53 protein-coding genes, 1 tRNA gene and 2 pseudogenes (1 of these 56 only partly in view) are annotated in these 55698 nt (G+C 72.4%); 33 read left to right on the top strand and 23 right to left on the bottom strand.

All coding sequences use genetic code 11. From position 1 onward, the window contains the following. From Aau02nite_RS19860 to Aau02nite_RS19830, 7 genes are all read left to right on the top strand, one after another. Positions 1-669: the 3' portion of a methyltransferase gene (locus Aau02nite_RS19860; RefSeq protein ID WP_246595283.1), read on the top strand. It extends 306 nt beyond the left edge of the window; the window shows 669 of its 975 coding nt (coding positions 307-975); the start codon falls outside the window, past its left edge; the stop codon is at positions 667-669. A gap of 40 nt (positions 670-709) precedes the next feature. Then, complete coding sequence (locus Aau02nite_RS19855) at positions 710-1801, top strand: carboxylate-amine ligase (RefSeq protein WP_212990000.1); 1092 nt, start codon at positions 710-712, stop codon at positions 1799-1801. Between the two features lie 64 nt (positions 1802-1865). Further along, positions 1866-2036, top strand: a complete 171-nt coding sequence (locus tag Aau02nite_RS19850; protein WP_212989999.1) for a hypothetical protein — start codon at positions 1866-1868, stop codon at positions 2034-2036. An 8-nt stretch (positions 2037-2044) separates the two neighbouring features. After that, a complete protein-coding gene (locus tag Aau02nite_RS19845; protein WP_246595282.1) occupies positions 2045-2563 on the top strand; it encodes a hypothetical protein in 519 nt (172 codons plus the stop codon). A gap of 38 nt (positions 2564-2601) precedes the next feature. Further along, positions 2602-3786 (top strand): GTPase HflX, encoded by a 1185-nt coding sequence (hflX, locus tag Aau02nite_RS19840; protein WP_212989997.1) that lies wholly within the window; start codon positions 2602-2604, stop codon positions 3784-3786. A gap of 141 nt (positions 3787-3927) precedes the next feature. Then, positions 3928-5319 (top strand): hypothetical protein, encoded by a 1392-nt coding sequence (locus Aau02nite_RS19835; RefSeq protein ID WP_212989996.1) that lies wholly within the window; start codon positions 3928-3930, stop codon positions 5317-5319. Positions 5320-5400: 81 nt separating this feature from the next. After that, positions 5401-5631: a hypothetical protein gene (locus Aau02nite_RS19830; protein WP_212989995.1), complete on the top strand. Its 231-nt coding sequence runs from the start codon at positions 5401-5403 to the stop codon at positions 5629-5631. A gap of 4 nt (positions 5632-5635) precedes the next feature. Here Aau02nite_RS19830 and selB read toward each other — a convergent pair whose 3' ends face one another. The 7 genes and pseudogenes from selB to Aau02nite_RS19795 all read right to left on the bottom strand — a co-directional run bounded on the left by selB (position 5636) and on the right by Aau02nite_RS19795 (position 11556). Continuing rightward, complete coding sequence (gene selB / locus Aau02nite_RS19825; RefSeq protein WP_212989994.1) at positions 5636-7390, bottom strand: selenocysteine-specific translation elongation factor; 1755 nt, start codon at positions 7388-7390, stop codon at positions 5636-5638. After that, entirely contained in the window at positions 7390-8757 is a 1368-nt protein-coding gene (gene selA / locus Aau02nite_RS19820; protein ID WP_212989993.1) for an L-seryl-tRNA(Sec) selenium transferase, read from the bottom strand. The genes selB and selA overlap by 1 nt, the downstream gene beginning before the upstream one ends. A gap of 73 nt (positions 8758-8830) precedes the next feature. Continuing rightward, a pseudogene (gene lgt / locus Aau02nite_RS19815) lies at positions 8831-9607 on the bottom strand (prolipoprotein diacylglyceryl transferase); the annotation flags it as partial. Position 9608: 1 nt separating this feature from the next. After that, positions 9609-10004 (bottom strand): carboxymuconolactone decarboxylase family protein, encoded by a 396-nt coding sequence (locus Aau02nite_RS19810; protein ID WP_212989991.1) that lies wholly within the window; start codon positions 10002-10004, stop codon positions 9609-9611. A gap of 17 nt (positions 10005-10021) precedes the next feature. Continuing rightward, complete coding sequence (locus Aau02nite_RS19805; protein WP_246595281.1) at positions 10022-10498, bottom strand: MarR family winged helix-turn-helix transcriptional regulator; 477 nt, start codon at positions 10496-10498, stop codon at positions 10022-10024. 17 nt (positions 10499-10515) lie between these two features. Further along, entirely contained in the window at positions 10516-11349 is an 834-nt protein-coding gene (locus Aau02nite_RS19800) for an MBL fold metallo-hydrolase (RefSeq protein WP_212989990.1), read from the bottom strand. 114 nt (positions 11350-11463) lie between these two features. Then, a tRNA-Sec gene (locus Aau02nite_RS19795) sits at positions 11464-11556 on the bottom strand. Positions 11557-11623: 67 nt separating this feature from the next. Here Aau02nite_RS19795 and selD point away from each other — a divergent pair. Beyond that, a complete protein-coding gene (selD, locus tag Aau02nite_RS19790) occupies positions 11624-12637 on the top strand; it encodes a selenide, water dikinase SelD (protein ID WP_212989989.1) in 1014 nt (337 codons plus the stop codon). Between the two features lie 153 nt (positions 12638-12790). Here the strand turns inward: selD and Aau02nite_RS19785 are convergent, their stop codons facing one another. Further along, the gene (locus tag Aau02nite_RS19785) at positions 12791-13675 is read right to left on the bottom strand and encodes an SDR family oxidoreductase (protein ID WP_212989988.1); all 885 of its coding nucleotides are present in this window, start codon (positions 13673-13675) and stop codon (positions 12791-12793) included. A gap of 70 nt (positions 13676-13745) precedes the next feature. Here Aau02nite_RS19785 and Aau02nite_RS19780 point away from each other — a divergent pair, with 70 nt between their 5' ends. Then, the gene (locus Aau02nite_RS19780; protein WP_246595280.1) at positions 13746-14309 is read left to right on the top strand and encodes a TetR/AcrR family transcriptional regulator; all 564 of its coding nucleotides are present in this window, start codon (positions 13746-13748) and stop codon (positions 14307-14309) included. Between the two features lie 4 nt (positions 14310-14313). On the opposite strand, the gene nrfD is transcribed toward Aau02nite_RS19780, so the two are convergent. The 5 genes and pseudogenes from nrfD to Aau02nite_RS19750 form a co-directional block, all read right to left on the bottom strand. Beyond that, a complete protein-coding gene (nrfD, locus tag Aau02nite_RS19775; protein WP_212989987.1) occupies positions 14314-15456 on the bottom strand; it encodes an NrfD/PsrC family molybdoenzyme membrane anchor subunit in 1143 nt (380 codons plus the stop codon). Beyond that, positions 15453-16520 (bottom strand): 4Fe-4S dicluster domain-containing protein, encoded by a 1068-nt coding sequence (locus Aau02nite_RS19770; RefSeq protein WP_212989986.1) that lies wholly within the window; start codon positions 16518-16520, stop codon positions 15453-15455. Before Aau02nite_RS19770 ends, nrfD begins: the two co-directional genes overlap by 4 nt. Positions 16521-16546: 26 nt before the next feature. Then, positions 16547-19798, bottom strand: a pseudogene (gene fdh, locus Aau02nite_RS19765) (formate dehydrogenase); the annotation flags it as partial. A gap of 58 nt (positions 19799-19856) precedes the next feature. Then, positions 19857-20570: a GAF and ANTAR domain-containing protein gene (locus tag Aau02nite_RS19755; RefSeq protein WP_212989984.1), complete on the bottom strand. Its 714-nt coding sequence runs from the start codon at positions 20568-20570 to the stop codon at positions 19857-19859. Positions 20571-20762: 192 nt separating this feature from the next. Continuing rightward, entirely contained in the window at positions 20763-21200 is a 438-nt protein-coding gene (locus Aau02nite_RS19750) for an STAS domain-containing protein (protein ID WP_212989983.1), read from the bottom strand. Positions 21201-21328: 128 nt separating this feature from the next. Between Aau02nite_RS19750 and Aau02nite_RS19745 the strand changes: the two genes are divergently transcribed. The 6 genes from Aau02nite_RS19745 to Aau02nite_RS19720 all read left to right on the top strand — a co-directional run bounded on the left by Aau02nite_RS19745 (position 21329) and on the right by Aau02nite_RS19720 (position 25946). Beyond that, a complete protein-coding gene (locus Aau02nite_RS19745) occupies positions 21329-22342 on the top strand; it encodes a radical SAM protein (RefSeq protein WP_212989982.1) in 1014 nt (337 codons plus the stop codon). A gap of 201 nt (positions 22343-22543) precedes the next feature. Beyond that, positions 22544-23260, top strand: coding sequence for a GAF and ANTAR domain-containing protein (locus tag Aau02nite_RS19740; protein ID WP_212989981.1), 717 nt, complete (start codon positions 22544-22546; stop codon positions 23258-23260). A 116-nt stretch (positions 23261-23376) separates the two neighbouring features. Beyond that, complete coding sequence (locus tag Aau02nite_RS19735; RefSeq protein WP_212989980.1) at positions 23377-23802, top strand: STAS domain-containing protein; 426 nt, start codon at positions 23377-23379, stop codon at positions 23800-23802. Positions 23803-23887: 85 nt separating this feature from the next. Beyond that, the gene (locus tag Aau02nite_RS19730; RefSeq protein WP_212989979.1) at positions 23888-24220 is read left to right on the top strand and encodes a hypothetical protein; all 333 of its coding nucleotides are present in this window, start codon (positions 23888-23890) and stop codon (positions 24218-24220) included. Positions 24221-24386: 166 nt separating this feature from the next. Beyond that, entirely contained in the window at positions 24387-24575 is a 189-nt protein-coding gene (locus Aau02nite_RS19725; protein WP_212989978.1) for a hypothetical protein, read from the top strand. 24 nt (positions 24576-24599) lie between these two features. Beyond that, on the top strand, positions 24600-25946 hold the full coding sequence (locus Aau02nite_RS19720) for a neutral zinc metallopeptidase (RefSeq protein ID WP_212989977.1): 1347 nt from the start codon (positions 24600-24602) through the stop codon (positions 25944-25946). A 58-nt stretch (positions 25947-26004) separates the two neighbouring features. Here the strand turns inward: Aau02nite_RS19720 and ctaD are convergent, their stop codons facing one another. From ctaD to Aau02nite_RS19695, 5 genes are all read right to left on the bottom strand, one after another. Further along, positions 26005-27768: an aa3-type cytochrome oxidase subunit I gene (gene ctaD / locus Aau02nite_RS19715; protein WP_212989976.1), complete on the bottom strand. Its 1764-nt coding sequence runs from the start codon at positions 27766-27768 to the stop codon at positions 26005-26007. A 214-nt stretch (positions 27769-27982) separates the two neighbouring features. Next, positions 27983-28801, bottom strand: coding sequence for a SigB/SigF/SigG family RNA polymerase sigma factor (locus Aau02nite_RS19710; RefSeq protein WP_212989975.1), 819 nt, complete (start codon positions 28799-28801; stop codon positions 27983-27985). 255 nt (positions 28802-29056) lie between these two features. Then, positions 29057-29350 (bottom strand): hypothetical protein, encoded by a 294-nt coding sequence (locus Aau02nite_RS19705; RefSeq protein ID WP_212989974.1) that lies wholly within the window; start codon positions 29348-29350, stop codon positions 29057-29059. A 68-nt stretch (positions 29351-29418) separates the two neighbouring features. Then, positions 29419-30792, bottom strand: coding sequence for a M20/M25/M40 family metallo-hydrolase (locus tag Aau02nite_RS19700; protein ID WP_212989973.1), 1374 nt, complete (start codon positions 30790-30792; stop codon positions 29419-29421). Between the two features lie 28 nt (positions 30793-30820). Continuing rightward, positions 30821-33196 carry a putative bifunctional diguanylate cyclase/phosphodiesterase gene (locus tag Aau02nite_RS19695; protein WP_212989972.1) on the bottom strand — a complete coding sequence of 792 codons (2376 nt, stop codon included), beginning with the start codon at positions 33194-33196 and terminating at the stop codon, positions 30821-30823. A 253-nt stretch (positions 33197-33449) separates the two neighbouring features. Between Aau02nite_RS19695 and Aau02nite_RS19690 the strand changes: the two genes are divergently transcribed. The 4 genes from Aau02nite_RS19690 to Aau02nite_RS19675 all read left to right on the top strand — a co-directional run bounded on the left by Aau02nite_RS19690 (position 33450) and on the right by Aau02nite_RS19675 (position 37010). Further along, positions 33450-34163: a GAF and ANTAR domain-containing protein gene (locus Aau02nite_RS19690; protein ID WP_212989971.1), complete on the top strand. Its 714-nt coding sequence runs from the start codon at positions 33450-33452 to the stop codon at positions 34161-34163. Between the two features lie 54 nt (positions 34164-34217). Then, positions 34218-34529, top strand: a complete 312-nt coding sequence (locus Aau02nite_RS19685) for an STAS domain-containing protein (RefSeq protein ID WP_212989970.1) — start codon at positions 34218-34220, stop codon at positions 34527-34529. Between the two features lie 71 nt (positions 34530-34600). Further along, positions 34601-35341, top strand: a complete 741-nt coding sequence (locus Aau02nite_RS19680; RefSeq protein WP_212989969.1) for a GAF and ANTAR domain-containing protein — start codon at positions 34601-34603, stop codon at positions 35339-35341. A 19-nt stretch (positions 35342-35360) separates the two neighbouring features. Beyond that, the gene (locus tag Aau02nite_RS19675) at positions 35361-37010 is read left to right on the top strand and encodes an amidohydrolase (protein WP_212989968.1); all 1650 of its coding nucleotides are present in this window, start codon (positions 35361-35363) and stop codon (positions 37008-37010) included. Positions 37011-37016: 6 nt separating this feature from the next. Here Aau02nite_RS19675 and Aau02nite_RS19670 read toward each other — a convergent pair whose 3' ends face one another. Then, positions 37017-37784, bottom strand: coding sequence for a hypothetical protein (locus Aau02nite_RS19670; protein ID WP_246595279.1), 768 nt, complete (start codon positions 37782-37784; stop codon positions 37017-37019). Positions 37785-38219: 435 nt separating this feature from the next. On the opposite strand from Aau02nite_RS19670, the gene Aau02nite_RS19665 reads away from it, so the two are divergent. Together Aau02nite_RS19665 and Aau02nite_RS19660 are read left to right on the top strand one after the other, a co-directional pair. Next, entirely contained in the window at positions 38220-38927 is a 708-nt protein-coding gene (locus Aau02nite_RS19665) for a laminin G domain-containing protein (RefSeq protein WP_212989967.1), read from the top strand. A 22-nt stretch (positions 38928-38949) separates the two neighbouring features. Further along, a complete protein-coding gene (locus Aau02nite_RS19660; RefSeq protein WP_212989966.1) occupies positions 38950-39534 on the top strand; it encodes a DUF642 domain-containing protein in 585 nt (194 codons plus the stop codon). Between the two features lie 13 nt (positions 39535-39547). Here the strand turns inward: Aau02nite_RS19660 and Aau02nite_RS19655 are convergent, their stop codons facing one another. Continuing rightward, the gene (locus Aau02nite_RS19655; RefSeq protein ID WP_212989965.1) at positions 39548-41290 is read right to left on the bottom strand and encodes a hypothetical protein; all 1743 of its coding nucleotides are present in this window, start codon (positions 41288-41290) and stop codon (positions 39548-39550) included. A 41-nt stretch (positions 41291-41331) separates the two neighbouring features. Next, on the bottom strand, positions 41332-43323 hold the full coding sequence (locus tag Aau02nite_RS47685; RefSeq protein ID WP_212989964.1) for an endo-1,4-beta-xylanase: 1992 nt from the start codon (positions 43321-43323) through the stop codon (positions 41332-41334). Positions 43324-43621: 298 nt separating this feature from the next. Here Aau02nite_RS47685 and Aau02nite_RS19645 point away from each other — a divergent pair, with 298 nt between their 5' ends. From Aau02nite_RS19645 to Aau02nite_RS19615, 7 genes are all read left to right on the top strand, one after another. Beyond that, positions 43622-44644 carry an SMP-30/gluconolactonase/LRE family protein gene (locus Aau02nite_RS19645; RefSeq protein WP_212989963.1) on the top strand — a complete coding sequence of 341 codons (1023 nt, stop codon included), beginning with the start codon at positions 43622-43624 and terminating at the stop codon, positions 44642-44644. Positions 44645-44713: 69 nt separating this feature from the next. Continuing rightward, positions 44714-45046, top strand: coding sequence for a hypothetical protein (locus Aau02nite_RS19640; RefSeq protein WP_212989962.1), 333 nt, complete (start codon positions 44714-44716; stop codon positions 45044-45046). A gap of 67 nt (positions 45047-45113) precedes the next feature. Next, entirely contained in the window at positions 45114-45365 is a 252-nt protein-coding gene (locus Aau02nite_RS19635; protein ID WP_212989961.1) for a DUF3040 domain-containing protein, read from the top strand. Positions 45366-45504: 139 nt separating this feature from the next. Continuing rightward, positions 45505-46425, top strand: a complete 921-nt coding sequence (locus Aau02nite_RS19630; RefSeq protein WP_212989960.1) for a hypothetical protein — start codon at positions 45505-45507, stop codon at positions 46423-46425. Between the two features lies 1 nt (position 46426). Next, the gene (locus tag Aau02nite_RS19625) at positions 46427-47608 is read left to right on the top strand and encodes a serine hydrolase domain-containing protein (RefSeq protein WP_212989959.1); all 1182 of its coding nucleotides are present in this window, start codon (positions 46427-46429) and stop codon (positions 47606-47608) included. Positions 47609-47696: 88 nt separating this feature from the next. Further along, complete coding sequence (locus Aau02nite_RS19620; protein ID WP_246595278.1) at positions 47697-48815, top strand: alpha/beta fold hydrolase; 1119 nt, start codon at positions 47697-47699, stop codon at positions 48813-48815. 93 nt (positions 48816-48908) lie between these two features. Then, positions 48909-49376, top strand: a complete 468-nt coding sequence (locus Aau02nite_RS19615; RefSeq protein ID WP_246595277.1) for a hypothetical protein — start codon at positions 48909-48911, stop codon at positions 49374-49376. A 5-nt stretch (positions 49377-49381) separates the two neighbouring features. Here the strand turns inward: Aau02nite_RS19615 and Aau02nite_RS19610 are convergent, their stop codons facing one another. Further along, positions 49382-50398, bottom strand: coding sequence for an SDR family oxidoreductase (locus Aau02nite_RS19610; protein WP_212989958.1), 1017 nt, complete (start codon positions 50396-50398; stop codon positions 49382-49384). 148 nt (positions 50399-50546) lie between these two features. Here Aau02nite_RS19610 and Aau02nite_RS19605 point away from each other — a divergent pair, with 148 nt between their 5' ends. The 4 genes from Aau02nite_RS19605 to Aau02nite_RS19590 all read left to right on the top strand — a co-directional run bounded on the left by Aau02nite_RS19605 (position 50547) and on the right by Aau02nite_RS19590 (position 53685). After that, complete coding sequence (locus tag Aau02nite_RS19605; protein ID WP_212989957.1) at positions 50547-50798, top strand: hypothetical protein; 252 nt, start codon at positions 50547-50549, stop codon at positions 50796-50798. Between the two features lie 55 nt (positions 50799-50853). Continuing rightward, positions 50854-51753 carry an SDR family oxidoreductase gene (locus Aau02nite_RS19600; protein ID WP_212989956.1) on the top strand — a complete coding sequence of 300 codons (900 nt, stop codon included), beginning with the start codon at positions 50854-50856 and terminating at the stop codon, positions 51751-51753. A gap of 66 nt (positions 51754-51819) precedes the next feature. Next, positions 51820-53064 (top strand): PP2C family protein-serine/threonine phosphatase, encoded by a 1245-nt coding sequence (locus Aau02nite_RS19595; protein ID WP_212989955.1) that lies wholly within the window; start codon positions 51820-51822, stop codon positions 53062-53064. A gap of 57 nt (positions 53065-53121) precedes the next feature. Then, positions 53122-53685, top strand: a complete 564-nt coding sequence (locus Aau02nite_RS19590; RefSeq protein WP_212989954.1) for a DUF5709 domain-containing protein — start codon at positions 53122-53124, stop codon at positions 53683-53685. Positions 53686-53793: 108 nt separating this feature from the next. Here the strand turns inward: Aau02nite_RS19590 and Aau02nite_RS19585 are convergent, their stop codons facing one another. Beyond that, positions 53794-54642, bottom strand: coding sequence for a transglutaminase domain-containing protein (locus tag Aau02nite_RS19585; RefSeq protein ID WP_212989953.1), 849 nt, complete (start codon positions 54640-54642; stop codon positions 53794-53796). A gap of 97 nt (positions 54643-54739) precedes the next feature. Between Aau02nite_RS19585 and Aau02nite_RS19580 the strand changes: the two genes are divergently transcribed. Beyond that, positions 54740-55420, top strand: a complete 681-nt coding sequence (locus Aau02nite_RS19580; RefSeq protein WP_212989952.1) for a nucleotidyltransferase family protein — start codon at positions 54740-54742, stop codon at positions 55418-55420. The last annotated feature ends 278 nt before the right edge of the window (positions 55421-55698 follow it).

Below are 55698 nucleotides of genomic sequence, written 5' to 3'. Positions count from 1 at the left end.
TACGACGGCGAGCTGTTCGTGCACTCGGCCTTCCCCACCGCCGCGGCCGACTCGGTCTTCTTCGGCCCGGACACCTACCGGATGGCGGAGGCCGCCGCGGCCCACGTCGAGGCCCGCGAGCGGCCGGTGCGCCGGGCGGTGGACATCGGCTGCGGCACCGCGGCCGGGGCGATCACCGTCGCCAAGCGCGCGCCCGGAGCCGAGGTGCTGGCCGTCGACATCAACGACGCGGCGTTGCGTTTCGCCCGGATCAACACCGGACTGGCCGGGACCGCGGGGGTACGGCCGTGCCGCAGCAACCTGCTCAACGACGTCGACGGCGACTTCGACCTGATCATCTCGAACCCGCCGTTCATGATCGACCCGGCCGGCCGGGCCTACCGCGACGGTGGCGGCGAGCACGGACACGACCTGTCCCTGGCCATCATCGAGTCGGCCACCGAGCGCCTGGCCCCCGGCGGTTCCCTGGTGCTGTTCAGCGGCGCGGGCATCGTGGACGGCCGGGACCCGTTCCGGGCGGCCGCTGCCGAGCGTCTGACCGGCACGGACCTCGACTGGTCCTATCGTGAGGTGGACCCGGACGTCTACGACGAGGAGCTGGACGGGCCGGCGTACGCGCACGCGGAGCGCATCGCCGTCGTCGTGCTCACCGCCGTCCGCCCGGGCTGATCCCAGGAGAAGTGCCGACCGTCGGAACGGTGGATCCCTGATGCCCATGACCCTGGGTGTGGAAGAAGAGTTCCTGCTGCTGGACCCGGTCACCGGGGAGAACTCCCCGGCGGCCGAGAAGGTGCTGGCCGGGCTCGGCGACGACGCCCGCGCGCAGAGCCGGCTGGAGGTGCGGCACAGCATGGTGGAGATGGTCACCGGCGTCTGCACCGAGCTCGCCGAGGTACGCGAGCAGCTGACCGGGTTGCGCCGGGCCGCCGCCGCATCGGCCACCGCCACGGGCGCCACGCTGGCCGCGATCGGGGCCACGCCGATCGCCGACCCGCAGCGCACGGTGACCGACAATCCGCGGTTCCAGGCGATCGGCCGGCACTACGGCCCGATCGCGCACGATCCCGCGGTGTGCGGCTGCCACGTGCACGTCGGGGTGCCCGACCGGGAGCTGGCCGTCCAGGTCTGCAACCACCTGCGCGTGTGGCTGCCGGTGGTCCAGGCCCTGACGGTGAACTCACCGCTGTTCGAGGGGGCCGACACCGGGCACGCGAGCTGGCGCTCGATCCAGCTGGAACGGTGGCCGAGCCTGGGACCGTCGCCGCTGCTGGCATCGGGCGAGGAGTACGACCGTACGGTCCGGACCATGGTCGCCTCGGGCGTGATGCTCGACGAGAGCATGGTGCTCTGGTACGCCCGCCCGTCCGCGGCCTGGCCCACCGTGGAGGTGCGCGTCGGCGACATCTGCCTGACCGTCGACGACACGGTGCTGGTCGCCGGCCTGATCCGGGCGCTGGTCGCCACCGCCGTCGAGCAGATCACGGCGGGGGTGCCGGCGCCCGGCGTCCCGGACTACCTCGTCCGGGCCGCGCACTGGAACGCCGCCCACGCCGGCGTCGGGGGCACCCTGCTGGATCCGGTCCGCGGTACCGCCCGGCCGGCCTGGGAGCTGGTCGAGGAACTCGTCGGCGCGGTCACCCCGGCGTTGGAGAGCCACGGCGACCTGGCCGAGGTGCGCGCCGGGCTGCAGCGGGTGCGCACCGGCGGCACCGGCGCCGAACGGCAGCGCCGCATCCTGCAGCGCACCGGTGACGTCCGGGCCGTCCTGACCGAGGTGTCCCGGCTCACCGTCGAGGGCTGACGGCCTGTTTGCCCTCCGACGACGCGGGTAGCCGAGGCGCTCGAAGCTACGTCGAGGAGGAACCATGACGGATCAGCAGGAGCGGCCCATCGAACGGGGTGCGGCCGAGGACAACGCCGGCGCCCCGCTCACCGAGACCGACGTGGAGCTCAGCGAGCGCGCGCCGAGCGAGCCGGCCGAGCGAGCCGTGCCCGGCGACGACGACGGCGGTTCCGGCCGGACGGACAACGCCTGATGGGAGCCGTGACCCGGTCCGTGTGGCAGGGCATGGTCGCGGGCGCGGCCGGGGTGGCGGTGATGACGCTGGCCGAGAAGGCCGAACAGCGCCTCACCCACCGCCCCGGCTCGTACGCGCCGGCGTACGTGCTGCAGCGGCTGGCCGGCCGGCGGGACGCCGAGCCACGCCGCTCGGACGCCCTGAACTGGAGCATGCACGCCGGTCAGGCGATGCTCGTCGGCGTACTGCGCGGTGCCATGGCCAACGCCGGGCTGCGCGGGCCGTGGGCCTCGGCCATGTTCACCGTGGTCCGGCTGACCAGCGACCAGCTCCTGGAGAACGCCACCGGCGTCGGCGCGCCCCCGTGGACGTGGCCCCGCCGCGAGCTCGCCGTCGACCTGCTGCACAAGACCGTGTACGGGTACGCGACCGGCGCCGTCGCCGATCTGCTGGCCGCCCGGAGCGGACCGGGCCCGGGTCAGCGGCACGCTGCCGTGGCTCCGGGCCGGCGCTCACACGTGGGCCCGGTTCCGGCCGGGCGCTGACCAGGAGACCGACCGATACGACGGAAAGGAGCGGCCGGATGGCAGGGCCGTGGTTGCTGGGACCGGGGGACGGCGACGGGACGACCGACGCCCGGGCGTTGCTGATCGCCGTCCACCGGCAGGACGAGGACGAGGACGGCCCCGGTAGCGAGCTGTCGCTGCGGGAGCTGGAGCGGCTCGCCGAGGCGGACGGCCTGACGGTCGCCGGCACGCTCGTGCAGAGCCGCGGGCGTCCCGATCCCGCCACCTATCTGGGCTCGGGCAAGGCCGGTGAACTCGCGGACGAGGTGGCCCGCACCCGCGCCACCGTGGTCATCGCCGACGGCGAGCTCACCCCGGCGCAGGCGCGCAACCTGCAGGACCGCGCCGGGGTCCGGGTGGTGGACCGGACGGCGCTGATCCTGGACATCTTCGCCGGGCACGCGCGCAGCCGGGAGGGCCGGTTGCAGGTGGAGCTGGCGCAGATCGCGTACCAGCTGCCCCGCCTGCGCGGCGGGGGCCGGGAGATGTCCCGGGTCGGCGGTGGCCGCACCGCCGGTGGCGCCGGCATCGGCGTCCGCGGCCCCGGTGAGATGCGGCTGGAGCTGCAGCGACGCCGGCTGCGGCAGCGGGCCGCGCGGTTGCGCGAGGGTGCCGGCGAGCTGGCTCTGCGCCGGGAGCGGACCCGGCACCGGCGGGCCCGCAACCTGATCCCGTCGGTGGCGGTGACCGGCTACACCAACGCCGGCAAGTCGGCGCTGGTGAACCGGCTGGCGGGCGCGGACCTGCAGACCCGGGACGAGCCGTTCGCGACCCTGGACCCGGCCGTACGCCGGGTCACGGTCGACGGCCGCACCTTCACCCTGACCGACACCGTCGGGTTCGTGCGGCACCTGCCGCACCAGCTGGTCGACGCGTTCCGCTCCACGCTGGAGGAGGTCAGCCACAGCGACCTGGCCCTGCACGTGGTGGACGCGTCGGCTCCGGACGCGCTGAACCAGATCACCACGGTGCACGGCGTGCTGCACGAGATCGGTGCGGGTGCGGTGCCGGAACTGCTGGTGCTCAACAAGATCGATATCGCGCCGCCGGAGTGGGTGGACGCGTTGCAGCGGGCGTACCCGGAAGCGGTGGCCGTTTCGGCGCTGACCGGCGACCGGGTGGTCGCGCTGCGGACGGCTGTCGCGGCCCGGCTGCGCGATCTGGGCCGGCCGGGCCGGCTCGTCGGCCGCTACCGCGAATGACCCCGGCCGGGCGAATGAATCGGGGTGGCCGAATGAACCGGGGCAGCCAGGGTATCCGGCCGCGTGCGGCAGGTATCGACGCCGGGCGGTGGACGCTCCCGTGCCCGCCGCCCCTCCGCCCCCATCTGAAGGAGCCTCGCCGTGACGGACTCACCGGCGACATCCGCGCTGGCCGCCGCCCGCGTCGTCGCCCCCGACGGTCCCGAGCGGCCGCTGCTGGAGGCGGTTTCCCGGGCGCTGCACCAGCGCGGCTGTGACGACCTGGACCGGGTGCCGGTGCTGGGCCGGCGCGGCGGTCTGCCGGCGGAGCTGCGGGGGCCGGCGCTGGCGTACGAGGACTCCACCGAGGCCGTACCGCTGGAGCTGGTCGACCGGTTGGATGCCGGTGACGTCGCCTCGTGGATCACCGGGCACTACCCGGCGGGGCCATACCCCGCGGTGGTGCTCGGATCGGCGCACGGGGGCGCGGCCCATCTGGCCGCGGCCCTGGGCGCGCCCTGGTTGCCGACCAGCTTCACCGTGACGGTGCCGTGGCCGGACGGCAACGCCGGGGACTGGACCGGCGCGATGGAGTGGGGCGCGAAGCTCGCCGACCTGATCCTGGCGGCCGATCCGGGCGTGACCGTACGCCAGGTGCACGACCCGCTGGGACGGGGACAGCTGTGCGGGTCGACGGTGACCCTGCATGTGCGGTGGCAGCGGCTGCCGGTGGCGTACCGGGATTTCCTGGGGTCCGGCGTGGAGCCCGGTGGCGCCGCCCTGCTGCTGCGGGATACCCGCACCTGGCCGGTGCTGGAGCTGACCGACCGGCACAGTTTCCAGCTGGGCCGGCCGGCCGGCGGGATGCCGCACGAGGACCAGACGATGGAGAACCCGTCGTTCCGGCGGCTGATGGAGAGCGTGGGCGGCGACCGGTGGTCGACGCCGTACCTGGACACGGCGCCGCGGTACGCCGAGACTGCGGGCGAGCCGGAGCTGGACCGTGACCTGCGGCGGCTGGCGGGGAGCCTGGGCACCTCGGTGCACCGGGTGCTGTATCCCGGGCCGGAGGCGCTCAGCGCCTGCGTGGCCGACCTGTACCGGGAGTGGCTGCGCGCGTCGGGGCGCGGCGGGGACGAGTGTGTGGTGGAGACCGGGCGGCTCATTGATCCGTGGCGGGTGCTGCGGTCGGGGCTGGTGCCGTACTGGTGCGAGTCGTCGGCCCGGACCGCGGTCGACGGTGTCGAATGGTGGCTGGCCGGCAGTGGCGGCTTCGCCGCCGTGACCATCCTGCCCGAGCCGCCGGGCACCGTCTGCGACGTGCATGCCGCCGCCGCGCAGTGGCGGGCCGTCGCCCACTTCGGGCAGCACCGCACGCACCTCAACCGCCAGGCGCTCGGCCGGTACCCGTTGCTGCCGCTGCCGACCAGTCACGCGTCGTCGGTGCTGCGCGCCCGGCACGAGTCCAGCGGCGTCCCGGGCCGGCTCCCGCTGGGCCTGGCCATGTCCGCCCTGCGGCACTCCGGATCGCGGCTGGGCCTGCTCGTCGTCTGAGCCCACCCGCGGCGGAAAACCCATGCAAGTTCGGTAAATGAGCCCGGGTTTGACCCGGTGGCCGGCGGGAACGCCGCAGGCATGACCGATCATGTGACTGACCGCAACGACACTGACGAGCCCGACGGTACGCCGGCCCACGCGGCCTCGATGCGCCCGCCGGGTGAGAACCTCACCGGCGGCCCGGACGACGGCGTCGACTTCGGGGCCGACGACGACCCCGAGGCGGACGCGAACGACGCGGAGGTGCGCCGCGCGGGATACGACGTCGACGCGGTCGCGGGTGACACGGCGGCCGTCCGGCCGGAGTAGTAGTTCAGCCGGGCTCGACGACGCGGCGGTCGTCCGGCAGGTGCCGGGTGACGCCGGTGCTGTCGAAGAGCTCCAGCAGCGGTACGGCGACCCGGCGGCTCGTGTCCAGAGCCCGCCGGGCCTCGCTGACGGTGAACGGGCCGGGCAGCCCGGCCAGCACCTGCGCCGCCCGCCGCGGCGCGTCGGCGCGCAGGATCACGTTGCCGGCCAGCTGCACCACCAGACCGGCGCGCACGGCCGCGCCGAGCTGCCGGGCGCCGAGCCCGAGCTCACTCAACCGGTACGCGTCCGGCGCCGCGAACGGCCGGTCGCCCAGCCCGTCGAAAGCCCGGTCCACCGCCGTGACCAGCTCGGCCGGCACGTCGCTGCCGCCGGTCGAGACCCGCCCGCGCCGGGTGACCAGCGGCGGTCGCACGAGCGCCTCGACCAGTGCCCGGTCCGGCAGGCCGAGCCGGTGCCGCAGGGCCTCGACGGGAGCGCCGGGCTCCAGCGGATGCTCGGCGGCGTGCCGGGCCACCTCCGCGACCAGCCGCTCGCCCAGCCCGGCCCAGTGCGCCGGGTCGGCCAGCCAGTCGCCCGCCACCGGCTCCCCGGGGTCGGTGACGCCCATCCGGAGCAGGTCGTCACGGCGTACCAGAAGACGCCGGTGCAGCTCCCCGGCCAGGTCGGACTCACCCGACAGGCCGGCCAGCGCGGCGGCCCGGGCCGCGGCCGCGCCGCGCCGGGACAGACCCGGGGGTACGACGTCGAGCACGGTCACTCCCCCCGCCACGTGGTGCCGGCCGGGATCGCGCAGCAGGGCCCGGTCGCCGATCCGCAGCGGGAGCGGAGTGTGCAGCCGCAGCCGGGCGGTGTCGGCGCCCAGCGGACGGACGCGGGCGGACACGGCGGCGGAACCGGCGTGCAGCGTGACGGTGGCGGGCAGGTCGGCCACGGGGTCACCGTGCACCCGTACGTCGATCAGCTCGGTGAGCCGGAACCGGCCGGGGGTGAGCAGCGCCTGGCCGCGGCCGACCGTCTCCTTGTCGACGCCGCGCAGGTTGATCGCCACCCGCGCCACCGCACCGACCCGCTCGGCGGTCGCACCGAGGCTCTGCAGCCCGCGCACCCGCACCGGCCGGGAAACGCCGGTCAGCTCCAGCTCGTCGCCGACCCGTAGCTCACCGGCGCCGAGCGTGCCGGTGACGACGGTGCCCGCGCCCTTGACGGTGAACGAACGGTCGATCCACAGCCGCACGGCAGCGGCCGGGTCGGGCGCGGGCAGCCGCGTGACGAGCCGGTCCAGCGCGGCCCGCAACTCGTCGAGCCCGGCGCCGGTGGCCCCGCTGACCGCGACCGCCTCGACGGTGCCGAGCGAGGTCGCGGCGATCTCGGCGCCGGCCTGGCCGAGGGCGGGCCCGGGATCGGCGAGATCGCTGCGGGTGACGACGAGCAGCCCGTGCCGTACGTCGAGAGCGTCGAGCGCGGCCAGATGCTCGGCCGACTGCGCCCGCCAGCCCTCGTCCGCGGCGACGACCACGACCGCGGCGGGCACGGGCCCCACCCCGGCGAGCATGTTGCCGACGAACCGCTCGTGCCCGGGCACGTCGACGAAGGCGACGGTGGCGCCGGAGGGCAGGGACGTCCAGGCGAACCCGAGGTCGATGGTCATCCCGCGGCGGCGTTCCTCGGCCCAGCGGTCCGGCTCCATCCCGGTGAGGGCGCGGACCAGCGTGGACTTGCCGTGGTCGACGTGCCCGGCGGTGGCGAGCACGTGCATCAGCGATCCCCGGTGGGCCGGACCGCTGCTTCACGCGGCGCGACGGCCGCGGCCTTCTCCGGCGCGCGGGCGGCGGACCCGAGCGCGGCCCGGATGGCGGTGATCAGATCGGGGTCGCGCTCCACGGGAACGCAGCGCAGGTCCAGCCGGAGACGTCCCCGCTCGACCCGGCCGACCACCGGGGTGGCACCGAGCCGCAGCGGTGCGGCGTACCGCTCGGGCAGCGACAGCGCCCACGACGCGAGCTCCAGCTCGGGCGCCCCGCCGCCACCGACGACCGCGACCGACTCCACCAGCTCGACCCCGTCCAGCTGATCCCGCACCCGCTCGGTGCGGGCCCGCAGCGCGTCGAGGTCGTAGCGCAGCGCCTGCCAGGTGGGGGTCGTGGGCCCGGTCAGGGTGGCCTGCAACGCGGCGAGCGTGAGCTTGTCGACCCGCAACGCCCGGGCCAGCGGATGCCGGCGCAGCCGCTCGATCAGTGCCGAGGTGCCCAGCAGCAGCCCGGCCTGCGGGCCGCCGAGCAGCTTGTCCCCGCTGGCGATCACCAGATCCGCGCCCGCCCGCAGGGTGGTGGCGGCATCGGGCTCGTCCGGCAGCAGCGGATCGGGCGCGAGCAGCCCGGACCCGATGTCCGCGACGACCGGCGCGCCCAGCCCGGTCAGCTCGCCGACCTCGACGGCCTTCGTGAACCCCCGGACGACGAAGTTGGAGGGATGCACCTTGAGGATGAAGCCGGTCCGCGGGCCCACGGCGGCGGCGTAGTCGGCCAGCGCGGTGCGGTTGGTGGTGCCGACCTCCCGCAGCCGGGCACCGGTGGACTCCAGCAGATCGGGCAGCCGGAACCCGTCCCCGATCTCGACGAGCTCACCCCGGCTGACCACGATCTCCTGCCCGGCGGCCAGAGCGGTGGCGGTGAGCACAAGCGCGGCAGCGCCGTTGTTGACCACATGCACGTCCCCGGCGGCGGGAACGGCGGCGGCCAGCGCGGCCAGGGCGGTGCGCCCCCGGCGGGCCCGGCGGCCGGTGCCCAGGTCGAGCTCGACGTCGGTGTGCGCGCCGGCGGCGGCGACGGCGGCCAGCGCCGCCGGGGACAGCGCGGCCCGGCCCAGGTTGGTGTGCAGGATGACGCCGGTGGCGTTGAGGACGGTCCGCAGGCCGCCGGCCGTGTCCGGCAGTGCCGCGAAGGCCGCGGCGGCCACGTCGGCGGGGTCGAGCTCACCGGCGCGGGCGCGCTGCTGGGCGGCGAGGACGGCGGCCTTGACGGGCGCCCGGCCGAGCCGGTCGGCGGCGGCCACGAGCCGCGGATCGGCCAGGACCACATCGGTACGCGGGACGAGCCTGCGCCGGTCAACCGTGGCCTCAGCCACCCGAGCCTCCTCCGTCGCCTGCCGCTGATCCACCGTACTGCGCCGCCGCACGATCTGGCTGCCGGGCTTCGGGCCGGGTCGTGAGGAAGTAGAGCGTCGCGCCCAGGAACACCAGGACCGCGGTGAACACGTTGAGCCGTACTCCGAAGAAGGTGGTGGCCTCGTCGATGCGGAGCGTCTCGATCCACACCCGGCCGGCGGTGTATCCCATCACGGCGAGGGCGAAGGCCCGTCCCCGCCGGAAGGCGAACCTGTGGTCGGCGCCCCAGACCAGCAGGGCAACGCCCAGATTCCAGAGCGCCTCGTACGCGAAAGTGGGGTGATAGAGCCCGGGCAGCAGCTGTCCGGTCCGCATGTCGTGCACTTCCAGCCCCCACGGCACCGTGGTGAGCCGGCCGTACACCTCGTTGTTGAACCAGTTTCCCAGCCGCCCGATCGCCTGCCCGACCGGAAGTCCGGGAGCGAGGGCGTCGGCGGCGACACTCAGCGGCAGGCCGCGGCGCCGCACGGCGATCCAGGCGCCGAGCGCGCCCCCGGCGAGGCCGCCCCAGATGCTGAGCCCACCTTCCCAGATGGCGAGAGCGCGCAGCGGGTCACCGCCGGCACCGAAGTAGTCCTGCGGCGAGCTGATCAGGTGGTAGATCCGGGCACCGAGGATGCCGAACGGCACCGCCCAGACGGCGATGTCGAGGGAGGTCCCGGCCGCCACACCGCGCGCCCGCAGTCGTCTTTCCATGATGAGGGTCGCGACGGCGATGCCCGCGAGGATGCAGAGGGCGTAGGCCCGGACGGGTAGCGGGCCCAGGTGCCATACCGAGGTGACCGGACTGGGAACGGCGGCGAGGACCACGTCACTGCTCCGCGTCGGCCGAGCGCTGCACCGCTTCCATCCCCAGCGAGGCGTACGGCTGGCCGACGTACGAGCCCAGCAGCACCATCAGCGCGGTGAGCCCTTCGAGGTCGAGACCGTTGCGGCGGGCCAGCGACAGGTAGGTCGACAGCCGCTGGCCGGTGACGTTCTGGGCCACGAGCACGGCGATCACGGCGATGCTCCGGTCCCGGTCGGTCAGGGCGGGACTCTGCCAGCCCGGGCCGCCGGCGGCTTCGTACGCCTCCCGGGTGAAGACCGCGCCGGCGTGCCGGGTCATGAGCCGTTCCACCTCCGCCGGGGACACCCCGAAGTTGCGGGCGTAGATCTCCCGGCCGGCGGCGGCGCGGTCACTCAGGTCGTGCGGGGGGACGGCCATCTTCACTCCTGGTGGGGTCATAGGCAGGACCCGCGGTCGTCCACGTCGCCGATCACGGCGACGAGCAACCGCCGCAGGTTCTGGATCTCATCCGGGTCGAGGCCGGTCAGCGCCGAGGCCTCGACGGTGTCGCAGGCGGCGGCGACCTTGCTGCGCAGAGCCTCGCCGTCGGTGGTGATCACCGGGATGCGCAGCCGGCGGTCACGCGGATCGTTGTGCCGCACGACGAAGCCGTTGCGCTCGAGCCGGTCGAGCTGGCTCATCAGGGTGGTCTTGTCGAGTCCCAGGGTCTTGCCGAGTTCGCCCTGGGTGAGACCCGGGCTCTTGTGCAGGGCGCTCAGCACGATGTATTCGCGCAGCGTGAGTCCGTGCTTCTCGGCCGTGTCACCGGTCGCGGCGCGCATGCGCTGGGCCGCGCGGTGCAGCAGCCAGGTGATCTCGGAGTCGATGGTGGGACGCGGGCCGACGTCCCCGGGCGGTTGCGGGCTCTGCATGCGAGCACCGTACGTCTTCAGCGGGAGCGACCGGCGCCCTCGGGCACCAGCAGCGGGATGCCGTCGTAGGAGCCGAGGTCGTGCGCGGGGACGATCCGCATCAGGCCGTCGAGAGCGATCATGCGGTCGAGGTCCCGGCGCACCTGGCCGGGGTCGCTGTCGGCGAGCCTGCTCATCAGCCACGGCCGTTCGGCCCGCCGGCGGATACCGTCGATCTGCCAGGTCAGGTCGCCGATGAAGGCGTACCGGGGGCCGGCGGGCAGGGTCACGAAGACGATCACCGAACCCTCGGTGTGGCCGGCCGCCTGCACGATGACGACCGAGCCGTCGCCGTGCACGTCGTAGCTCGACGGAAAATCGAGATACGGCCCGTCCGCGAAGGCGTACTCGCGGATGTCGTAGCCCCGGGAGACGAGGCGGAACACTTTGCCGTCGGGGTCCTTGGCGGCGTACCGCTGCTCGTCGGCATTGATCCAGAGCGGCGTGCCCCGCAGGCTGTCGAGACCGCTCGCGTGATCCCAGTGCGAATGGGTGAGCAGCACCCCCGACAGCCGGTCGCGGCTGTAGCCGGCGGCGTCGAGTTGCTCCTGCACCGTCCGGCCCACCTGGTAGGGGGCGCGGACGAAGGCGGGCAGCATCTTGATGTGCGCGGCGACGTCGGCGCCGAAGCCGGCGTCGATCAGCAGGTCCCCGTCCGGGTGCTGCACCAGGACCGCGGAGGCGGCGAACTGGCGCTTGTCGCGGAACGACCCGCCCCGGACGGCGAGAGCCGCCCTGGTCTCGTAGGTGCCGGTAGGCAGGTGGTGAAGGGCCATGGCCGCGGGTGGATGAGCGCGAGGAAGAGGAGACATGAAGAGACCGTACGAGCTGAGAAAGTCCGAGGCAAGACTTTCTTAGCTCAGACTTTCTCATCTCAGATGATTTTCTGGCCGGAAGCCGGTACGGACCTGACTCATGCTGGGGAGCGGAGGCGGACGGGAATCGAACCCGCCCGGCCCAGATACTGGGCCACACCGGTTTTGAAGACCGGGAGGGGCACCAGCCACCTGAACGCCTCCGTCGATCACCCTAGGCCGCCCCCCGCCGCCCCGCACGGCGGGATGCCCGCGGTCGTGCAAGAGTGCGATGGTGACGTCTACCCAGAGCCGACGGCTGACCGAGTACGCGCACGGCGGTGGCTGTGCCTGCAAGATCCCTCCGGGCGAGCTGGAGACCGTCGTCTCCGGGCTGATGGGCGAGACCGCCCCGCGTGGCCCCGGCGAGCTGCTCGTCGGGCTGGACGACGGCGACGACGCCGCGGTCGTGCGGATCGCCAGCGGTGTGGCCATCGTCGCCACCGCCGACTTCTTCACGCCGGTGGTCGACGACGCCTACGACTGGGGGCGGATCGCCGTCGCCAACGCACTGTCCGACGTGTACGCCATGGGCGGTGCGCCCGTCGTCGGGGTCAATCTGCTGGCCTGGCCGCGGGATCTGCTGCCGATGGAGCTGGCCGCCGAGGTGCTGCGCGGTGGCCTGGCCGTCGCCCGGGAGGCCGGCTGCCACGTGGCCGGCGGGCACAGCGTCGACGACCCCGAGCCCAAGTACGGCATGGCCGTCACCGGCATCGCCGATCCCGATCATCTGATGCGCAACGACGCGGGGGTGGCCGGTGTGCCGCTGACCCTGACCAAGCCGCTGGGCATCGGGGTGCTCAACAGCCGGCACAAGAACACCGGGGAGGTCTTCCCGCAGGCCGTGGCCGCGATGACCGGGCTCAACCGGGCCGCCTCCGAGGCCGCACTGGCCGCCGGGGCCGTGTGCGCGACCGACGTCACCGGCTTCGGGCTGCTCGGGCACCTGCACAAGCTCGCCCGGGCCAGCAAGCTGACCGCCCGGGTGGACGCCTCCGCGGTGCCCTATCTGGAAGGTGCCCGGGACGCGCTCGCGGCCGGGTACGTCAGCGGCGGCACCCGGCGCAACCTGGACTGGGTCCGCCCGCACCTGGACGCGGACGGGGTCACCGAGGACGAGTTGCTGCTGCTGGCGGACGCGCAGACCTCCGGCGGGCTGCTGGTGGCCGGAGAGGTGCCCGGCTACCCGGTCATCGGGGAGCTGCTGCCCGCCCGCGGCGACGGCACGACCCTGCTGGTCCGCTGACCCCAGCCGACGCCGCGCGGATCGCGCCCGGCCGGTCCGCCGCGCAAATCGCGCCCAGTCCCGGCCGGCCGGGCAGATCGCGCCCGCCGGCCGCTGGGCGGATCGCACGGAGCCGGCAGCCGCGCCAATGGCGCCCAGGCCGCTCGAGACCCCTTAGCCGGCCACGGTGGCGGGCTGCCCCTTGGGGAAGTGCGGGCGCAGGTCGGCCGCGAGAAGGCGGTCCAGCACCCGGTCCGGAAGCAGGCGGGACAAGCGGGTGAGCACCGCCGCGTCCCGGCCGATGGTGTAGCGGGTGCGCGGCCGGCGAACCGTCGCGGCGTCGGCGATGATCCGGCCGGCCGTCTCAGCCGGGAGCCCCGACTTGGTGAAGGCGGTGGCGTGGCTGACGATCGCGTGCAGCAGCCCGCCGTACCGGCCGCGCTCGACGGGTGACAGCCCGGCGAGGATCTCGTTCGCCCGCGCGACGCCGTGGCCGGCCATCTCCGTGCGCACGCCGCCGGGCTCGACGACGACCACCTGGACGCCGTGCGGGGCCAGCTCGCGGCGCAGGGCGTCACTCATCGCCTCCATGGCGAACTTGGCACCGGCGTACGCGCCGTAGGTCGGCATCGCGACCTTCCCGCCGATGGAGCTGATGTTCACCACCCGGCCGGACGCGGCGTGCAGCGCGGGCAGGACGGCCTGGGTGACCGCGACGTGCCCGAAGAAGTTGACCTCGAACTGCTCCCGCCACTGCGCCATCGACAGCAGCTCGACCGGCGCGTTGATGGCGATGCCGGCGTTGTTGATCACAGCGCGCAGCGGCCGTCGGGCCGGGTCGGTGGTGATGCGGCGGGCGACCGCCTCGATCTCGGCCGGATCGGTGATGTCGAGCAGCACCGGTTCCAGATTCGGGGCACGCAGCGCATCGGCGTCCGACTCGCGCCGGACCCCGGCGAGCACGTGATAGCCGCGGCGGGCGAGCTCACGGGCGGTGGCGGCACCCATGCCGGTGGAGGCGCCGCTGATCAGGACCAGCTCTTCATGTGACGTTGTCATATGACCCACGCTACGCACTCAAATGACATTGTCAAGTGAGTCGGATGACGTTGTCAGGTAAGTTGGCGGCATGGTCAGCAGAGTGGAGAGCGCGGCGGCGACCCGGCGCGCGTTGGTCGACGCGGCGGCCGAGCTGCTCGACGAGGGTGGCGTCGACGCCGTGACGCTGCGCGCGGTCGGTGCCCGGGCCGGAGTGTCCCGGGGCGCCCCCTACGGCCACTTCCCGGACAAGGAGCACCTGCTCGCCGCGGTCGCGACCAAGAGCTGGGAGGCGGTGAGCGAGCAGCTCGACACACTGACCGCGGACCGGCCGCCGTCCGAGCGACTGCAACTGGCCCTGGCCGGGCTCATGGACGTCGGCCGGCGCCGCCCGCACGCGTACGCCTTGATGTTCTCGGCGCCGACCGCCGAGCACCCCGAGGCGCTCGCCGCGGTCTCCCGCACGCACGACCAGTTCCTGGCCATCGTCGCCGACGTCATCGGTGATCCGCAGCGGGCCCGGCCGATCGGCGCGCTGGTGATGGCGAGCGTGCAGGGCATCATCGCGATGGAGAACAGCGGCCACCTCACCGCCGAGAAGTGGCAGGTCACCGGCGACGAGCTGGTCAGGATGCTGATCGGCCGGATCGCCTGAGCCGCTACCCCGGCTGCTGGGTCTTCGCGTCGCCGTCACTGCCGTTCGAGGCGGCGCGCTGGGCCAGCCGCTCCCGCTGCGGCACCACCGTGTACTTCGGATCGCGCGCCGAGGCCAGCCCGCCCTCGAAGATCCCGAACCGGGTCGCCAGCGAGGCCGTCAGCAGCGACAGCCCGGACAGCGCCGACACCACCCGGCTGCGGCGCCCCAGGACCGCCCCGGCCACCCCCAGCGCGGTCAGCGCCCGGCCGGCCCGCAACAGCTTGCCGGCCTTGCCCTCGGTGTAGGGCTCGCTGAGGATGCCCTTGGTCGTCTCCACCCGGTGCGCCCCGTACAGCTCCATCGCGGCCCCGAAGACCGCCATCCGCCGGGCCGGGCCGGCCTGCTCGGCCGGGGCCGCCAGCAGGCCCACCCCGGCCCCGCTGGCCAGCGCGCTGCCCGCGAAGACGAACGGCAGTTCCTGGTACGCCGCATGCCAGCTCGGCGTCGCGGTGTCGGCCAGCAGCACCGCCGTGTACGTCGCCAGCGCGGGCGCGAACACCGCGGCGCCGTACTGCCCGGCTGTGCCCACCGGTGGGAGCAGCTTGCGGGCCACGCCGAGCAGTCCCCGCTCCGGTAGCAGCGGAGCCGCCTCGGCGACCGCCGCCGCGCCCGCGGTCACGCCGAAGGCGCTGAAGATCCAGGTGCCCATCGACATCGGCGAGGTCGGCTTGGCCACCCGCAGCATGTGCAGGAACCGTTCCGGCCGGCCGAGGTCGTTGACCAGGAAGTACGTGCTGGCCAGGACCGCGCCCAGCGCGCCGACCCGGCCGGCGCGGCGCAGGGCCGGGCGGCCGGTGGCGTCACCGCCGGCGGCCAGCAGCGCGGAGCCCGCGGCCAGACCCCCGGTGAACAGGTACGCGGCGATGTCGTGATGCCAGACCGCGGCCTTGACGATCGGCCGCCCGTAGTACGAGCGGAACTCCGCCGGCGGCACCATCGACCGGTCCCCGCCCCGGCCGCCGCCGCGCCGGCGTCCCTTGCGGGCCACGTCGCGGACCGGGCCGCCGGGGGCCTCGTCGCGGGCCAGGCCGCTGCCGGGCCGGCCGGCCGGTGGCGGGCTGACCGAGTCGTCGCGGGGGCGTTCGGCCTCCTCGCGGGGCCTCATCCGCGCCGTCCGAGGAACGACGCGAGCACCGTGGCGGCCATGGCCAGCGCCGCGATTCCGGCCCGCTTGTACATGTCCGGCAGGTCGCGGGTGGTCACGATCGGGTCCGGGGGCAGGCCGTACACCTCGGGCTCGTCGAGCAGCAGGAAGAACGCGCCGTCGCCGCCCACGCCGTCGTCCGGGCTCTCGCCGTACAGGCGGGCGGAGTCGACGCCCTGCTCGTGCAGCTTCTCCACGCGGTGCTGGGCGCGGGCCCGCAACTCGTCGAGCTCGCCGTACTGGATGGACTCGGTCGGGCAGGCCTTGGCGCACGCCGGGGTCATGCCGTCACCGATCCGGTCGTAGCACATCGTGCACTTCCAGGCCCGGCCGTCGTCCTGGCGCTGGTCGATCACGCCGTACGGGCAGGCGGGAATGCAGTAGCCGCAGCCGTTGCAGATGTCCTCCTGCACCACCACCGTGCCGAACTCGGTGCGGAACAGCGCCCCGGTCGGGCAGACGTCCAGGCAGGCGGCGTGGGTGCAGTGCTTGCAGACGTTGGACATCATCAGCCAACGGAAGTCGCTGCGCGGCGCGTCCGGGGTGCGGCCGGGAAGGTCCGTGCCCGGCATCCCGAGGAACTGGGGCTCGGCGCGCGGCGGTGCGATCGTGGCCGCGGCCGCCAGCGCGTCGACCGCGGGCGGGATGCCGGGGTCCGTACCCATGTCCTGGCCCGAACCGGCCGCGACCACGGCGGTGTGCGCACTGACCGACGGGCCGACCGGCAGGCCGGCGAACGCGCCCGGCGTGTCGGTCGATCCGCCGCGGTCGGCCACCGGCTGCTCGATGAACGCGACGTGCCGCCACGAGTTCGCGGTCAGGCCGCCGGTGTTGTCGTACGACTGACCGAGCAGGTTGAACCCGTCGTCCGGGATCAGGTTCCACTCCTTGCAGGCCACCTCGCACGCCTTGCAGCCGATGCAGACGCTGGTGTCGGTGAAGAAGCCCATCCGCGGTGGCGCGTCGACGTAACCCGCGTCGGGCGCGGGATCCAACGGGCCGTAGAGGCTGTTCGGTCCGGCCATTATCCGGGCTCCTCCGGCTCGTTCCCGGTCAGCATGGGGGTGTGGTGGTCCGGCGCGAGACCGGCCCGCCGGCGGTAGCCGACGACGTACTCCAGCAGCTGCGGCCCGGTCGGGCGCCGGCCCGGCTGGATGTCGCAGGTGCCGACCTTGCTCTCCTGGATGAGCACGTTCGGGTCGAGCGTGATGCCGATCAGGTCGTTGGCGGAGTCGCCGGTGACCAGACCCTCACCACCCCAGTGGTACGGCAGCCAGAGCTGGTGGATGACCCGGCCGTCGATGCGCAGCGGGGTGAGCCGGTCGGTCACCATCACCCGCGCCTCGATCGCCGCCCGGGCGGTCACGATGTGCGCCCAGCCCAGGTGCTCCAGCCCGCGTTCCGCGGCCAGCTCCGGGGAGACCTCGACGAACATCTCCGGCTGCAGTTCCGACAGGTACGCGAGCTGCCGGCTCATGCCCCCGGCGGTGTGGTGCTCGGTGAGCCGGCTGGTGCTGAAGACGTACGGGAAGACCTCGGAGTGCGGCTCGGGGACGCTGGGGTTGGTCAGGTTGTCGGCGCGCTCGTACAGCTTGCGGGTCGGGTTGGCCTGCTGCTGGTAGAGCGGGTTGCGCACGGTCGACTCGACCGGTTCGTAGTGCGTGGGCATCGGGCCGTCGATCAGGCCGCTGGGCGCGTACAGCCAGCCCTTGCCGTCGCCCTGCATGATGAACGCGTCGTCGCCCGAGATGGCCTCGACACCGGTCGCGCCCTCCGGCGGGCGGTACGACGGCGGCTTGGTCTTCTCGAAGTCGGGCACGTCGTAGCCGGTCCACTCGCCGGCCTCCTCGTCCCACCAGACGTACTTCTTGCGCTCCGACCACGGCTTGCCGTCCGGGTCGGCCGACGCGCGGTTGTAGAGCGTGCGGCGGTCCGACGGCCAGGCCCAACCCCACTCCCGGGCCACCCAGTCCTGCTCCGAGCCGGGCTTGCGGCGGGCCGCCTGGTTGACGCCGTCCTTGAAGACGCCGGAGTAGATCCAGCACCCACAGGCGGTGGAGCCGTCGGCCTTGAGCGAGGTGAAGTTGGGCACCAGCTCGCCGGTGGCGGTGTCGTAGCCGTTGATCTCCTTGAGCACGTCCTCGCCGCTGGGCTCGTCACCGCGCTCGCCGTGCAGCGGGTAGTCCCAGGTCAGCTTGAGCAGGCCCTGGTCGCGCGGCAGAGTGGACTCCGCCAGCCGCTCCCGGACGATGCGGCCCAGGTGGTAGAAGAACCACAGCTCGGAGCGGCAGTCGCCCGGCGGCTCGACCGCCTTCTCGCGCCACTGCAGCATGCGCTGGGTCTGGGTGAAGGTGCCCTCCTTCTCGGCGTGCGAGGCCGCCGGCATGAAGAACACCTCGGTCTTGCACTCCTCCGGCACGATCTCGCCGGTGGCGACCTCCGGGCCGTCCTTCCAGAAGGTGGCGCTCTCGATCATGAACAGGTCGCGGACCACCAGCCAGTCGAGGTTGGCCATGCCCAGGCGTTGCGCCTTGCCGTGGGCGGAGCCGACGGCCGGGTTCTGGCCGAGCAGGAAGTACCCCTTGATCTTGCCGTCGATCATGTCGAGGACCTGCTGGTACGTACCGTGGTCGCCGGTCAGGCGGGGCAGCCAGCCGTAGCCCCAGTCGTTCTCGGCCGTGGCCGCGTCGCCCCAGTACGCCTTGAGCAGGCTGACCGCGTACGACTCCGCGTTGGCCCAGAAGCCCTGCTGCTCCGGGTGCCGGATGGCGTCGACCCACTGCCGGAACGTCTCGTGCTGGGTGAAGTGCGGCATGGGCAGGTAGCCGGGCAGCAGGTTGAACAGGGTCGGGATGTCCGTGGAGCCCTGGATGCTGGCGTGCCCGCGCAGCGCCATCACGCCACCGCCCGGGCGGCCCATGTTGCCCAGCAGCAGCTGGATGATCGCGCCGGTGCGGATGTACTGCACGCCGACGCTGTGCTGGGTCCAGCCCACCGAGTAGACCAGGGCGGTGGTGCGCTCACGGCCGGAGTTGGCCGTCCATGCCTCGCAGACCTCCAGGAACTTGTCCTGCGGGACGCCGCAGACCTGCTCCACGACCTCCGGGGTGTAGCGCGCGTAGTGCCGCTTGAGCACCTGGTAGACGCAGCGGGGGTGCTGCAGCGTGGGGTCGCGGGGCACGTCGGCGGGCACCGGCGGGCCGTGCGACTCCTGCTCCAGGCCCGAGGCGGTCTCCCGGTCGACCGCCGCTTCGTCCTCGTCCTGCGTGGCTGCCTCGTCGTCCTGCTGACCCTCGTACGCCCACGAGGTCTGGTCGTACGCGTTGGTCTCGGGGTCGTATCCGGAGAACAGCCCGCCGAGGTCCTCGGTGTCCTGGAAGTCCTCACTGACGATCATGGACGCGTTGGTGTACGCGACCACGTACTCCCGGAAGTCCTTGGAGTTGCTGAGGATGTAGTTGACGATCCCGCCCAGGAACGCGATGTCCGCGCCGGCCCGCACCGTGACGTAGCTGTGCGCCAGGGCACTGGTGCGGGTGAACCGGGGGTCGACGTGAATGATCTTCGCGCCGCGCTTCTTCGCCTCCACCACGTACTGGAAGCCCACGGGGTGGGCCTCCGCCATGTTGGAGCCCTGGATGATGATGCAGTCTGCGTTGGCCAGATCCTGGAGGAATCCGGTGGCCCCGCCACGGCCGAAGCTGGTTCCCAGACCGGGAACGGTGGCGGAGTGTCAAATACGGGCCTGGTTCTCGATCTGGAGGGCGCCCATGGCGGTGAAGAGCTTCTTGATCAGATAATTCTCTTCGTTGTCCAGGGTGGCGCCGCCCAGGCTGGCGAAGCCGAGCGTGCGGTTGAGCGGACGGCCCTCGGCGTCGTTGTCCTCCCAGGTCTGCTCGCGCGCGGCGAGCACCCGGTCCGCGATCATGGTCATCGCGGTGTCCAGGTCGAGCTCTTCCCAGTCGGTGCCGTAGGGCCGCCGGTACAGCACCTTCTGCTGGCGGCGGTCGCTGGTGACCAGGCTCTTGCTGGCCGAGCCCTTGGGGCACAGCCGGCCCTTGGAGATGGGGCTGTCCGGGTCGCCCTCGATCTGGACGACCTTGCCGTCCTTGACGAAGATCCGCTGCCCGCAGCCCACCGCGCAGTAGGGGCACACGGACCGGGCCATGGAGTCGGCCGTCTCGGTGCGCGCGGTCAGCGACTTCGACCGGTCGGACTGCGCCGCGGCGCCCCGGCCCAGCGGGTCGGTGCCGGTCAGCTGCCGGTAGACCGGCCAGTGCCCGATCCAGGTGCGGACTCCCATGCGATCGACCTTAGACGACCCCCCGGTGCCCCGCACGGCGTGCGGGCAGCGATCTTTCTCAGGGCGCCGAGCCGCTCTCGACCCGGGCGACCAGGGCCGCCGCGACGTCCCGCAGTTTGCGGTTGGAGTCCTGCGAGATCTTGGTGAGGACGGCGAAGGCCTCGTCGGCGCTGCACCGGCGCTCGCCCATGATGATGCCCTTGGCCTGCTCGATGACCGCGCGGCTCTCCATCGCCGCCTGCATGTGCTGGGCCAGATTGGTCGTGCTGTCGTGCAGGTGCGCGTTGGCCAGGGCGACCGTCGCGTAGCCGGCGAACTGCTGGGCGAGTTGGACCGCGTCGTCGTCGAACGCGCGCGGGCGCAGACCGTAGATGTTCACCGCGCCGCTGACGCTCTCCAGGATTGGCAGGCCGACCGAGAGCACGCTGCCCACGCCGGCGGCGGCAGCCTTGGGAGCCCAGCCGTCCCAGCGGGAGTCGCCGGCCGTGTCCGGGACGGAAACGGTGATCTTGTCCGCGGCAGCCTGCAGGCAGGGGCCCGCCTCGCGCTCGTACTGCCGTTCGTCGAGCTGCAGCGCTATCTCGCCGGTGTACGCCGCGGTGTACGGGCGGCCGTCCCGCACCAGGGTGATCGAGACCTCGTCCGCGCCCGGCAGCGTGCGCCGCGCCAGCTCGGCGACGCGGGTCAGGACGCCGTGCAGATCCGTCTCGCCGAGCTTGATCCGCCCGAACTCCGCGAAGGCGGACGCCGGGTCGGTGAATTGCTGAGCCATGTACGTCTGTTTCCCTGCAGCGGGCACGCTGCCGCCCCGGGGAGGCGGCCGTGCGGAGTGGACGGACTACCTGTCCAGGGACGGTGGAACCCTGAACCCGCGCCGCTGCTTGACGCCGGACCGCCCGCACCCGAAGGGGTGCCGGCGGCTGACAAGATGATAGCTGAGCCGGAAGGAACCGCGGTGCCGTGTTCAGTCCCGCGGATACACCCCGGTGAGAGCGAGAATCCGTTCGGTGATGCCGTGCACGCCGCTGAGCCGCAAGGTCCGGCCCAGCGGGGCCGCGTGCTGCTGGGCGGTGAGGACGACGCGGACCCCGGCGGCGCCGAAGAAGCGCACCTCGCTCAGGTCGAGGCAGACCCGCTCGGCGCCGTCCAGCGCCTGGAGCAGGGTGGCCTGGGCCAAGGGGGCCGTGTCGAGGTCGACGTCACCCTGGATGCCGACGACCACCTCGGGACCCGGCTCGCCGGGCTCGGCGGGACGCGATCGTCGCGTGACGGTGGCGATGACCGAGCCGTCCTGGGCGATGACCCGGGCGCTGGCGGTGGGAGCGGGAATGCCGTCGTCCGCGGCCGGGACACCGGTTACTCCGGGGGCCGACCGGCGCGATACCCGACCAGAATTGGACATACCTCTCCCGCCAGTAAAATCGACGGGCACATGGCTTGACCCTCTATCAAAGTAGCCCTTCCGACGCGCCCGGCGACCACCGGGCCGCATGAACGTTTCTTCCGGGCATTGCTGGGCACTCGCCGCCCATGCCGGCCACCCTCGAGGCGCCACCGCTGCCCTCGCACCTGCAGCTGGAGATCACTTCCGCGTGCAATCTGCGCTGCATGATGTGCCTGGTGCGGTACCGCCCGCCGGTGAACAAGCTGGCCGGGGCCATGGCGCTCCCCCTGTTCCACCGGCTGGTCGGCGAGGTGCCCGGGCTGCGCCGGCTGACGCTGCAGGGTCTCGGCGAGCCGCTGCTGTCGCCGCACCTGCCGGAGATGATCCGGACCGCGGTGCAACGCCGGATCACCGTCGGCTTCAACACCAACGCCACCCTGCTCACCGCCCGGCGCGCCCGGGAGCTGGTCGAGAGCCGGGTCGACTGGCTGCACGTCTCCCTGGACGGCGCCCACGCCGGCGCCTACGAGGCCATCCGCGACGGCGCGAGCTTCGACACCGTCATCGCCAACCTGGCCGGGCTGGTCCGGGCGAAGCGGGAGGCGGACAGCAGCACCCCGTGGATCCGGGTGGTCTTCGTCGCGATGCGCGACAACGTGGGTGAGCTGCCCGCCCTGGTCACTCTGCTGGGCGGGATCGGCGTCGACGAACTGCACGTGCAGAACCTGTCGCACAGCTTCTCCGACACCGATCCGGCCGGCCGGTACGAAGGCATCCGCACCTTCACGGCCGACCAGGCACTCTGGACCGGGGCCGACCTCGAACGGGCGGCCGGGATGTTCGCCGAGGCGGCCCGGCTGGCCCGCGAGCACGGGCTCAAGCTGCGGCTCCCGGCGCTGGGACCGGCCCCGCAGACCGAGCCGGTACGGGGGCGCGGGTGCTCGTGGCCGTGGGAAGCCGCCTACATCACGAGCGCGGGGGTCGTGCAGCCCTGTTGCATGGTCATGGGCGACGACCGGGTCACGCTGGGCCACCTCGGGGAACAGAGCTTCCCGGAGATCTGGCACGGGGATCCGTACCGGGATTTCCGCCGCCGGTTGTCCGGCGGCGAACCGCCGGAGGTCTGCCGCGGCTGCTCGCTGTACCAGCGGACTTTCTGAGGTCGGAGCCTCCACGGCTCTGCTGCGAAAACCCCGGGGACCGCTACCCTGGACCTCTGCGTCCCCCCGCCCGACCGGCGACGGCGCGAGCGTCAGGAAGCGGCGTGACCCCGGAGTCCGATCCCGGGAGTCCTGAAGTGATCAGAGCACGATCCCGCACCGGCGACGCGGTGACGTGCACAACCCGAGGACGCATAGCTCATGAACGACAGACGACCCCTGGATCCGACCGACGCGTTCGCCGAGCTCGGCCGGATCAAGCTGAGCGAGACCGACGTCGATGGCGTACTCAACCGGATCGCCCAGCTGGCCCAGCGCACCATCCCCGGCACCGACGAGGTCTCCGTGACCCTGGTCCGGGGCAAAGGCGCGTACACCGCCGCCTTTACGGGCGATCTCGCGGTCGCGCTGGACGAATCGCAGTACAAGAAGGGCCACGGCCCCTGCCTGGACGCGTCTACGTCGGGTGACAGCCTCTCGCTGCCGGACATGGCCACCGAGAGCCGCTGGCCGGACTGGGCCGCCCGGGCCCGGGAGGCGGGGGTCAACAGCTCTTTGTCTATCGGGCTGCCGATCCACGAGACGGTGAGCGGGGCGCTCAACGTCTACGCCCTCAAGCCCGACACCTTCGACGACGACGCGATCATCCTGGCCCAGACGTTCGCCGGTTATGCCGCCGTGGCGCTGGCCAACGCCCACCTGTACGACGTCACCGCCACCCTGGCCCAGCACATGCAGGCCGCAATGGAGAGCCGGGCCGTCATCGAGCAGGCCAAGGGCATCATCATGGGCGAGCGCCGGTGCACCGCCGACGAGGCGTTCCGGATCATGAGCAAGCTGTCCCAGGACTCGAACCGCAAGCTGCGCGACGTCGCCGCGGCACTGGTCGCCCGGGCCCAGCAGACGCCGGGCTCCTGAACGATCTTGCTTCACCGGTCCGTGGGCCGGTGACCGGCCGCCGTCCGGGGATACGGTGCAGGACGAGCCTTCAACAGGGAGGGCACCCCGTAGGTGCCTATCTTCTGGAGGGTTCCATGCTCGCCGAGGCCTCAGCCGCATCCCGGCACGACGACCGGTGTCCGCTGATCGAGATCCGCCCCGCGGAGGACGACGACGGCCCGTTGCGGCTGCTGCTCTCCGGTGACATCGACGAGGTCAGCGCCCGGCACCTGCAGCAGTCCCTGATCGACCTGCTGCGCCGGGAGCAGCCCCGCGACATCGACGTGGACGTGTCCGGCGTGACGTTCCTGGACGCCGCCGGCATCGAGGCGCTGCTGCGCTGCCAGGCCGACGCCCGGCAGCTGGAATGCCGGCTGCTGCTGAGCAGCCCCACCCCCATGACCTACCGGGTCCTGCAGATCGCCGGCCTGCTGGAACAGTTCGGGCTGGCCCGGCCCCGGCCGGAGCAGACCCCGGCCGGGGCGGAACTGGGCCTGGTCAACTGCGGCCTGACCGGCTGACCAGGGGTACGCGCTCAGCCCGGCGTCTCGTCCGGGCAGCCTCTGCCCGGGTTTGACGCGGCCGCGCCCCGGGCACCCGGCAGGCATGCAGCCACTTCGATCCACCGGTCCCGGCGAGCCGGACCGGCCCCTCCCGATCGCCCAGGTGAGCACCGGCATGACCGTCGTCGACGCGGCCGGCGATGAGGTCGGCACCGTCACGGCGGTCGAGATGCCCGGCACCGAGGTCCGGCCCGACGTGCCGGAGGAGCAGGCGGTCCGGCTGATGGCCGAGGGCTATCTGCGGGCCGGCGGGACGGGCCTGCTGGCCACGGCCTGGTACGCCGGCGGGTCCCAGGTCGCCGACGTGACCACGACCGCCGAGGAGGGCGTGGTCACGCTGACCGCGGACAAGCATCAGCTGCACCGCGCCGGCTGACAGGACCGCCCGCCGCACCGGAGAAGGCTCAGCCGTCCTGCAGCCACTCACTGACCGCATGGAACGGCGCCGATCTGTTCGACGTCGCGGGGACCGCTGCGACACAGGGCATACATATCCCGCAGCAGATCGGGTAGGCGCTCCGGCAACGGCAAAGGAGCACACCATGACCAATCCCCAGCAGCCGGAACTGCGCCGCAGCGGCGAGTCGCCGACCAGCAAGCAGCGCACCGAGGACGCGAACCCGACGAGCCCGCCGGGTGGCAGCCACGACCGGACCGAAGACAGCCCGGTCCCGGAGAGCCAGACCTCGCCGTACGGTCCGAGCGGGCGTACCGCGTCCGACGGCTCCTGACCGGCCGGCGGCCCGACAGTGATCGTGCACAGGTTCATCAGAGGTCTGGTCGCCGGAGTGCTGGTCGCCGCCGCCTCCGGTTGTGTGGTCGTCTCGTCCGGCGGCTCCGGGCCCGCGCGGCCGGCGCCGCCGGGTGGCCTCGGCGGGATGAACAACGCGTCGGCGACCGCGGTGCCCGGTGACGTGGTCTCCGGCGCCTTGCGGGACGTCGAGCGGTTCTGGTCGGCGGCCTACCCGCGGATCGCCGACGGGTCGGCCTTCACGCCGATCAAGGGCGGCTATCACCCGTACACCCGGTCGGATCCGCCGCCGGCCTGCGGGGGCGAGGCCGCCGAGTATCAGCCGAACGCGTTCTACTGCCCGGCCGGCGATTTCATCGCCTGGGACGCCGAGACGCTGATCCCCCAGCTGTACAGCGACTTCGGCCCGTTGCTGGTCGGGTTCGTCATGGCCCACGAGTACGGGCACGCGATCCAGTCGCGGTTGCGCGCCACCGAGCAGCCCACGGTCGTGCTGGAGCAGCAGGCCGACTGCTTCGCCGGGGCCTGGACCGCGGACGTGCTGGCCGGCCGGTCGACGGCATTCACCGGCGTCACCCCGGCCCAGCTCGACAACACGGTCGCCGGGATGCTGCTGCTGCGCGACGAGCCGGGCACCGCGGCGCAGAACCCGCAGGCACACGGCAACGCCTTCGACCGGATCCGGGCCATGCAGGACGGGGTGGAGAAGGGCGTGTCGCTCTGCGTCGGCTACCGGGCGGACAACGTGCCGGTCACCGAGGTGCCTTTCAGCACCCAGGAGGAGGCGGCGACGGGCGGGGACCTGCCGTACGCGGAGGCGGTCGACGCTCTCAGCAAGGACGCGCAGGCGTACTGGGCCAGGGTGTATCCCCAGCTCACCGGCCGGCCCTGGGAGACCCTGCAGGTGCAGGCGTTCGAGAGCGGCTCGGCGCCGGCCTGCCCGGTCCCGGACGCGTCCGCCGGCGGTTCGGCCTTCTACTGCCCGGAGGGCGACTTCATCGCCTTCGACGACCAGCGGCTCGGGCAGCAGTTGTACCAGCGCATCGGGGACAACGCGGTGGGCATGATGCTCGGGGATCTGTTCGCCCGGGCGGTCCAGGACCGCCGGGGTGCGCAGAACGAGGACCGGGCCGGCCAGCTCGCGGTGGACTGCTTCACCGGGTCGTGGACGAACAGTCTGCTGACCCGCGATCCCGCGGAGGGGATCCGGTTGTCTCCCGGCGATCTCGACGAGGCGGTGGCCGCGCTGCTGGCCTTCGGCCGGGCCGGATCCCCGCAGGGCGCCAGTGCCTTCGACCGGATCGGCGCGTACCGCGGCGGGGTCCTCGAGGGACTGTCCTCCTGCCGCTGAGCACACAGGAACCGGCGGTGGGCTGCTAAGCCCACCGCCGGTTCGTGTCGGCCGCGGCCTACCGGCCTTCTTCGAGCCGGTGGTCCTGGTTCTCCCGGTACCGGGCGCCGCTGTCGGACTCGCTGGTCAACGGGCGGGCACCGCCTTCGGGCGGTCCGGCCTCGGACTGCCCACCGGCGGCCAGCTCGGGGAACTTCGCGTCGAAGGCCGGGCGCTCCGAGCGGATCCGCGGCATCTTGTCGAAGTTGCGCAACGGCGGCGGGCTCGTGGTGGCCCATTCCAGGGAGTTGCCGTGACCCCACGGGTCGTTCGCCGTGACGAGCACACCGGCCCGGTACGAATGCCAGACGTTGTAGAGGAACGGCAGCGTGGAGGCGCCCAGGATGAAGGAGCCGATGGTCGAGACGGTGTTGAGGGCGGTGAAGCCGTCGTCCGCGAGGTAGTCGGCGTACCGCCGCGGCATGCCCTCCGCGCCCAGCCAGTGCTGCACCAGGAAGGTCAGGTGGAAGCCGAGGAAGGTCAGCCAGAAGTGGATCTTGCCGAGGCGGTCGTCGAGCATCCGGCCGAACATCTTCGGGAACCAGAAGTAGATGCCCGAGAACACCGCGAACACGATCGTGCCGAACAGCACGTAGTGGAAGTGCGCCACCACGAAGTAGCTGTCGTGCACGTGGAAGTCGATCGGCGGGGAGGCCAGCAGCACCCCGGTCAGTCCGCCCAGCAGGAAGGTGACCATGAAGCCGATCGCGAACAGCATCGGTGACTCGAGGCTGATCTGCCCGCGCCACATCGTGCCGATCCAGACGAAGAACTTCATGCCCGTCGGCACGGCGATGAGGAAACTCAGCAGGCTGAAGAACGGCAGCAGCACCTGGCCGGTGGCGAACATGTGGTGCGCCCACACGCTGAACGACAGCATCCCGATGAGGATCGTGGCCCCGACCAGGCCCTTGTAGCCGAAGACCGGCTTGCGGCTGAAGACCGGTACGACCTCGGTGACGATGCCGAAGAACGGCAGCGCCACGACGTACACCTCGGGGTGGCCGAAGAACCAGAACAGATGCTGCCAGAGCATCGGACCGCCGGTGTCCACGTCGAAGACGTGGGCTCCCAGCACGCGGTCGGCGGCCAGCGCGAACAACGCCGCGGCCAGGAACGGGAAGATCGCGATGACCAGCAGGCTGGTGATCAGGATGTTCCACGTGAAGATCGGCATCCGGAACATCGTCATGCCGGGCGCCCGCAGCGTCAGGATGGTGGTGATCATGTTGACGCCACCGAGGATCGTGCCCAGGCCGGAGAGCGCCAGGCCGACGACCCACATGTTGCCGCCCACGCCCGGCGAGTGCAGCGAGGTGCTCAGCGGCGTGTATGCCGTCCAGCCGAAGTCCGCCGCACCGGTGGGCGTGAGGAAGGCCCCGATCGCGATGAGGCCGCCGAACAGGTAGAGCCAGTAGGCGAACGAGTTCAGCCGGGGGAAGGCCACATCGGGCGCGCCGATCTGGATCGGCACCACGAAGTTGGCGAAGGCGAACACGATCGGCGTCGCGAAGAACAGCAGCATGATCGTGCCGTGCATGGTGAACAGCTGGTTGTACTGCTCGGGTGAGAGCACCTGCATGCCCGGCCGGGCCAGCTCGGCCCGCATGATCAGCGCCATCAGCCCGCCGATCAGGAAGAACACGAAGGCCGTGGTCATGTACATGATCCCGATCTGCTTCGCGTCCGTGGTGCGCAGCATGCGGGCCAGCGCCGAGCCGCGGACCTGGCGCCGGACCGGCCACGGCCGGGTCACGATCGGACGCGGGGTGACAGCAGTCATGCCTACTCCTCCACCGTACGGGTGACGGCCGCCTACCCAGCCGCGGGAGCTTCTAACCGGCGATCGGCAATCGACGGGTTTGGATGCGCACCGGTAGGGTAGGCGCGCTGCTCCCTGCGGCCGGGAGGCCGGAGATGCTGCACGAGCGGGACCGTCCCGTCCCGACGGTGGTGCCGGCCCGGCGCCGCAGCCGCCGGGCCTCTCACCGGGTGGATCAGCAGGCGTCCGGGCCGAGCCGGGTACGCAGCTTCAGCAGCGCCGCCGACAGCAGCCGGGACACGTGCATCTGCGACACCCCGATCTGAGTGGCGATCTGGGTCTGGGTCTGGTTGCCGAAGAAACGCAAGGTCACGATGGTCCGCTCCCGCTCGGTGAGGCACTTCATCGCCGGCCCCAGGCTCAGGTGCAGCTCGGTCCGGGCGTAGTCGTCGTCCTCGGCCCCCAGCGTGTCGCCGAGCTCCAGCGTGCCGCTCTCGGTGCCGACCGGCGTGGAGAGCGAGGTCGCACTGTACGCGCGGGCACCCTCCAGACCTTCGAGCACCTCCTCCTCGCTGACCTTGAGGTAGGCGGCGATGTCGGCGACCGTGGGGGCCCGCCCGAGGCTGTGGGAGAGCACCGTACCGGCGTCGCTGATGGCCATCCGCATCTCCTGCAGCCGCCGCGGGACCCGGATGGCCCACGCGCGGTCGCGGAAGTGCCGCTTGATCTCGCCGAGGATGGTGGGGATCGCGAAGACCGTGAAGTCGACGCCGACCTCGGCGTCGAACCGGTCGATGGCCTTGATCAGGCCGACGGTCGCCGCCTGGACCAGGTCGTCCAGCGGCTCGCCACGGCCGGCGTAGCGGCGGGCCAGGCGCCGGGTCATCGGCAGCCAGGCCTCGATGGTCTCGTCCCGCAGCCGCCGTCGCGCCGGGGCACCCTCCGGGGTGCGCGCCAGGGCCGCGATGAGCTCCACGGCCCGCTCCTCCGACGCGACGTCGCCGGGGTCGGACGGACGGCGGGAGTGGATCGGCCTCGTGGCAGGTGCGTACATGATGGTTCCTCTTCTCGAACGCTGCGTCGTGGGCATCCGTTGCCGGACCACCCGCGGACTGCCGCGGCGGAGGGAGGAACGCATCTGGACGTCAAGAGGCGTGAGGTCCGCACCGCGACAGGGACATCGCATGGTGGTGATCTCGGCGCCTTCTTGACCGATGCAGTAGACCGTAGCCGAAGAGTGGAGCTATGACTAGCCGAAAGTATGAGTCTTTTTGCCGTGTCGGCTGAGAAGCGCTCATCCGTAAGTCGGTCAGGGTCGCGGGGAGGTCCTGGTCCAGGAGCGTTCGCCGCGCCGGGTGGTCGCCGCGACACACCGCGGGCAGATGAACCGGACCTCGTCGCTACCGGTCACCACGTCGGTGGCCCGGAAGTCGAACCGGACGTGCGGGAAGCGCCGCAGCCGCGTCCGGCTCAGGGCCAGCCCGCAGACCGTCTGGTTCGTGCCGGGCAGCCACGCGTGCACCTCGCCGCCCGGCTGCCGGACACCCTCCGGCGCCACCCATTCGCTGGACGCGGCGACCGCCGCATTCGTCACCCGAGCCATGCCGCCGGATTCCCGCTCGTCACCGGCCTACACCCCCGGTTCCGGCGAATCGCGGCTCAGGCACACCGTCAGGCGAGGCGCTGCCACAGGTACGCGAGCGTCGCCGCCCCGTTGACCAGCATGTCGATGGACACCCGCTCGTCGCTGTCGTGCCACCGGTCCTCGGGCAGCCCGACGCCGAAGAACAGCACCGGGGCGTCCAGCTCCCGGGCCAGCAGCTCGGCGGGCCCACCCCCGGCGTTGCCCATCCGCCCGGCCGGTACGCCGAAGCCGTCCTCGACCGCAGCCGCCAGCGCGTCCAGCGCCGGCAGATCCTGCGGTGTCTCGTACGGCTCCTGCATCGTCTCCTCGGCCACGGTCAGCCGATGGTCCACGGTGCCGCTGATCGTGTCGGCGACCCAGCGCCGCAGCTGTCCGGCCACGTCGTCGCACCGTTGGCCGGCCACCGTACGGATGCTGATGGTCGCGGAGGCCACCGCCGGGATCGCGGAACGGGTGACGCCGACCGGATCGCCCGCGACCATGCTGATGATCTCGGCCGCGGGACGCGTCCAGAGTTTCTCCAGCACGGTGTAGCCGGCCTCCCCCGTGACACTGCGGGTCTCGGAGCGCTCCAGCCAGTCCTGCTCGGTGAACGGCAGGGCGGCGAGCTCGGCGCGGCGGCGTTCGGACGGCTCGGCGACCTCGTCGTAGAACCCCGGGAGCGTCAGCCTGCCCTTGTCGTCGTGCAGGGCGCCCAGCAGCCGGGACAGCTCCACGGCGGCGTTGGGCGCGGGCCCGGAAGCGGCGCCGCTGTGCACGTCGCGGCGGGGTCCGTACACCTCGAGCTCGGCCATGACCATGCCGCGGATGCTGGTGCACACCGCCGGGTGGTCGGCGCGCCAGGTGAGCGTGTCGGAGAAGACCACCAGATCGGCGGCCAGCCGCTCCCGGTTCTTCTCGATCAGCTCGGCAAGGTGGGCCGAGCCGGCCTCCTCCTCCCCCTCGACGATGATCCTCAGGTTGACCGCGGGCGCCGCGCGGCCGGTCGCGGCGAGGTGGGCCCGGATGCCCCAGAGGTGGCTGAGCACCTGGCCCTTGGCGTCAGAAGTGCCGCGCCCGTAGACCCGGCCGTCGCGTACCACCGGCTCGAACGGGGCTGTCTCGTCCCAGAGCTCGTCCTTGGCCGCCCGGACGTCGTGGTGGCTGTAGATCAGCACGGTCGGCGCTCCCGGGGCGGCGCACCACTCGGCGTAGACCGCCGGTGCTCCCTCGACCGGCCAGACCTCCACGGTCGGGAACCCGGTGCTGCGCAGCGCCGCGGCCAGCCAGTTGGCCGACCGGGTCAGCTCGGGCTCGTGCTCCGGCACGCCGGCCACCGACCGCAGGCGTACCCAGCCGATCAGCTCGTCGACGATGTCGTCCCGGTGCCCGCGCAGGAAGGTGTGGATCTGGCTCGTCATGGCGGGCGACTACCCCGGTGACACCGCGTCATGCACCGACCGGCAAAGCGGCCGTGAGCTGGGCGGCGGCCAGGACCTCGGTCGTCTCGGCGGCGTTGCGCGGCCGCCCGAAGTGGTAGCCCTGGCCCTTGTCGCAGCCCAGCTCGCGCAGGAGGGCGACCTGGGCCGGGGTCTCGACCCCCTCGGCGACCGCGGCCAGCCGCAGGTTGTGCGCGAGGTCGACGATGGTCCGCACGAAGGACAGCTGACGGTCGGCCGCGCCGGGCTCGCCGGACGGCAGGAACGACCGGTCGATCTTGAGGATGTCGATGGGCAGGTCGCGCAGGTACGCCAGCGAGGAGTACCCGGTGCCGAAGTCGTCGACGGCGACCCGGACCCCCTGGCGGCGCAGCGCGCTCAGCTGCGCGATGGTCCGGTCCTCCTGGTTCGCCGCGCCGACCAGCATGCCCTCGGTGATCTCCAGGATCAGCGCCGCCGGAGGCAGCCCGGAGTCGCGCAGCGCCCGGCCGACCGTGGCCGCGTAGTCGGGCTCCATGAGCTGGCGGGGCGAGACGTTGACGGTCACCGCCGTACCGTGCTGCCGGTGCCAGCCGGCGGCGTCCCGGCAGGCCTGCCGCAGCACCCACTCGCCGAGGGCGACGATGAGACCGCTGTCCTCGGCGGCCGGGATGAACCGGTCCGGGCCGATGAGCTCGCCCGGCGCCGGGAACCAGCGCACCAGCGCCTCGACCGCGTCGAACCCGCCGGTGCCGAGCGTGACGATCGGTTGGTAGTACACGGTGAACTGCTCGGCGGTGAGTGCCGCGCGCAGCCGTTCGACCAGCTCGGTGCGCTCCAGCTGCCGCTCGCGCAGGCCGGCGTCGTAGGTCACCGCCCGGTCCCGGCCCGCGGCCTTGGCCTCGTACAGGGCCAGGTCGGCGTCGCTGAGCGCGTCGGTGCTGCCGGCCGAGCCGGCCAGCCGGCGTACCCCGATGCTGATCGTCACGTGCAGCCGGTGGCCGTGGATGTCGGCGGGGCGGCGCACCGCGGCCAGGATCTCCGCGCACCGGCTGTCCACCGTGCCGGCGTCCCCGCACGGCATCAGCACGGCGAACTCGTCGCCGCCGAGCCGGGCGAGCAGCGCGCCGGGCCCCACCGTGTAGCGCAACCGCTGCGCGATGGCGACCAGCAGCGCGTCCCCGATCGGATGGCCCAGGCTTTCGTTGATGTGCTTGAAGCCGTCGACGTCCAGCAGCAGCAGGCAGCCCGGCTCGTCGCCGTGCAGCAGCCCGCGCAGCTCGCGGTCCAGGTGCAGGCGGTTGGGCAGTCCGGTCAGGGAATCGTGCAGGGCGAGATGACTCATCTCCCGTTGCAGGGTGGCCTGGTACTCCACGGCCTCCTGCAGCTCGTCCGCGCGCCGCCGGGCCAGGGCGCTGGCCCCGGTCAGCCGGGCGACGAGCAGGACGGCGGTGATCGCGGTGGCACCGAGCGGCAGCACGACGTCGATCCGGTCCAGCTCGCCCTCCGCGATGTCCGCCAGCAGGGCGTAGCAGGTGGCTACCGGGCCGATCAGCACGACGGTCAGCAGACCGGCCACCGTCCATCGGCCGTTGCCCGGCGGCGGGCGGCCCACGCCGGTGCCGGGCCCGAGCGCCATGGAGGGGTGCAGGGCGGCGGCGCCCAGCAGCACCAGGAACATCAGCCAGCCGGCGGCGCTGAAGGTCGATCCGGCCCACTGGCCGCCGGCCATCACGGCGACGATGTAGGCCACGTCCGCGGCCAGCACCACGACCACGGCCAGCACGAGAAGCTGCTGGGCGCGGCTCAGCGCCCGCGTGGTGAAGCGCAGGCGGACCACCATGGTGAGGACGAGCAGGTCCAGGAACGGGTACGCGAGCACGGCGGCACCGGCCGACCAGTCGTCGCGGTCGTGCAGGAACGGGTCCAGCAGGAACACCCAGGCGAGCACCACAGCGGTGCACGCCACGATGCCCGCCTCGCTCATGCCCGCCAGCGCCGCACCTCGGCGCCGGGACGCCGACAGCACCGCCACGGCCGCGGCGACCAGGAGATACATCGAGAAGTAGACGACATCGGTCCAGGTGACCACCGCGTTCAGCACCGTTGTGGGTGGCCCGAACGCCCACCAGCTGTGCGCGACCGCGCCGCAGGCCATACCGGCGGCCAGCAGCCACCAGCCCAGCGGACGCGCGGGCCGGTGCTGCCGGACGCCGGCGACCACGGCACCGATGACTGCCAGGCACAGCAGCGCGTAGGTGGCCTCCCGGCCGGCCGGCGTGGCGAACGCGGCGGCGGCCGTTACGAGGCTGCCGCCGAGCAGGAAGCCCTGCCAGCTCCGTACCGCACGGTGCGGGGCGGGGCCCGGCCGGCGGTGGCTTCCCGACACGCCGCGCGCAGCTGCCATGTCACCCGCCCCCGCCTCGCCGCCCGACCTCCGAGACGTCATTTTCTCCCGGCCGGGTTGCCGTTGGGTGGCGATCGCCGGGGATGTCCGGGAGCAGACCGCGAAGTCCGACGGTTAACGACCACCGATCAGGGTATGCGCGCCGCCTGATCGCTGCCGGGACCCGGCAGCGGAAGCCTGTGTCCGCCAGGGGCAGGTCCCGGCCACCGTCAAGCCCGAGTCATCAACCGGGTGGACAGGGAGTTCGCCGCACATGTCACCGGACCGGTTGGATCCCGCGGCCGCCTTCGCCGAGCTGGGCCGCATCAACCTCGCCGAGAACGACTTGCAGGGAGTGCTGTCGCGGGTCGCCGACCTCGCCCGGCAGACCGTCCCCGGCGCCGATGAGGTCTCGGTCACCATGGTCCGCGGATCGATCGCGGAGACCGCCGCCTACACCGGGCACCTCGCGCTGGCTCTGGACGAATGGCAGTACCAGCGGGGCAGCGGGCCTTGTCTGGAGGCCGCCACCGCGCAGGCGACCATCTCGGTGCCGGACCTCGCCGACGAAGCTCGCTGGCCGGAGTGGGCCCAACACGCCGTGGCAGCGGGCGCGCGCAGCTCTCTGTCGGTCGGGCTGCCGATCGAGGAGCGGCTGGACGGCGGGCTGAATCTCTACGGCATCCGGCAGGCGGCTTTCGACGACGACGCGGTGGTGCTGGCCGAGACCTTCGCCGGCTACGCGGCGGTCGCCCTGGCCAACGCCAACCTGTACGGCGTCACGGCCCGGCTGACCCGGCAGTTGCAGACGGCGATGGCCGGCCGGGCGGTGATCGAGCAGGCCAAGGGCATCGTCATGGGCCGCCGCCGGTGCTCGGCCGACGAGGCGTTCGCCATCCTCACCAGGATCTCCCAGGACTCCAACCGCAAGCTGCGCGACGTCGCCGCCGCGCTGGTCGCCAAGGCCGAGAGTGGCGGCGATCGGTGATCCGCGACAATGGGTGCCTGACGACCGGCCGGGCGAGGAGAAGGCGGAGCTGACATGGCATTCGATTGCACCGTGGAGCGCCAGGGTGACACCGTCGTGGTCACCCCCGAGGGTGACATCGATCTGGAGACCGCGACCTACCTGCGCGAGGTGCTGCGCCAGGTGGTGGCCGACAAGCAGGACGGCCGCATCGAGGTCGACATGCACGCCGTGACGTTCCTGGACTCCTCCGGGATCGGCATGCTGGTCGCCGCCCGCCGGGCCGCCGAGCTCAAGGGCGTCACCCTGCGCCTGCGCGAACCCGGCCCGATGGTCCGGATGGTGCTCGAGGTGGCGAACCTCGACGGGCTGCTCATCGGCACTTGAGCGGCGCTACGGGGTGTAGCACGGCGAACGCCGGGTAGACGGGCGTTCAGCGTGCAGAGCGAGGAGAATTCGTGGTGACCCGATCGCAGCCCCCGGCACAGCAACGGCCGCCGGGAAGCGACCCTCTGGCGTCCTGCCTGATCGACCTGGCGGGCACAGCCGACGACGACTCCACCGTCAACACCCGGCTGACCACGATAGTCCAGCTCGTGGCCGACCTGGTGGACGCGGTGGCCTTCGGCTCGGTGACCCGCCAGGGTGAGAGCGGCTACAGCACGGTGGCCGTGAGCAGTGAGCTCGCCCTCGCCGTCGACGAGGCCCAGTACGCCGACAAAGCGGGGCCCTGCCTCGACGCCCTCGACGGCGGCTCCCCCCTCAGCGTGCCGCGGATCGACGCCACCATGATCTGGCCGGCCTTCCGGGACGCCGCGTACAAGCTGGGGTTGCGCTCGTCGCTGTCCATCCCGCTGTTCGCCGGGCGCGGACTCCCGGTGGCGGCGCTCAACCTCTACAGTCACGACCCGGCGGCCATGGCTCCGCTGAGCGCGGCGGTGCTCGCCGCCTACGACGACGCGCCGGAGGGCCGCCCACCCGGCCCCTACGAGGACCTGTGCCCGGGAGCGCAGGACCTCATCGCCGGTCTCACCGGAGCCTTCGCCGTGCGGGCCACGATCCAGCAGGCGATCGGGGTGATCATCTCTGAGCGGCAGACCAACGCGGACCTGGCGTATGCGCTGCTGCGGTCGCAGGCCGCCGAGACGACGGGTTCACTGATCGAAGCCGCCACGGCAGTCGTCGCCCAGAATCGATGAATGCGGCAGTCTTACCACCATGGACACCGCCGGTACCGCTGATCTGATCTTCACGGGCGGACCGGTCTTCACCGCCGACCCGGGCCGGGGCCCCGCTACCGCCCTGGCCGTGCGCGACGGACGGATTCTCGCCGTCGGCGGTGCGGAGGTCACCGGGCTGGCCGGCCCGCGCACCGAAGTGGTGGAGCTGCGCGGGCGGATGCTGCTGCCCGGCTTCCAGGACGCCCATGTGCACGCGGTGATGGGCGGCGTGGAGCTGGGCCAGTGCGACCTGACCGGCACGACCGAGCTGAGCGAGTATCTGGCCCGGATCGACGCGTACGCGCGGGCCCACCCGGACGAGCCGTGGATCGTCGGCGGCGGCTGGTCGATGGAGAGCTTCCCCGGCGGGGTGCCCGGCCGGGAGTTGCTGGACGCGGTCGTCGGGGACCGGCCGGTCTACCTGACGAACCGGGACCACCACGGCGCCTGGGTGAACAGCCGGGCCCTGGCCCTGGCCGGGATCACCGCCGACACCCCCGACCCCGCCGACGGCCGGATCGACCGCGAGCCCGGCGGGGCCCCGGGCGGCGGCCTCCAGGAAGGGGCGATGTCGCTGGTCGCCGCGGTCGTACCGGCGGTGACTCCGGCGCAACGACTGGCCGGCCTGCTGCGCGCCCAGCGGCTGCTGCACGCGCTGGGGATCACCGCCTGGCAGGACGCGATGCTGTGCGCGAGCAACGGCTATCCCGACATCTCCGACGCCTACCGCACCGCGGCCGCCGACGGATCGCTGCTCTCCACCGTCGTCGGCGCGCTGTGGTGGGACCGCGAACGGGACGCCGGCCAGGTCCCCGAGCTCGTGGCCAAGCGGGCGGCGCTCAGCGTCGGGCGGCTGCGCTGCGGCTCGGTGAAGTTCATGCTGGACGGCGTGGCCGAGAACTTCACCGCGGCGATGACCGCCCCGTACCGCGACGGGCACGGCTGCGCGACCGCGAACAGCGGCCTGTCGTTCATCGATCCGGTGGCGTTGCGCGACTACGTCACCGCGGTGGACGCGCTGGACTTCCAACCGCACTTCCACGCGCTGGGCGACCGGGCGGTCCGCGAGGCGCTGGACGCGGTCGCCGCGGCCCGCGCCGCGAACGGGATCCGGGACACGCGGCCGCACCTGGCCCATCTGCAAGTGGTGCATCCGCAGGACGTGCCGCGCTTCCGCTCGCTGGGGGCCCCGGCGACCATCCAGGCGTTGTGGGCCACGCACGAGCCGCAGATGGACGAGCTCACGCTGCCGTTCCTGGACCCGGAGCTGGCCGGTCGGCAGTATCCGTTCGGCGACCTGCACCGGGCCGGCGCGACCCTGGCCGCGGGCAGTGACTGGCCGGTGAGCAGCCCCGATCCGTTGCGGGGCATCCACGTGGCGGTCAACCGCGCACTGCCCGGCAGCGGGGCCGCGGCTTTCCTGCCCGGGCAGCGCCTGGAGCTGGCCACCGTGCTGCGGGCGTACACCTCGGGGTCGGCCTTCGTGAATCACCGGGACGACACCGGCACGCTGCGGGCCGGCCACCAGGCCGACCTGGTGGTCCTGGACCGCGATCTCCTCGCGGGCCCGCCGGAGGCGATCGCGGACGCCCGGGTGGCGCTGACCTACATCCGGGGCGAACGCGTGTACGCCGCCCCGGATGCGTGAGACGGGTCAGCGCTCGCTCGGCACCGGCTCTTCCTCGGCGTCCCCGGCGTCCTCGTGCTGGACCTCGACGGTGTCCTCCACCGGCTGGCGCTGCGCCGGGACGACCACCTCGGCGTTGGAGCCGTGCCGGCCCGCCGACTCGTCCGGCGCCGGCAGCTCGCCGATGACCTGCGGCTGGTCCACCCAGAGGGCGCGCAGCTGGCCCTGCATGAAGGTCATGAGGCGGCCGCGGTACTCGCGGTCGAACTGCTCGAGGGCCTCGATCTGCTCCTGCAGCGCCTCGCGCTTGACGCCGAGACTGCCGACCACGTCGTCGTAGCGCTGCTGGGCCTGCAGGTTGAGCTGCTCGGCGTTGGCCTTGGCCTCGGCGGCGATCGCGTCGGCGCGGGCCTGCGCGTCCAGCACGATCTTCTCCGCGTTGCGCCGGGCCTCCTCGGCGGCCGCCCGGGCCTCCTGGCCGATCTGCTCGGCGCCGGCCCGCGCGTCGTAGAGCACCTTGTCGGCCTCGCGGCGCACGTTGTGCGCGTGGATCTGGGCGTCGCGGGCGATGTTCTCCGCTGCGGCCAGCGCGTCCGTACGGATCTTGTCGGCCTGCTGGTGCGCGGTGGCGACGTGCTCCTCGGCGGTGCGCTGCGCCATGGTCAACACCTGGAGGGCCTGGTTCGGCAGTCCGGGTACGGGCGTGGGCGAGACCAGCGCGTGCTCGGAGGTCGCGCCGTCGGGCGTCGTCCCGAGCATGACCTTGACGCGATCCTTCATCCGGTTGTCAGTCACAGGAGACCTCCGTACGTGCGGCTTCACCGCGGCGGCTTCGGTCGACGAGGCCCCTGCCGGCAGGCGGGAGCGGACACGGTCGACGCGGCTGTCGGCCCCGGCGTACCGGCCGGAACGCTGGCCATGATCCGCGGCATGTTACCAAGGTGAGCGGGCCGAAGGCGAGAAGCCGTTCAGCGGGAGCAGTCGGCCGTTCGGACCGGTCCGGTCCGCATAACGCCTGCTCGCGTGGGGTGCGACGGCGGCTCGCGCCGGATCGGGACGGCGGCTGCCGACGGCCCGGGAGGCACTGCCGCCGGACTCCCCCGGCGGCCCCTCCGCCACCGGCGCCGGCGCCGACACCGCCACGCTTGGGCGTTTTAGTCGTTAATACCCCTTTACGGGTATTAACGACGTTTAGCATGGTCTTCATCTGCCGGCAAGCGTGAGGATGCCATGAGAAGTCGCCGCTCGTTGACCGTCGTGCTGACGGTCGGAACTGTCCTGCTGACCACGGCGGCGACCGCTGACGCGTCCTCGGACCGGCCCGTCGCCATCTGGGAGATGGACGAGCGTTCCGGCGCCCGGACCATGACGGACACCAGCGGACGCGGGCTGCACGGCCGGATCGGCAGCGAGGTCCGCACCGGCACCCGTACGAGCGGCGCCACCGGCTACCGCTTCGACCGACTGGAGCCCGACTCCCCGCCGGCCCGTCCCGGTCACCTGGTGACCGTGCGCGACTCGGACGCCCTCGACCCGGGCACCCGCGACTTCGCGGTGACGGTCCGGCTCCGGACGACGCACAAGTTCGGCAACATCATCCAGAAGGGCCAGGCGACGGTCTCCGGCGGCAACTTCAAGCTGCAGATCCCCAGCGGCATCGTGGAGTGCCTGTTCCGCGGCTCGTCCCGCTCGCTCGCGGTGTCGTCACCGCGGCGCCTCAACGACGGCCGGTGGCACACCGTGCGCTGCACCCGCACCGGCAGCGGGGTCACGCTGTTCGTGGACGGCGCCAAGGTGGCGCACACCGCCGGCTGGACCGGCCGGATCGCGAACTCGTGGCCGCTGAGCATCGGCGGCAAGACCGACTGCGACCAGATCGACGTGGGCTGCGACTACTACGCCGGCGACCTGGACCACGTGGAGCTCGAAGCCCGATGACCTCCGACAGGGAGATGTGGTCATGACCTCAGCACGCCGTACCGCTGTCACCGGCTGCCTGGCCGTCCTGCTCGCCACGGTGGCGACGCCGGCCTCGGCGGCACCCGCCCGGCCGGGTGACGGCATCGAGCAGCCCGCCGTCCCGCCCGGCACCTACGTCAAACGGTCCGCGGGTGACACCTTCGGACGCTGGACGGTCACCCGGGGCACCATCGACCAGATCGGCCGCGGCTCCTGGCAGGCCGCCGACAACCGGCAGTCGATCGACCTGAACGGCACGTCCGAGGGCACGGTCCGCACCACCTTCCGCACCGCGCGGCCGGCCCGCTACCGGGTCAGCTACTTCCTGGCCGGCAACCCGGCCGGCGGCCCGGCGGTCAAGACCGGCAAGGTCCTGATCAACGGTACGGTGCGCCAGGCGTTCTCCTTCGACACCACGGGCCGGACATTCGCGGCGATGGGCTGGGTCCGCAAGAGCTTCGTCGTCCTCGTCGCGACGGGCGGCCCGGCCACCCTCGACTTCGCCAGCACCTCGGGCCCGACCGCCTACGGCCCGGTCATCGACAAGACCTCGGTGGTCCGCTGCCAGACCTTCGCCTGCACCTGAGCACGCCGCCGCGTCAGGCAGTGAACCGGATTCGGCGCCGGCGTACGAGCAGCAGGCCGGTCGCGCCGGCGAGCAGCAGCAGGGCGCCGCCCGCGCCCAGCAGGCCGGCGTTGGCACCGGTCACCGGCAGGCCGCCGCCCTCACCGCCGCTGAGCTGGACCGTGATGGTCGCCGTGTCGTTGCTGCCGTCGCGGTCGATGGGGTACTCGGTGAAGAAGTCCTCGTTGATGAGCACCCGGCCGGCCGCCGCGGACGGTTCCTCGCGCACCCGGAAGGTGAAGTCGAACAGGGTCGACGCCTTGGCCTTCGTCCTGCTCTCCTCGAGCAGGCACAGGTATTCCGACGCCCCGGTGAGGCCGGTGGCGAAGTCGTCGGGCTCCTCGCCGTCCTCGAACACCATCGGGTGGCAACGCTCATCGACGCGGACTGCTTTGAGTCCGGCCGGGACGAAGATGTGGGTGGACGGGTCCGTGTTCTCGAAGGTCCAGTGGTAGAGCGTGCCCGGTCCGTTGTTGACGAAGCCGACCCGCGCCGCCACCTCGTCGCCCGGCTCGCCGGTGACGGTGGCGCCGACGGCGGCCGTGTCCGGTCGCCGGCTGCCGCCGACGACGAACTCGCTGACCAGAATGTTGTTCTTGGGGTCGGTGTCGACCTGGCTCGCCGCGGCCCGCGCCGCGCCCTTCGCCGGTACGGCGCGCAGCCCGACGGCGGGGCCGGTGCCCTTCGGGCCGAGCGTCTCCTCGTCCAGGCCGGGCGCGGTCTCGATCAGTTCCCGGAAGTCGCCCGGGGTGTACCAGCCGCCGAGCGCGCTGGCCCGGCTGCCGGCAGCCGCGTCGGCCGGGATCTTCAGCCGCATCGGCGTCGCCAGCTCGTACGTGGTGCCGGCGGTGAGCTCGTCGTCGAAGGTGCAGACGGTCAGGAAGCCGTACCGGCAGTTGCCGAAGCCGGCCCCCGGCGACAGGCTCGGGTCCCAGCCCAGCATGACCAGCACGGCGCTCTTGACCGGCGTGGTCCCGGCATTGGACACCCGCAGGCCGGCGTCGATGTTCGCCCCGGGCGCCACGGTGCGCGGGGTGCTGATCTCGCCGGCCAGGTCGACGCCCTCGCCGATCGTCACCGTCGACGTGGTGGTGGCCGCGGGCAGTTCGTCGAGCCGCGCGCTGAACGCCAGCTCGCCGTGGGCGTCCTGGGCGGCGCCGGCCTTCGCGGTCACCTGCAGAGCCAGCAGGGCCATCAGGTTGGTGCCGGGTTCGAGCTCGAACCGTCCGGTGAGGGTGCAGCTGATCACCGTGCCGGCCCGGTCGCAGGACTGGTCCTCACTGAGCTGGAAGTCGTCGGCCGCCGCCACGGTGGCGATCTCGTCGACGCCGGCCGTGTCCACCCGCACGGTCACCTTCGCGAAAGCGGGCGCGTCACCCGGCCGGTCCGGCACGTCGATCCAGGCGAAGAGCGGCGTCGCCTTCGGCACGGAGCCGGCCACCGCGATGTCGGGGAAGTGCAGGCGGACGGCGGGATCCGCAGCCAGCGCGGGCGCCCCGGGTACAGCCACCGCTGCGGCCGCCATCAGGGCAGCCGCCGATCCGGTCAGCAGGCGGTGCAGGGCGCGGCGCATGGTGGTGTGGTTCCTCCCCGTGAACGACAGAGCCGCGTGAGCATAAGCGGTGAAGATCATCAAGCGACCCCACCGTTCGGTCAGCTCCGGCTCCCCGTTGCGGAGGGGGTACGGCGGCGGGGCGTGGCGCTGGGTGGTCGCCACGCCCCGCTCTCAGGGCCGTTCCTTCGTGCCGGGCGGCAGCGTCATGCCGCGCGGCAGCCCAGGGACGGCCAGGTCCAGTCCCCGCCGTGCTGGACGGTGAAGCCGAACGAGTTGCCGGCGCCGTTGGGCCGCGCCGTCATCACCGTGCCGGTGCTGTCCCAGCTCACCGTCGCGTTCCAGGTGGCGATGACCCGCTGCGGGGAGCGCAGCGTGACGGTGACGACCCAGTTGTTCGTGCCGGTGACGCTCACCTGACCGTTGAACCGGTCGTTCCACTTCTGGCCCTCGCTGTAGGTGGCCGTGCAGGCACCACCGGCGGGCGGGGTCGTGGGGTTGCCGGTGACCGGCGGGGTGGTCGGGTTGGTACCACCGTCCGGGGCGACCGCCCGGCCGGTCGTGGGCGAGATCATCCCGGCGCACAGGCCACGGCTGCTCAGCCCGGCCGCGATCTGCGGGATCGCGGCGACCGTGGTCGCGTACTGGTCGTGCATGAGGATGGTCTGGCCGTTGGTCAGGGTGCTCGCCGCCTGCACGATCTGCGCGGTGCCGGCCCCGTTCCAGTCCTGCGAGTCCACGTCCCAGGTCAGGGTGCGCAGGCCGAGCGCGGAGGCGGCCGACTGCAGCGTGGCGTTGGTCTCGCCGTACGGCGGCCGGAACAGCTTCGGCGTGCCGCCACCGGCGTTCTGGATCGCGGTCTGGGTGCGGGACAGCTCCGAGGACATCTGCGCCGAGCTCAGGGTCAGCATGTGCGGGTGGGTGTAGCTGTGGTTGCCGACCCACATGCCGGCGGTGACCTGCGCGGCCACCAGGCCGGGGTTGGCGGCGGCGTTCTGGCCGGTGTTGAACATCGTCGCGCGGAGCCCGGCGTTGCGCAGCGCGGTGAGCAACGTGGTGGTGTTGCCCGGGTTCGGACCGTCGTCGTAGGTCAGACCGACGTAGCCGTTGCGGCAGCCGGCCGGCGGCGCGGTCGTCGGCCCGGTGGTCGGCGCCGTCGGTCCCACGACGTTGAGGGCGTCCAGGGTGGCGTTGTAGGCGGCCTTCTTGTTGCCGCCGTTGTCGAACAGCAGCGGGGTGTCGCTCGCCCGCCACGAGTCACTGTCGCGCACGCCCCAGACCGTGATGCCGGTGCAGCGCGGGACCGCGAGGCAGGCGTTGACCACGGTGCGGTACTTGTTCGCCTGGTCCGTACCGGATCCCTGGATGTCCAGCTCGGTGATCTGCACGTCGACGCCGAGCGCCGCGAAGCCGGACACCGTGCTGGTGAAGTTGCCCGGCACCGGGTTGCCGCTGTTGAAGTGGGCCTGCAGGCCCACGCAGTCGATCGGCACACCGCGGGACTTGAAGTCGCGCACCATCGAATAGACGGCCTGGGTCTTGGCGTGACTCCAGTCGTCGATGTTGTAGTCGTTGTAACAGAGCTTGGCGGCCGGGTCGGCGGCCCGGGCGGCCCGGAAGGCGGCCTCGATCCAGTCGTTGCCGGTGCGCTGCAGGTTCGAGTCGCGCCGGGCGCCGCTGCTGCCGTCGGCGAAGGCCTCGTTCACCACGTCCCAGGCGTAGATCTTGCCCTTGTAGTGGGTGGCCACCTGGGTGACGTGGTTGAGCATCGCGGTGCGCAGCGTGCTGCCGCTCATGTTCTGCATCCAGCCCGGCTGCTGCGAGTGCCAGGCCAGGGTGTGCCCGCGCAGGCGCTTGCCGTTGCTGGTGGCCCAGTTGGCCACCCGGTCGCCGGCGCTGTAGTTGAACTGGCCCTGGTTCGGCTCGGTGGCGTCCAGCTTCATCTCGTTCTCGGCGGTCACCATGTCAAACTCGCGGGCGGCGATCGTCGTGTACGCACTGTCGCCGAGCTTGCCGGCGCTGATCGCGGTGCCGAAGTAGCGGCCGGTCTGGGCCGCGGAGGCGCCCAGCGTGGTCGCAGCCTCCGCGGAGGTGGCCAGGAACGTGGTCGCGGCCGCGGCGAGGACACCGGCGGTCGCCAGGACGACGGCACCACGGAACCTGGATCTCGGTCTCGACCCGGAGGCTTTGATGATCATGCGGGGTTCACCTTCTCGGAGCTGGTGGGAGCGTGCGCAGAGCGATCGACGGCCGTCGTTCGCTCATTGTTCGGTCCGGTTTCGGCAAACGTCAATAACTCATTACCGGAAGTTTGCCGTGATGTTTCGGCGTCGATCAGCTCGGTATCCCGCTGGTGGAGTGGACGTTTCATCAGGCCAGAGCCACCTACACGGTTCAGTGATCAGGCTCTGAGCGAAACAAACCTCCGGAAGTTGCGCACATGTTCCGAGAGTTCGGGCCCTGGCCGGGCGGCTGCCGGCGGGCCACGATGATCCGATGACGGTTCCCCGCCCGCCCGCGCCCTGGCTGATCCGCCCCGTGAAACTGCCCGCCACCGTGCCACCCGCCCTGACCGGGGCCTGGGCGCCCGCCGATACCCGGCTCGACGACGTGGCGCTGCTGGCGGTCCCGGCCGGGCACGGCCCGGAGGACGTCGCGGTCGATGCCGAGGGCCGGATCCACTCCGGTACGCATGAGGGCGACATCTGGCGCTGGCCCCCGGACGCGCACGCCGGGACCGTGCCGGAGCTGCTCGCCTCCACCGGCGGCCGGCCGCTGGGCATCGAGGTCGATCCCCGCGACGGCAGCCTGGTGGTCTGTGACGCGTACCGGGGACTGCTGCGGGTGACCGGCGACGGCACGGTCACCGATCTGGCCCACCGGGCCGGCGGCACGCGGATCCTGTTCTGCAACAACGCGGCCGTGGCGCGGGACGGCGTCGTCTACTTCACCGACAGCTCGAACCGCTTCCCGGTCTCGCACTGGCGCCGGGACCTGCTGGAGCACCGGCCCAACGGGCGGGTGCTGGCGTTCGATCCGGCGTCCGGGCGCGTCGACGTGGTGGCCGAGGGCTTCCACTTCCCCAACGGCGTGGCGCTCACCCCGCAGCAGGACGCGCTGCTGCTGTGCGAGACGGTCGCGCACCGACTGCTCCGGGTGTCCTTGCCGGACGGTGCGGTGCGGGTGCTCGGCGACCTGCCCGCGTACCCGGACAACATGGCCCCCGTCGGCGACGGCACGTACTGGATCGCCCTGGCCAGCCCCCGGGTCGCGCTGGCGGAGCGGCTGCTGCCGCACCCGCAGTTGCGCCGGATCGCCGCGATCCTGCCGACGCGGCTGCAGCCGCAGCCGGTGCCCTACTCGATGGCGACCCTGGTCGACGGCGAGGGCACGGTGCTGCGGGTTCTGCACGGCCCGGCGGGCCGGTACGTGATGGCGACCGGCGTCCGTCAGCACGGCGACACGCTGTGGCTGGGCAGCCTGACCGAGAGGGCCGTCGCCCGGGTGTCGCTCTCATAGGGATAAGCGCGTTAATAGGCGGTTTTGCCGTTATCCTGAGTTCCCGCGCAGACGACCCAGGGCGGCGAGATGACCCACGCACAACCCGACATCGCGGTTCCCGAGGAACTGCAATGGGCGCTGGCCGAGGCGGGCAAGGAGGCCGTGGCGGTCGCCCCCGGCTGGTTCCGGGCCTGGCCCAAGGGCGACGAGAAATGGTCGGTGGTCAACATCCGGGGCGCCAGCCAGGTCATCGTCAACCACAGCCGGGAGGACGACCGCCACCCGAACGCCTGGACGGTGCGCGCCCTGTTCGGCGACAAAGCGGTCGAGCTGCGGGTCGGGCCGTACGACAACAAAGCCCAGGCGATCTGGGTGGCCCACGCCGTGCTGAGCCTCGCCTTCGGCGACGACCGCCCCTGAGCCGGGCCCCACGGGCGCGCGACGGGGGTACCGTCGGCTGATCCAGCGCGGCCCGGGAGGTGGCGACGTGCCCGACAACGACGAGTCGCGCGCCTTCGCCCGCATCGTCTCGCAGTTGCGCCGCGAGGATCCCCGCTTCGCCGCCGGCGAGACCGGTTCGGGCAAGCGCCGTGGTCGCACCCTCCTGCTGATCGGCATCGCCCTGTGCCTCACCGCCGTCCTGCTGATCGCCTTCGGAGGTCCGAAGGGGGCAGTCATCGCCATCGCGCCCTGGCTGGCGGGCCTGATCACCGTCATCCGGAGCCGGCTGGGGAAATGAGCGGACCTTGATTTCGTTGCGTTATCACTCACTTACTCAAAGTCATATTCCGCACATTTCCTGAATTCCCGAGGCCTAGACTCCGAGTACTACGCACGTGCGCACTTGTCTCAGCGCACCCGGGGACAACAATCGACTCATGACGTACGGCAAGAAGGATCTCCCCTTCCCCTATTGTCAGGACTTTTCCGGCATCGTGACGCGAGTCAAAGGTGTCCGGGAGTCGACCCGTGCCGCCCTGGTGAACTCCCCCAAGGTCGCCTCCTACCTCAAGGCGGGGGCCAACCTGGTCGAGAAGAACCTCGGCGCCAAGGACTCGGCGCTCCCGACCGACGAGGGTGGCCGGAAGCCGTACTGGTCGGGCCTGCGCTTCCTCACCGAGCGTGCGCTGTCCCGCGAGATGGAGAGTCTCGAGCCGCCGTTCCTGCGCCAGAAGGGTGACGGCCCCTACCGGGCCACCTGGGCCAGCCACGACGACTACCTCAACGACCTGCTGACGTTCCTGTTCCACGCGATGAACTACGACCCGCAGTACGGCGCCGGCCTGGAGACCCGCGGCGACTGGCTGATCAGCACCGAGCCGGACTTCGCCAACGCCCTGGACCGGGCCTCCTACCACGAGTTGCAGGCCATCTGCCGGATGCCGCTGTTCCGCCTCCAGCTCATCATGGTGGCCACCGCCGACCGCAACGACGGCATCCACGACGCGATCGCCAACCAGTACGCCGGCGCCCTCGGTCCGTGGACCAAGATCTACGAGGCGACCATCGCCGCCCGCGGCTACCAGCTGCGCAAGGGCATCACCATCGACCAGTTCGCCAACATCCTGGCCGCGATCACCGAGGGCTTCGCCGTGCACCACCTCGGCGATCCGAACGCCGGCATCATCGGCGACGACCACACCCGCGACAACCTCATCGGCATGGCGGTGCTGGCCGTCATGAACAGCTACCTCGAGCCGGCCGGCGAATCCAGCGGACTGACTCTGCGCGAGGAGTTCGAACGCCTCGCACCCGCACCGCGTCCCGCCGAGCACCCCTCCGACGACAGCGGGGACTGACATGACCAGCACCGTCGAGCCGCCCGCCGTCCGAGCCGCGCACCAACCGTCGTGGTGGGACCGGCAGGGCGACCTGATCATGCGCCGGCCGTTCAACGAGTGGACGTTCACCCACATGAACTGGCTGATGCCCACCGAGCACGTGGCCCGCGGCGGCCCGCACCTGCCGCTGCCGCTGAGCCCCTGCCCGCTCGACCTGACCTACCGCTTCGACGACCGCGACCACACCCTCACCGAGCTGCACCGACGCACCTTCACCACGGCGTTCGTCGTGCTGCACCGCGGCGAGATCGTGCACGAGACGTACCCCGGCGCCTTCGCCGGTCCCCGCAGCCGGATGCAGCTGTTCTCGGTCTCCAAGTCGGTGACCTCGATGCTGATCGGCATCGCGCTGGCCGACGGGAGCATCGGCAGCGTCAAGGACCGGGTCACGGACTACCGGCCCGACTTCCGCGGCACCGCCTACGAGGAGTCCACCCTGGCCGACCTGCTCGACATGACCAGCGGCGTCGGCGACGCCGAGGTGTGGGACGTGCCGGACAGCGGCATCAAGCGCTTCGAGCAGGCCGTCATGGGCGGCGGCGACGTCGCCGCGGTCATCCGCGCCGCCCCGCGGCGGTCCGCGCCGGGTGAGTCGTTCAACTATTCCACCTTCGACGCCCAGCTCCTCGGGTGGGTGCTGGAGGCCGCCACCGGCCGCAGCCTCGCCGCCTACGCCTCCGAGCGGTTGTGGAGCCACATCGGCGCGGATCGCGACGCCTACTACTGGCTCACCCGGGCCCACCCGCGCACCGCGATCGGCGGCGGCTCGTTCAACGCCACCGCCCGCGACGTCGCCCGGCTCGGCCTACTGATGGCCAACGACGGCGTCGTCGCCGGCGAGCAGGTCGTGCCCCGCGACTGGGTGCGCCGCAGCCGCGGCAGCGACCTGCCCCACCTGGCCGTCGGCGCGCTCGGCCCCAGCGGCTACGACCACTACGGGTACGCCAACCAGTGGTGGACGCTGGGCGAGAGCTCCTTCAACGCCTTCACCGGCCTCGGTGTGCACGGCCAGTACCTCTTCGTCGACCCCACCGCCGACGTCGTGATCGTCAAGTGCAGCGCCTGGCCCGCCCAGGACGACGAACGCCGCGACCGCGAGACCATCACCGCTCTGCGCCGGGTGGCTGACCACTTCGCCTGACCCGTTCTCCGCTCCTTCTCCACCATTTCCGCAATTCACACCGGGCTTCCGCATGCCCGGATTCACCGTCCTCGAAAGGGATCCGTAGATGAACTCTGCCCGTTTCCACGCCTGGCTCGCCGCCTTTCAGGTGGCCCTGCTGAGCACCGCCATGCTGTTCTTCGCGGGCTCACCGGCCAAGGCAGCCGTGGCACCCGGCACGGTCCTGCTCAACGTCACCACGACCCTGCCGGCCGAGCTCTCCCCGCTGGCGACCGCCAGACGCATCGCGTACGTCTCCACCTCGGTCACCGGGAGCACGATCACCGCCACCGGGCTGATCATCACCCCGAAGTCCAACAAGAAGAACAAGACGGTGGTGTGGGGACACGGCACCACCGGGCTGGCCGACAAGTGCGCGCCGTCGGCCAGTCAGGCCGTCTTCTGGCCGGAGGCACGGGCGGCGATCGCCGCGCTGCTGGCCAAGGGCTGGACCGTGGCCGCCCCCGACTACCCGGGGCTGGGCACGCCGTCGGCGCACCCGTACCTGGTCGGGATGAGCGAGGCCCGCGCCATGATCGACAGTGTCAAGGCGGCGCGGAAGCTGGACAGCAAGCTCACCACCGCGTACGCGGTCGACGGCCACTCGCAGGGCGGCCAGGGTGCGCTCTTCACCGGCCAGCTCGCCCCGAGCTACGACGGCGCGCTGGTCCTCAAGGGTGTGGCGGCCATCGCCCCGGTCTCCAACGCCGACATCTTCGCCCCGCTGATCCCGGGCACGCCGGGCCAGGGCTACCTCGTGATGGCCCTGTACGGCCTCAGCGCGGTGGACCCCTCCTTCAACCCGAACTCGGTGCTCGCCCCCCCGGCCCAGCAGCGGGCCGGCGTCCTGCAGACCGACTGCCTGTACAAGATCCTCGACACCTACGACGGGCTGACGCCCGAGCAGCTGCTGGTCGGCGGCGCGCTGCCGGACCCGGTGATCGCCAAGCTCTCCACCCACGTCAATCCCGCGCAGACGGCACCCACCGCACCGGTGCTGCTCGTGCAGGGCACGGACGACGAGGCGGTCCCGTACTTCCTCACCGCCGACGTGCTGGTCGACCAGCTGCGGGCGTACCAGACGGTGACCGTGGACTTCGTCCCGGTCAGCGGCGCCAACCATGACGGCGCGGTCTTCGCGACGACCAGCCAGGTCGCCGACTGGATCGCGACGAAGCTCGCCTGAGCACGGCGAGCGGTAGTCGGTGACGGCGTCCCAAGCGCCCGCCCCCCGCGTGGGGCGCCGTCACCCCATCCCCGACACAGTGAGGCACGGTCCATGAACTACTCCGTCAGACCGCCGGCCCGGTCCTTCGCGACCCGCGCCGGCGCGCTCAAGATGCGCCGCTACCTGCACGGCCGGGCGTTGAGCAGCCCGCCGGCCTCGCCGCGCGCCGCGGAACTGTGGGTGCACGGCATGTCCGTGACCCAGCTGAAGGCGCTGGCCTGGGGCTGCACCCCGTACCGGGCCCGGGCGGTCTTCGAGCTGGCCCTGCGGGCCCGCAGCGAGGACGCCGCCGTGACCGCCCTCGGTGAGCTGAGCCGGCTGCCCCCGTTGCAGGAGAGCCGGCTGTTCCACCTGGTCACGCTGTCCTGGGCGGCCATCACGGCACTGCTCGCCGCCGAGACCACGCGCTCGCGGCACCTCGCGTACGAGCGCTTCGCCGACCTCGACCCCGGCGACCAGCAGGCTCTGCTGCTCTACCTGAACGCACCGACCATCGAGGAGGCGCACCCGCGGTTATGACCAGGTCAGGCCGGCGCCCGCTCCGGCTCCCGCCGCGGAGCGCGGTGCAGCAGGCGCACCAGGGCCGTCGCGAGGTCACCGGGCCCCGGTCGCCGGCCGATCAGCCGGGTGAACGGGCTGTGCCGCAGCACGAGTCCGGGGTGGCTGCCGTGGATCTGCCCGGGGCCGTCGAGTGCTTCGTCGAGGTTGTCCACGCCGTTGTCCGGGCGGTCGGTGCGCTGCGACGAAACCCCGAAACGGCGGATCGCCAGGACCGCGTCGGTCAGCGCCGGCGACAGCCGCTGGGCGAGCATCAGCGCCGCCGCGGCGCCGCCGACCGGGATCTCGCGCCGGGGATGCCGGGCGGCGTAGACGATGCTGTCGGCCACGATCTCGGGCGCGTACACCGGCGGTGGCGGCTTGACCATGACGCCCAGCTTGCTGCGGGCGTGCTCGAAGAACGGGGTGTCCATCGAGGCCGGCAGGATCGTGGTCACCGCGATCGGCTCGCCGTCCTGCGCCAGCTCCGAGCGAAGACAGTCGTAGAGCGCGCGGAGGGCGAACTTGCTGGCCGCGTACGGGGCCTGCAGGGGCACGGCCCGCACGCCCTCCGCCGACGAGACGCCGATGATCGTGCCGCCGCCGGCCCGCCGCAACGCCGGCAGCGCGGCGTGCACCCCGTGCACGTGCCCCAGGAAGTTGACCCGCATCACCCGCTCGAACTCGGCGGCGGTGATGTCCTCGACCCGGCCCCACACCCCGACGGCGGCCACGTTGACCCAGGTGTCGATCCGGCCGTACTCCCGCTCGGCCCGCTCGGCCAGTGCGCGCACCGCCGCCGGATCCGTGATGTCGGCCGGCGCCGCGACGGCGCTGCCACCCGCCTGCCGGATCTCGCCGACCACAGTGTCCAGGGCCTGGGTGCTGCGGGCGGCACAGACGACCTCGGCGCCGCGGGCCGCGAAGGCCAACGCGCTCGCCCGGCCGATGCCGCTGGACGCGCCGACGATCACGACGACCTGCTCGGACAGGGGCTTGGACATCTCGGTACCTCCCGGACGGTGATCCCTGCGACCTACCCGGTGCGGCCCCCGTTACGCCTGCGGTGCTGTGTCAGCCCTCACCGCGACGAGGGGATTCACCGATGCCGGGGCACAGTTGAAGCACGGGATGGGAGAGGAGGTGAAAGAGATGCAGGAGTCCGCTGACGACGTCACGCGCGCCGAAGCGCTGTTCGCCTCGGATCTGCAGGCAGCGGACGTCAAGGACACCGAGGTCGTCGACCGGACGGTCACGGATCTGCTGCGGCAGGACGGGCCGCGCGGTTGTTCGGCCCGGATGGCGTACGAGTTCGGCGAGCACCCCGACCTGGCAGCCGAGCGGATGCGCTGGGCGCGCCGGGTGGTCCGGCAGTCGGTCGGCACGAACGAAACCCGCCGTTAGGAAGCACCATTGCGGGGAAACCCGTGGTCATCCGCATCGTCGAGAGGATGGCACCGTGCCCGAGGACCAGTACGGCCAGCAGGACCCGCAGGAGCAGTACAAGGGTCCCGAGCAGCAGGACAGCGAGCAGATCCCGCATCCCGGCGTCACCCGGGACATGGACGACGAGCCGGACCACGGCGAGGAGAGCTACCGGGGCAACGGGCGGCTCACCGGCAAACGCGCCCTCATCACCGGCGGTGACTCGGGGATCGGGCGCGCGGTCGCCATCGCGTTCGCGCGAGAGGGCGCCGACGTGCTCATCTCGTACCTTCCCGACGAGGAGGAGGATGCCCGGGACACCGCTCAGCTGGTGGAGAAGGCCGGCCGCAAGGCGGTCACAGTCGCGGGCGACATCCGCGACGAGCAGCACTGCACCACGCTCGTGCAGCGGGCGGTCGACGAGCTCGGCGGGCTGGACATCCTGGTCAACAACGCGGCGTTCCAGATGGCCCAGTCCGGCGGCATCGCCGACATCACCACGGAGCAGTTCGACCGCGTGCTCAAAACCAACCTGTACGCGATGTTCTGGCTGAGCAAGGCGGCCGTCCCGCACATGCAGCCGGGTTCGACGATCATCAACACCGCGTCGATCCAGGCGTACCAGCCCTCGCCCGAGCTGCTGGACTACGCGACCACCAAGGCCGGCATCGTGGCGTTCACCAAGGCGCTCGGCGCCGACCTGGCAGAGCGGGGCATCCGGGTCAACGCGGTGGCGCCGGGGCCGATCTGGACCCCGCTGATCCCGGCGACCATGCCGGAGGAGAAGGTCGAGTCGTTCGGCGAGGACACCCCGCTGGGCCGGGCCGGGCAGCCGGCCGAGCTGGCCCCGGCGTACGTCTTCTTCGCGTCCCAGGAGTCCAGCTACGTGACCGGTGAGGTGCTGGGGGTGACCGGCGGCAAGCCGCTGGCGTGAGCGCGCGGGATTCAGCAGGGCCCGACCGGGGAACGATCACCTGAGCGAACGGCGAAGGGGGTCGGCATGAGCGGGTTGGCGTCGCTGCGGCAGCTGCTGCAGGAGGCCCACCACGCCCGCCCGCAGGACCTGCCGGAGATGGCCATGCGCGTCGCGCGCCAGGTGGGCGCCGATGCCGTGGTGATCTACGTGGTGGACCATCAGCAGCGCGAGCTGCGGCCGCTACTGGGCGGCAGCGCCCCGGCCCGGGAGCCGGTGACCATCGACGGCTCCCGGCCGGGGCAGGCGTTCATGCGGTCCGTTCCCTGCCCTGCCGAGGGCGGCGGGGCCGGGCTGTGGGTGCCGATCCTCGACGGTGTCGAGCGGCTCGGCGTGCTGGAAGTCGCTGCCGCTACGCCCCTGGACGAACGGGCCGTCGACGACTGCATGACTCTGGCCTCGGTGTTCGCCGAGCTGCTGATCACCCGCGCCCAGTACAGCGACGAGGTCGAGCAGCTGCGGCGGCGTAAGCCCATGCAGCTGGCCGCGGAGCTGTTGCGCAGCCAGCTGCCGCCGTTGTCGTTCTCCACCGGGCACATGATGATCAGCGGGGTGCTGGAGCCCTGCTACGACGTCGGCGGGGACGCCTTCGACTACGCGGTCAACGGCGACACCGCGCACCTGGCGCTCTTCGACGCCACCGGGCACGGCTCGGCCGGCGGCATGCGGTCGGTCATGCTGGTGTCGCTGGCCCTGGCGGCGTACCGCAATGCCCGTCGCCTCGACCTCGACCTGATCGCCACCTACCACCACATCGACGGCGCCATCCGCGACCACGACCGGTCCGGTCTGATCACCGCCGTGCTGGCGGAGCTGGACCAGCGCACCGGCCTGCTGCGGGTGATCTCCGCCGGCCACCCGAGCGGGATGGTGCTGCGCCACGGACAGGTGGTCAGCGTCCTGCCCACCCCCACCGCCCTGCCGGTCGTCCTCGGGGATCAGCGCCCGCCGATGGTCATCGAGGAGCAGCTCATCCCCGGCGACCTGCTGCTGCTGCACACCGACGGCATCACCGAGGCGCGCACGCCCGACGGCGAGGAATTCGGCCTCGACCGGCTGGTGGCGTTCGCGTGCCGGGCCGTCGCCGAGCAGGTGCCGCTGCCGGAGACCACCCGCCGGCTGGTCCACGCGATCCTCGACCACCAGCACGGCAACCTGCAGGACGACGCCACCATCCTGATCGCGCAGTGGCTGAGTCCGGCGCCACCACACTCCGGCGCCGTCCCGGTCTCGGGGCCCGCCCACGCGCCGCTCGATCTCCCGCCACCCTGACCTGATGTCCGGTACGTCCGGATGCATGGCCGCCCGCCGAACGGGTACGCACACCGCATGCGAGACAACGACTACCCCACCCCGGCGTCCGACCCCGAGGCCGAGGGCCTGCCCGGCACCGCGGACGACGACTCGACCGCCTACGACGACGTCGAGACCGGCCGGTCGGCGGACGGCCCGGACCCGGCGGCGCTGCCGGCCGACCACCCGGTGGCGGTCGACAAGTACGGCACCACCGCGGAGGAACAGCGCGCCGGGGAATCCCTGGACTACCGCCTCTCGCAGGAGCAGCCGGACATCCAGCCGGAGGACCCGCTGGAGTCCCCCGGCCCGCTGGCCGACGAGGCGATCGACGAGCAGGGCGCGGCCCAGGCCCGGCTGGACGCCGACGTGTACGGCGAGAGCCCCATCTCCGACCCCGACTCGCCGGTCTCCCTGTACGACCACGGCCAGCTCGACGGCACCTCGCCCGATCCGGTGGGCCGGCTGGTGGAACCGGACGAGGGGTACGGCTACGACGCTGAGCCGGACAACGTGGCGTACGACGCGGGCGCGGCCGGCGGCGGGGCCAGCGCCGAGGAGCTGGCCATCCACGAGACCGAGGCACCCGGCTACCGCTGACCGGCCCGGCTTCTCCGGCGTTCCCTTGCTGCCGTTCTGGACCGGCGCTTCCCTGCCGCCGGGCTGGACCGGTGCTTCCTTGCGGCTGTGCTGGTCCAGCTCGTCCGGCTAGACCAGCGCTTCCTTGCGGCCGTGCTGGACGTTGAAGACCTCGCCCGGGATCCGCAGCCGCTCGTCGCCCAGCAGCCGCCGGACGTCCGGCATGGACGGACCGGCGGTCGCGGCGGCCAGCTCGTCGAAGAGCGCCACGTCGACGGTGTCCTCCGGCTCCGGCATCGCGCCCCACAGATCCCAGGGCAGCACCTCCACATTGTCCAGCGCGGCGGCGTCACGCATGAGGTTGGCCGCGATCCACCAGGCACCGGCCTCGTTGATCGTGGTCAGCCCGAAGCGGTCCGGGTCGGCCCGGCCGCCCCGGGTCCGCGTCCAGGCGTCCCCGGCGATCACGAACTCGTCGCGCGGCACGTCGGTCAGATCGAAGCTCAGCCCGATCTGCTCGCGCTGCAACTCGTCGACCTGCGCGTCGAGCAGCTTCCACCGGTCGCCGTCGTGGTACTCGGCCACCCAGTGGTCCTCGTACCAGCCGGGCTTGAAGTAGGTCCCGAACCCGCACCGCGCCCGGGCCGGCACGCCGCGCGCCCGGAACAGGGCGACGGACATGACCGAGAACCCCCGGCAGTTGGTGGCGATCCGCTGCTCCGGCGCCCGCGGCACGTCCAGCGGCCGGTCGTCACGGCCGAGGACCGCGTCGAGGACCTGCTCGACCTTGCGCAGGTTGACCCGGTCGCGGTCCGGCTCGGCCAGCGTCACGCCGTACGCGTCGACCCAGAACTCGTGGATCAACAGGCCCTGCACGACCCGGGCGATCCCGGCCGGGTCGGCCGGCAGCCCGTCGAGCAGGCCCGCGTACTTGCCGGCAGCCGTCATGACGCCCGGCTCCACCCAATCGGTGACCATCACCGTCTCCTCCCGTGTTGGCGATCACCCCACCGAACCGTCCGCCCCTGGGGCAGAGTCAAGCGTTTGTGTCGTACCACCGTGATCCGATGATCCCGTGCGCTATCGACGACACGACCACGGGCAGACCACCGAGTTCCAGATCCTCGACGTCCCCGGCGAGCTGCTGCCGTCCGTCCGCAAGGCGGCTTTCACCGACGCTGACGGTCACTGGAGCCGGAGTTTCCCCGCCGACGCCCCGCACCTGGACGAGGCCTGGGCGAACTTCCAGCGGCTGATCGAGCCGGTGCTACGCCAGATCGCCGGGCTCGACCCGATCCCCTGGCAGCGGACCGTCACCGAGGTCTGCCGGCGGCTCGACGGCGCCGGGGTGGACTGGTGGCTGACCGGCAGCGCGGCCCTGTCCGTCCGCGGCCTGCCGATCACCCCGGTCGACCTGGACCTGGTCATCGCCGACGCGGACGCCCGGCGGGCCGGCGACCTGCTGCTGGACGGGCTGATCGAGCCGGTCGCCCCGGCCGACTGGTTCTGCCGCTGGTTCGGCCGGGCGATGCTCGGGGCACGGGTGGAATGGGTGGGCGGCGTGGGGCCGGCCGCCGACCAGCCCGAGACGACTGATTTCGGCCTGGTCGCGGCTGCGCGGCTGGAGGCCGTGCGATGGCAGGACCACGAGATCAGGGTGCCGCCGCTGGAGCTGCAACGCGCGGTCAGCGCCCGCCGTGGCCTCGAGGAACGCGTGCACCTCATCGACACACGAGTGCGAACGACACGACTATGAAACGTCGCGCGCGCCGACGCCGCCCTGGTGGCTCGACGCGCCCTGATGGGCGGGGCGCCTCCGGCTCGGCGCCTCCGGCTCGGCGCCTTGGCCGACCCGCCCTGTGCCGGCCCGGCTATGCCGGCCTGGCTTCGGCCAACCCGACCCCTTGCTCCGACCGACCTGCCTTGTCGGCCCCGCCCGGCCGCCCGGCCACGGCCCCGCCAATCCGACGGCCCGTTCCCCCGGCCAACTTGCCTTGCCGACCCCGCCCGGCGACCCGGCCCCGGCCACCCCGA

Source organism: Actinoplanes auranticolor, assembly GCF_018332655.1.
GTDB lineage: Bacteria > Actinomycetota > Actinomycetes > Mycobacteriales > Micromonosporaceae > Actinoplanes > Actinoplanes auranticolor.
Note: the sequence above shows the minus strand (reverse complement) of the source record. Positions and strands in the feature narration are given on the sequence as shown.

What these genes read in the sequence shown, in the direction of transcription:
- Aau02nite_RS19855 (WP_212990000.1), top strand. Translation starts at nt 710, where the DNA reads ATGCCCATGACCCTGGGTGTGGAAGAAGAGTTCCTGCTGCTGGACCCG.
- Aau02nite_RS19850 (WP_212989999.1), top strand. Translation starts at nt 1,866, where the DNA reads ATGACGGATCAGCAGGAGCGGCCCATCGAACGGGGTGCGGCCGAGGAC.
- hflX (WP_212989997.1), top strand. Translation starts at nt 2,602, where the DNA reads ATGGCAGGGCCGTGGTTGCTGGGACCGGGGGACGGCGACGGGACGACC.
- Aau02nite_RS19830 (WP_212989995.1), top strand. Translation starts at nt 5,401, where the DNA reads ATGACCGATCATGTGACTGACCGCAACGACACTGACGAGCCCGACGGT.
- selB (WP_212989994.1), bottom strand. Translation starts at nt 7,390, where the DNA reads ATGCACGTGCTCGCCACCGCCGGGCACGTCGACCACGGCAAGTCCACG.
- Aau02nite_RS19810 (WP_212989991.1), bottom strand. Translation starts at nt 10,004, where the DNA reads ATGGCCGTCCCCCCGCACGACCTGAGTGACCGCGCCGCCGCCGGCCGG.
- Aau02nite_RS19805 (WP_246595281.1), bottom strand. Translation starts at nt 10,498, where the DNA reads ATGCAGAGCCCGCAACCGCCCGGGGACGTCGGCCCGCGTCCCACCATC.
- Aau02nite_RS19800 (WP_212989990.1), bottom strand. Translation starts at nt 11,349, where the DNA reads ATGTCTCCTCTTCCTCGCGCTCATCCACCCGCGGCCATGGCCCTTCAC.
- selD (WP_212989989.1), top strand. Translation starts at nt 11,624, where the DNA reads ATGGTGACGTCTACCCAGAGCCGACGGCTGACCGAGTACGCGCACGGC.
- Aau02nite_RS19785 (WP_212989988.1), bottom strand. Translation starts at nt 13,675, where the DNA reads ATGACAACGTCACATGAAGAGCTGGTCCTGATCAGCGGCGCCTCCACC.
- Aau02nite_RS19780 (WP_246595280.1), top strand. Translation starts at nt 13,746, where the DNA reads ATGGTCAGCAGAGTGGAGAGCGCGGCGGCGACCCGGCGCGCGTTGGTC.
- nrfD (WP_212989987.1), bottom strand. Translation starts at nt 15,456, where the DNA reads ATGAGGCCCCGCGAGGAGGCCGAACGCCCCCGCGACGACTCGGTCAGC.
- Aau02nite_RS19770 (WP_212989986.1), bottom strand. Translation starts at nt 16,520, where the DNA reads ATGGCCGGACCGAACAGCCTCTACGGCCCGTTGGATCCCGCGCCCGAC.
- Aau02nite_RS19755 (WP_212989984.1), bottom strand. Translation starts at nt 20,570, where the DNA reads ATGGCTCAGCAATTCACCGACCCGGCGTCCGCCTTCGCGGAGTTCGGG.
- Aau02nite_RS19750 (WP_212989983.1), bottom strand. Translation starts at nt 21,200, where the DNA reads ATGTCCAATTCTGGTCGGGTATCGCGCCGGTCGGCCCCCGGAGTAACC.
- Aau02nite_RS19745 (WP_212989982.1), top strand. Translation starts at nt 21,329, where the DNA reads ATGCCGGCCACCCTCGAGGCGCCACCGCTGCCCTCGCACCTGCAGCTG.
- Aau02nite_RS19740 (WP_212989981.1), top strand. Translation starts at nt 22,544, where the DNA reads ATGAACGACAGACGACCCCTGGATCCGACCGACGCGTTCGCCGAGCTC.
- Aau02nite_RS19735 (WP_212989980.1), top strand. Translation starts at nt 23,377, where the DNA reads ATGCTCGCCGAGGCCTCAGCCGCATCCCGGCACGACGACCGGTGTCCG.
- Aau02nite_RS19730 (WP_212989979.1), top strand. Translation starts at nt 23,888, where the DNA reads ATGCAGCCACTTCGATCCACCGGTCCCGGCGAGCCGGACCGGCCCCTC.
- Aau02nite_RS19725 (WP_212989978.1), top strand. Translation starts at nt 24,387, where the DNA reads ATGACCAATCCCCAGCAGCCGGAACTGCGCCGCAGCGGCGAGTCGCCG.
- ctaD (WP_212989976.1), bottom strand. Translation starts at nt 27,768, where the DNA reads ATGACTGCTGTCACCCCGCGTCCGATCGTGACCCGGCCGTGGCCGGTC.
- Aau02nite_RS19710 (WP_212989975.1), bottom strand. Translation starts at nt 28,801, where the DNA reads ATGTACGCACCTGCCACGAGGCCGATCCACTCCCGCCGTCCGTCCGAC.
- Aau02nite_RS19705 (WP_212989974.1), bottom strand. Translation starts at nt 29,350, where the DNA reads ATGGCTCGGGTGACGAATGCGGCGGTCGCCGCGTCCAGCGAATGGGTG.
- Aau02nite_RS19700 (WP_212989973.1), bottom strand. Translation starts at nt 30,792, where the DNA reads ATGACGAGCCAGATCCACACCTTCCTGCGCGGGCACCGGGACGACATC.
- Aau02nite_RS19695 (WP_212989972.1), bottom strand. Translation starts at nt 33,196, where the DNA reads ATGGCAGCTGCGCGCGGCGTGTCGGGAAGCCACCGCCGGCCGGGCCCC.
- Aau02nite_RS19690 (WP_212989971.1), top strand. Translation starts at nt 33,450, where the DNA reads ATGTCACCGGACCGGTTGGATCCCGCGGCCGCCTTCGCCGAGCTGGGC.
- Aau02nite_RS19685 (WP_212989970.1), top strand. Translation starts at nt 34,218, where the DNA reads ATGGCATTCGATTGCACCGTGGAGCGCCAGGGTGACACCGTCGTGGTC.
- Aau02nite_RS19675 (WP_212989968.1), top strand. Translation starts at nt 35,361, where the DNA reads ATGGACACCGCCGGTACCGCTGATCTGATCTTCACGGGCGGACCGGTC.
- Aau02nite_RS19665 (WP_212989967.1), top strand. Translation starts at nt 38,220, where the DNA reads ATGAGAAGTCGCCGCTCGTTGACCGTCGTGCTGACGGTCGGAACTGTC.
- Aau02nite_RS19660 (WP_212989966.1), top strand. Translation starts at nt 38,950, where the DNA reads ATGACCTCAGCACGCCGTACCGCTGTCACCGGCTGCCTGGCCGTCCTG.
- Aau02nite_RS47685 (WP_212989964.1), bottom strand. Translation starts at nt 43,323, where the DNA reads ATGATCATCAAAGCCTCCGGGTCGAGACCGAGATCCAGGTTCCGTGGT.
- Aau02nite_RS19645 (WP_212989963.1), top strand. Translation starts at nt 43,622, where the DNA reads ATGACGGTTCCCCGCCCGCCCGCGCCCTGGCTGATCCGCCCCGTGAAA.
- Aau02nite_RS19640 (WP_212989962.1), top strand. Translation starts at nt 44,714, where the DNA reads ATGACCCACGCACAACCCGACATCGCGGTTCCCGAGGAACTGCAATGG.
- Aau02nite_RS19630 (WP_212989960.1), top strand. Translation starts at nt 45,505, where the DNA reads ATGACGTACGGCAAGAAGGATCTCCCCTTCCCCTATTGTCAGGACTTT.
- Aau02nite_RS19625 (WP_212989959.1), top strand. Translation starts at nt 46,427, where the DNA reads ATGACCAGCACCGTCGAGCCGCCCGCCGTCCGAGCCGCGCACCAACCG.
- Aau02nite_RS19620 (WP_246595278.1), top strand. Translation starts at nt 47,697, where the DNA reads ATGAACTCTGCCCGTTTCCACGCCTGGCTCGCCGCCTTTCAGGTGGCC.
- Aau02nite_RS19615 (WP_246595277.1), top strand. Translation starts at nt 48,909, where the DNA reads ATGAACTACTCCGTCAGACCGCCGGCCCGGTCCTTCGCGACCCGCGCC.
- Aau02nite_RS19610 (WP_212989958.1), bottom strand. Translation starts at nt 50,398, where the DNA reads ATGTCCAAGCCCCTGTCCGAGCAGGTCGTCGTGATCGTCGGCGCGTCC.
- Aau02nite_RS19605 (WP_212989957.1), top strand. Translation starts at nt 50,547, where the DNA reads ATGCAGGAGTCCGCTGACGACGTCACGCGCGCCGAAGCGCTGTTCGCC.
- Aau02nite_RS19595 (WP_212989955.1), top strand. Translation starts at nt 51,820, where the DNA reads ATGAGCGGGTTGGCGTCGCTGCGGCAGCTGCTGCAGGAGGCCCACCAC.
- Aau02nite_RS19590 (WP_212989954.1), top strand. Translation starts at nt 53,122, where the DNA reads ATGCGAGACAACGACTACCCCACCCCGGCGTCCGACCCCGAGGCCGAG.
- Aau02nite_RS19585 (WP_212989953.1), bottom strand. Translation starts at nt 54,642, where the DNA reads ATGGTCACCGATTGGGTGGAGCCGGGCGTCATGACGGCTGCCGGCAAG.